Annotated in this window: 46 protein-coding genes and 3 pseudogenes (1 of these 49 only partly in view); 31 read left to right on the top strand and 18 right to left on the bottom strand. The window is 69.7% G+C overall.

The window, feature by feature from the left end:
• A partial coding sequence (locus IQ210_RS47565) for a DUF2637 domain-containing protein (protein WP_228048938.1) occupies positions 1 to 1789 on the top strand: 1789 nt, incomplete at its 5' end.
• Here IQ210_RS47565 and IQ210_RS34860 read toward each other — a convergent pair.
• Complete coding sequence (locus tag IQ210_RS34860) at positions 1780 to 2004, bottom strand: hemerythrin domain-containing protein (RefSeq protein WP_322657385.1); 225 nt, start codon at positions 2002 to 2004, stop codon at positions 1780 to 1782. The genes IQ210_RS47565 and IQ210_RS34860 overlap by 10 nt on opposite strands.
• A gap of 60 nt (positions 2005 to 2064) precedes the next feature.
• Positions 2065 to 3312: a nitrate/nitrite transporter gene (locus tag IQ210_RS34855; RefSeq protein ID WP_194083173.1), complete on the bottom strand. Its 1248-nt coding sequence runs from the start codon at positions 3310 to 3312 to the stop codon at positions 2065 to 2067.
• 1072 nt (positions 3313 to 4384) lie between these two features.
• Here IQ210_RS34855 and IQ210_RS34850 point away from each other — a divergent pair.
• Positions 4385 to 7859: pseudogene (locus IQ210_RS34850) on the top strand (nitrate reductase subunit alpha).
• A gap of 1 nt (position 7860) precedes the next feature.
• A pseudogene (locus IQ210_RS34845) lies at positions 7861 to 8477 on the top strand (4Fe-4S dicluster domain-containing protein); the annotation flags it as partial.
• Between the two features lie 263 nt (positions 8478 to 8740).
• On the opposite strand, the pseudogene IQ210_RS34840 reads toward IQ210_RS34845, so the two are convergent.
• Positions 8741 to 9234: pseudogene (locus IQ210_RS34840) on the bottom strand (TSUP family transporter); the annotation flags it as partial.
• 234 nt (positions 9235 to 9468) lie between these two features.
• On the opposite strand from IQ210_RS34840, the gene IQ210_RS34835 reads away from it, so the two are divergent.
• From IQ210_RS34835 to IQ210_RS34825, 3 genes are all read left to right on the top strand, one after another.
• On the top strand, positions 9469 to 10281 hold the full coding sequence (locus IQ210_RS34835; RefSeq protein ID WP_194083172.1) for a hypothetical protein: 813 nt from the start codon (positions 9469 to 9471) through the stop codon (positions 10279 to 10281).
• Between the two features lie 58 nt (positions 10282 to 10339).
• On the top strand, positions 10340 to 11359 hold the full coding sequence (locus IQ210_RS34830; protein WP_194083171.1) for a hypothetical protein: 1020 nt from the start codon (positions 10340 to 10342) through the stop codon (positions 11357 to 11359).
• Between the two features lie 148 nt (positions 11360 to 11507).
• Positions 11508 to 12479, top strand: coding sequence for a LacI family DNA-binding transcriptional regulator (locus IQ210_RS34825; RefSeq protein ID WP_194083170.1), 972 nt, complete (start codon positions 11508 to 11510; stop codon positions 12477 to 12479).
• 66 nt (positions 12480 to 12545) lie between these two features.
• Here IQ210_RS34825 and IQ210_RS34820 read toward each other — a convergent pair whose 3' ends face one another.
• From IQ210_RS34820 to IQ210_RS34780, 9 genes are all read right to left on the bottom strand, one after another.
• A complete protein-coding gene (locus IQ210_RS34820; protein WP_194083169.1) occupies positions 12546 to 15002 on the bottom strand; it encodes an alpha-L-rhamnosidase in 2457 nt (818 codons plus the stop codon).
• Positions 15003 to 15581: 579 nt separating this feature from the next.
• Positions 15582 to 16334: a response regulator transcription factor gene (locus IQ210_RS34815; RefSeq protein WP_194083168.1), complete on the bottom strand. Its 753-nt coding sequence runs from the start codon at positions 16332 to 16334 to the stop codon at positions 15582 to 15584.
• Positions 16274 to 17068: a LuxR C-terminal-related transcriptional regulator gene (locus tag IQ210_RS34810; RefSeq protein WP_194083167.1), complete on the bottom strand. Its 795-nt coding sequence runs from the start codon at positions 17066 to 17068 to the stop codon at positions 16274 to 16276. The genes IQ210_RS34815 and IQ210_RS34810 overlap by 61 nt, the downstream gene beginning before the upstream one ends.
• A 118-nt stretch (positions 17069 to 17186) precedes the next feature.
• Positions 17187 to 19436 (bottom strand): MMPL family transporter, encoded by a 2250-nt coding sequence (locus IQ210_RS34805; protein WP_194083166.1) that lies wholly within the window; start codon positions 19434 to 19436, stop codon positions 17187 to 17189.
• Positions 19437 to 19718: 282 nt separating this feature from the next.
• Positions 19719 to 20309, bottom strand: coding sequence for a TetR/AcrR family transcriptional regulator (locus tag IQ210_RS34800; protein WP_194083165.1), 591 nt, complete (start codon positions 20307 to 20309; stop codon positions 19719 to 19721).
• A gap of 753 nt (positions 20310 to 21062) precedes the next feature.
• On the bottom strand, positions 21063 to 21716 hold the full coding sequence (locus tag IQ210_RS34795) for a DsbA family oxidoreductase (RefSeq protein WP_194083164.1): 654 nt from the start codon (positions 21714 to 21716) through the stop codon (positions 21063 to 21065).
• A 93-nt stretch (positions 21717 to 21809) separates the two neighbouring features.
• The gene (locus tag IQ210_RS34790) at positions 21810 to 22214 is read right to left on the bottom strand and encodes a nuclear transport factor 2 family protein (protein WP_194083163.1); all 405 of its coding nucleotides are present in this window, start codon (positions 22212 to 22214) and stop codon (positions 21810 to 21812) included.
• A gap of 148 nt (positions 22215 to 22362) precedes the next feature.
• A complete protein-coding gene (locus IQ210_RS34785) occupies positions 22363 to 23301 on the bottom strand; it encodes a cyclase family protein (RefSeq protein WP_194083162.1) in 939 nt (312 codons plus the stop codon).
• A 45-nt stretch (positions 23302 to 23346) separates the two neighbouring features.
• Positions 23347 to 24084 (bottom strand): SDR family NAD(P)-dependent oxidoreductase, encoded by a 738-nt coding sequence (locus tag IQ210_RS34780; RefSeq protein ID WP_194083161.1) that lies wholly within the window; start codon positions 24082 to 24084, stop codon positions 23347 to 23349.
• Positions 24085 to 24205: 121 nt separating this feature from the next.
• Here IQ210_RS34780 and IQ210_RS34775 point away from each other — a divergent pair, with 121 nt between their 5' ends.
• Entirely contained in the window at positions 24206 to 24799 is a 594-nt protein-coding gene (locus tag IQ210_RS34775) for a TetR/AcrR family transcriptional regulator (RefSeq protein ID WP_194083160.1), read from the top strand.
• A 257-nt stretch (positions 24800 to 25056) separates the two neighbouring features.
• Here IQ210_RS34775 and IQ210_RS34770 read toward each other — a convergent pair whose 3' ends face one another.
• The 4 genes from IQ210_RS34770 to IQ210_RS34755 form a co-directional block, all read right to left on the bottom strand.
• Positions 25057 to 25842 carry an IclR family transcriptional regulator gene (locus tag IQ210_RS34770; protein ID WP_194083159.1) on the bottom strand — a complete coding sequence of 262 codons (786 nt, stop codon included), beginning with the start codon at positions 25840 to 25842 and terminating at the stop codon, positions 25057 to 25059.
• A 65-nt stretch (positions 25843 to 25907) separates the two neighbouring features.
• On the bottom strand, positions 25908 to 26750 hold the full coding sequence (locus IQ210_RS34765; RefSeq protein ID WP_194083158.1) for a fumarylacetoacetate hydrolase family protein: 843 nt from the start codon (positions 26748 to 26750) through the stop codon (positions 25908 to 25910).
• The gene (locus IQ210_RS34760; RefSeq protein ID WP_407699734.1) at positions 26747 to 28381 is read right to left on the bottom strand and encodes a bifunctional 3-(3-hydroxy-phenyl)propionate/3-hydroxycinnamic acid hydroxylase; all 1635 of its coding nucleotides are present in this window, start codon (positions 28379 to 28381) and stop codon (positions 26747 to 26749) included. The genes IQ210_RS34765 and IQ210_RS34760 overlap by 4 nt, the downstream gene beginning before the upstream one ends.
• A 38-nt stretch (positions 28382 to 28419) precedes the next feature.
• Positions 28420 to 28914: a VOC family protein gene (locus IQ210_RS34755; protein WP_194083156.1), complete on the bottom strand. Its 495-nt coding sequence runs from the start codon at positions 28912 to 28914 to the stop codon at positions 28420 to 28422.
• A 189-nt stretch (positions 28915 to 29103) separates the two neighbouring features.
• Here IQ210_RS34755 and IQ210_RS34750 point away from each other — a divergent pair, with 189 nt between their 5' ends.
• From IQ210_RS34750 to IQ210_RS34705, 10 genes are all read left to right on the top strand, one after another.
• Complete coding sequence (locus tag IQ210_RS34750; RefSeq protein ID WP_194083155.1) at positions 29104 to 30573, top strand: benzaldehyde dehydrogenase; 1470 nt, start codon at positions 29104 to 29106, stop codon at positions 30571 to 30573.
• Positions 30574 to 30607: 34 nt separating this feature from the next.
• On the top strand, positions 30608 to 32116 hold the full coding sequence (locus IQ210_RS34745) for a carotenoid oxygenase family protein (protein ID WP_228048935.1): 1509 nt from the start codon (positions 30608 to 30610) through the stop codon (positions 32114 to 32116).
• A gap of 5 nt (positions 32117 to 32121) precedes the next feature.
• The gene (locus IQ210_RS34740; protein ID WP_194083154.1) at positions 32122 to 33003 is read left to right on the top strand and encodes an SDR family oxidoreductase; all 882 of its coding nucleotides are present in this window, start codon (positions 32122 to 32124) and stop codon (positions 33001 to 33003) included.
• Positions 33000 to 33764 (top strand): SDR family NAD(P)-dependent oxidoreductase, encoded by a 765-nt coding sequence (locus IQ210_RS34735; RefSeq protein ID WP_322657373.1) that lies wholly within the window; start codon positions 33000 to 33002, stop codon positions 33762 to 33764. Before IQ210_RS34740 ends, IQ210_RS34735 begins: the two co-directional genes overlap by 4 nt.
• Positions 33765 to 33795: 31 nt before the next feature.
• Positions 33796 to 35475: a thiamine pyrophosphate-binding protein gene (locus IQ210_RS34730; protein WP_194083153.1), complete on the top strand. Its 1680-nt coding sequence runs from the start codon at positions 33796 to 33798 to the stop codon at positions 35473 to 35475.
• Between the two features lie 76 nt (positions 35476 to 35551).
• A complete protein-coding gene (locus IQ210_RS34725) occupies positions 35552 to 36091 on the top strand; it encodes a VOC family protein (RefSeq protein WP_194083152.1) in 540 nt (179 codons plus the stop codon).
• A 232-nt stretch (positions 36092 to 36323) separates the two neighbouring features.
• On the top strand, positions 36324 to 37946 hold the full coding sequence (locus IQ210_RS34720; RefSeq protein ID WP_194083151.1) for an ATP-binding cassette domain-containing protein: 1623 nt from the start codon (positions 36324 to 36326) through the stop codon (positions 37944 to 37946).
• Positions 37943 to 39142, top strand: a complete 1200-nt coding sequence (locus IQ210_RS34715) for an ABC transporter substrate-binding protein (RefSeq protein ID WP_194083150.1) — start codon at positions 37943 to 37945, stop codon at positions 39140 to 39142. Before IQ210_RS34720 ends, IQ210_RS34715 begins: the two co-directional genes overlap by 4 nt.
• A 55-nt stretch (positions 39143 to 39197) precedes the next feature.
• Positions 39198 to 40058: a branched-chain amino acid ABC transporter permease gene (locus IQ210_RS34710; protein ID WP_194083149.1), complete on the top strand. Its 861-nt coding sequence runs from the start codon at positions 39198 to 39200 to the stop codon at positions 40056 to 40058.
• On the top strand, positions 40055 to 41077 hold the full coding sequence (locus tag IQ210_RS34705) for a branched-chain amino acid ABC transporter permease (RefSeq protein WP_194083148.1): 1023 nt from the start codon (positions 40055 to 40057) through the stop codon (positions 41075 to 41077). Before IQ210_RS34710 ends, IQ210_RS34705 begins: the two co-directional genes overlap by 4 nt.
• Before the next feature lie 243 nt (positions 41078 to 41320).
• On the opposite strand, the gene IQ210_RS47560 is transcribed toward IQ210_RS34705, so the two are convergent.
• Positions 41321 to 41902, bottom strand: coding sequence for a TetR/AcrR family transcriptional regulator (locus tag IQ210_RS47560; protein WP_322657368.1), 582 nt, complete (start codon positions 41900 to 41902; stop codon positions 41321 to 41323).
• A gap of 171 nt (positions 41903 to 42073) precedes the next feature.
• Here IQ210_RS47560 and IQ210_RS48550 point away from each other — a divergent pair, with 171 nt between their 5' ends.
• The 12 genes from IQ210_RS48550 (at position 42074) to IQ210_RS34645 (ending at position 54377) form a co-directional block, all read left to right on the top strand.
• Complete coding sequence (locus tag IQ210_RS48550) at positions 42074 to 42316, top strand: hypothetical protein (RefSeq protein WP_407699733.1); 243 nt, start codon at positions 42074 to 42076, stop codon at positions 42314 to 42316.
• A gap of 166 nt (positions 42317 to 42482) precedes the next feature.
• Positions 42483 to 43070 carry a TetR/AcrR family transcriptional regulator gene (locus IQ210_RS34695; RefSeq protein ID WP_194083146.1) on the top strand — a complete coding sequence of 196 codons (588 nt, stop codon included), beginning with the start codon at positions 42483 to 42485 and terminating at the stop codon, positions 43068 to 43070.
• Positions 43067 to 44542 (top strand): FAD-dependent oxidoreductase, encoded by a 1476-nt coding sequence (locus tag IQ210_RS34690; protein ID WP_194083145.1) that lies wholly within the window; start codon positions 43067 to 43069, stop codon positions 44540 to 44542. Before IQ210_RS34695 ends, IQ210_RS34690 begins: the two co-directional genes overlap by 4 nt.
• Positions 44543 to 44581: 39 nt before the next feature.
• A complete protein-coding gene (locus tag IQ210_RS48025) occupies positions 44582 to 45811 on the top strand; it encodes a cytochrome P450 (protein ID WP_194083144.1) in 1230 nt (409 codons plus the stop codon).
• Between the two features lie 61 nt (positions 45812 to 45872).
• Entirely contained in the window at positions 45873 to 46388 is a 516-nt protein-coding gene (locus IQ210_RS34680) for a (2Fe-2S)-binding protein (RefSeq protein WP_194083143.1), read from the top strand.
• An 11-nt stretch (positions 46389 to 46399) separates the two neighbouring features.
• Complete coding sequence (locus IQ210_RS34675; RefSeq protein ID WP_194083142.1) at positions 46400 to 47380, top strand: FAD binding domain-containing protein; 981 nt, start codon at positions 46400 to 46402, stop codon at positions 47378 to 47380.
• Positions 47377 to 49566: a xanthine dehydrogenase family protein molybdopterin-binding subunit gene (locus IQ210_RS34670; protein WP_194083141.1), complete on the top strand. Its 2190-nt coding sequence runs from the start codon at positions 47377 to 47379 to the stop codon at positions 49564 to 49566. The genes IQ210_RS34675 and IQ210_RS34670 overlap by 4 nt, the downstream gene beginning before the upstream one ends.
• Before the next feature lie 42 nt (positions 49567 to 49608).
• The gene (locus tag IQ210_RS34665; protein WP_194083140.1) at positions 49609 to 50751 is read left to right on the top strand and encodes an XdhC family protein; all 1143 of its coding nucleotides are present in this window, start codon (positions 49609 to 49611) and stop codon (positions 50749 to 50751) included.
• A gap of 11 nt (positions 50752 to 50762) precedes the next feature.
• Positions 50763 to 52259 carry an MFS transporter gene (locus IQ210_RS34660; RefSeq protein WP_194083139.1) on the top strand — a complete coding sequence of 499 codons (1497 nt, stop codon included), beginning with the start codon at positions 50763 to 50765 and terminating at the stop codon, positions 52257 to 52259.
• Between the two features lie 5 nt (positions 52260 to 52264).
• A complete protein-coding gene (locus IQ210_RS34655) occupies positions 52265 to 53179 on the top strand; it encodes an SDR family NAD(P)-dependent oxidoreductase (RefSeq protein WP_194083138.1) in 915 nt (304 codons plus the stop codon).
• Between the two features lie 61 nt (positions 53180 to 53240).
• Complete coding sequence (locus tag IQ210_RS34650) at positions 53241 to 53909, top strand: SDR family NAD(P)-dependent oxidoreductase (protein ID WP_194083137.1); 669 nt, start codon at positions 53241 to 53243, stop codon at positions 53907 to 53909.
• Positions 53910 to 53969: 60 nt separating this feature from the next.
• Complete coding sequence (locus tag IQ210_RS34645; RefSeq protein WP_194083136.1) at positions 53970 to 54377, top strand: nuclear transport factor 2 family protein; 408 nt, start codon at positions 53970 to 53972, stop codon at positions 54375 to 54377.
• A 104-nt stretch (positions 54378 to 54481) separates the two neighbouring features.
• On the opposite strand, the gene IQ210_RS34640 is transcribed toward IQ210_RS34645, so the two are convergent.
• Positions 54482 to 55942, bottom strand: coding sequence for an aldehyde dehydrogenase family protein (locus IQ210_RS34640; protein ID WP_194083135.1), 1461 nt, complete (start codon positions 55940 to 55942; stop codon positions 54482 to 54484).
• A 128-nt stretch (positions 55943 to 56070) separates the two neighbouring features.
• On the opposite strand from IQ210_RS34640, the gene IQ210_RS48020 reads away from it, so the two are divergent.
• On the top strand, positions 56071 to 56199 hold the full coding sequence (locus tag IQ210_RS48020) for a hypothetical protein (RefSeq protein WP_265584729.1): 129 nt from the start codon (positions 56071 to 56073) through the stop codon (positions 56197 to 56199).
• Between the two features lie 123 nt (positions 56200 to 56322).
• Positions 56323 to 56683: the start of a helix-turn-helix domain-containing protein gene (locus IQ210_RS34635; RefSeq protein ID WP_194083134.1), read on the top strand. Its footprint extends 512 nt past the window's final position; only the first 361 of its 873 coding nucleotides appear in the window; its start codon is at positions 56323 to 56325; its stop codon lies off the right edge, out of view.

The following is a 56683-nucleotide window of genomic DNA, read 5'->3' as shown; positions in this document are numbered from 1 at the left end:
CTTCACGGGCTCCTACACCGCCGTCCGCGACCTCGCCACAGACAAGGGATTCGGTGGATTCGCCTACCTGTTCCCCATCGGTATCGACGCCGGCATCTGCGTCCTGCTCGCCCTCGACCTCCTCCTCACCCACCACCGCATCCCCCTGCCCCTGCTGCGCCACACCGCCTGGCTCCTCACCGCAGCGACCATCGCCTTCAACGCCGCCAGCGCCTGGCCCGACCCCCTCGCCACCGGCATGCACGCCGTCATCCCCCTGCTGTTCATCACCACCATCGAAGCCGCCCGCCACGCCACCGGCCGCCTCGCTAAGATCACCGCCGGCACCCACATGGACAGCATCCGCCCCGCCCGCTGGCTGTTGGCACCCTTGCCCACGTTCCTGCTGTGGCGGCGCATGAAACTGTGGGAACAACGCTCCTACACCCAAGCCCTCACCCTTGAGCAACAACGCCTGCTGTACCAGGCCCGGTTGAGGAGCCGCTACGGACGCACCTGGCGACACAAAGCCCCGATAGAAGCACTGCTCCCCCTCCGCCTCACCCGCTACGGCATCCCCCTCCCCCACACCCCACCTTCACCCACAAGCCTCGCACCCGCCACCGGCGACCCAGCAGCCGGCGTACAACCACGGCCTGCCCCAGCCGCTGCTTCCGAGGGCCGCCCACGGCCCCGCAACAACGCGTACGCCGAAACACGACTTGGACGAACCCAGCCCAGTCCCCCTCCACCGCTCATCACCCACGCGGTGATCCCCACCCACACGGTCCGCACCCAGAAGTCGCCCACCTCCAAGTCCCAGGCGGAGCAACTCCGGGCCATTTACGAGGCGTTCAGCACTCGCACCGCATCCACGCCCACATACTGGGCCGGGCGGGACCGGCAAGACCACCACATACCCGAACCCGGCAGAGACACCTCCACCGCCAACCACACGCCGGCAGCACCTGAGACCACCCACCGCAGCCCCGCGAGCTGCTCTGCCTCACTCAACGCGCCACACGCCATGCCGGCAGTCGAACCGGACCCACACGAGGAACAGGACCACGGCTCCGCAGCCCCACCTGAGCGCTACCACAACCTGGATTGCGTCCCTCCGGACACTGCGGTCCCCGCACCTCCGCATCCAGAAGACGACGCCGCGAGCGGGACGGGAGACCACCCAACAGCCAGCGGCTCCACCACGCACCACACGGCCACGGACTCCACCCCCGGCCGCCTCACCTCTCCCTGCCCTCCAACTTCCGCCGCCCCACCTCCAGCACAACCGCCCCTTGCCCACGGCCGCCGGAGACCGCTCACACCCTTACTGCTCACACCGGTTGACGGCACGCGAGCTGACGCCCCAACCGACGAACGCAATCTGCAGACCGGCAGTCGCAGCCTCAACTCACCGCACCGACCGCCCAGCAGCAGCCGTCTGACCCTGACCGACCGCTACTACCTGCAATGGATGAACTACCAGACCCAACACGGCACCGAGCCCACCCCCGAACAACTCTCCACGCACCTCGCCGCCCAAGGACTCCTCGGACGAGGGAACAAACCCATCAGCCCCTCAAACCTCCGCCGCCACTTTCTGAACTGGCGTATCTACAACCTCTGGATCACCCACCGCACACACCACGACACCCCATCCGCCGACGACATCTCCCGCCAGTGCATGGCACAACACATCACCGGCCAATACAACCGACCCATCACCCCCACCTACATCACCCAACACACCCCCGAATTCCAACGCCGCTGGCACACCCTCACCCACCACAACGCCCGAGGTCAGCCGTGAGATCGGCACTCCGCCTGGTAGAGCAACTGATCAAACTCGTCGGCCAGAGCGGGGAACAGGCCGTGCTCCTCGACTTCGGTGTGCGGGGCCAGGAGCGGAGTGATCAGCCGGGCCAGCTCCTCCATCCGGTCCCTGTCATCGCCACGCCGCGCGTCCCGCACCTGGCTGATGAGGGTCACGACCGCGTCGTGCTCCCGGGTGAGGTCATCGATCACGGGCAGGGACTGACATCCACAGAACTCGCACACGGGGCAGGACGCCCCTGTTCGGTCATCTCAGTCCGGCCGCGCGGCGGGCACGCAGCGGGTGAGGTGGCTGCGTACGCCGCTGCCCGTGAACGCCAGCACCGCGGCGGCCACCACGGCCAGCAGGAGCAAGCCGACGGCGTAGGAGCCGTAGGCGCCGTACAGCCCGCCCATGACCAGTGGCGGCACGAATCCGCCCAGGCCGCCGGCGGCTCCTACGACGCCGGTGACGGATCCGACCGTGCCGGCCGGGGCGAGCATGGCCACCAGGGCGAAGACCGCGCCGCTGCTGGCGCCAAGCGCACCGGCCATGACCAGGCAGGCGAGCGTGCCGAGCGGCATCAGCGGCGGGGCGAGCGACTGCACGAGCGCGCCAGCCAGCACTGCGGCGAGGGCGCCGCCCAGCACCCGCACCGGTCCTATGCGGTCCGACAGCCAGCCACCGATCGGCCGCATCGCCACCGCCAGCAGCACGAACCCGGCCATGCGGTTGGCCGCGTCCGCCTGCGACAGCCCGTAGCCGGTCTTGAGATAGGTGGGCAGGTACACGGAGAAGGCGACGTAGCCGCCGAAGGCCACGGCGTACAGGGCGGATGCCTGCCAGGTGATGGCCAGGTCGAACGTGGCTGCCAGGCGGCGGGTCAGCGGCTGGTCGGGCACCGTGCGACCGGGTGCGTCGCGCAGCAGCAGCGCGGCGATCACCGCGTATCCGGCCAGGACGGCGGCGGTGATCAGGAACGGGTTCGCCATGCCGTGCGCGTCCACGAGCTTGACGGTGGTCAGCGCGCTGATCGCGGTACCGCCCATGCCCGTGCCGAAGATCCCGATGGCCAGGCCTCGCCGTTCGGGTGGGAACCAGGCGTTGACGACCGGCACTCCGACGGTGAAGGCGGTGCCGCCGATGCCGAGGAAGAACCCGCCGGCCAGCAGCGCCCACAGCGGGGAGTGCCCGGCCAGGCCGAGGTAGAGGACCGGCACGATGGTGGCGGCGGAGACCAGCGGGAACATCACTCGTCCGCCGAACCGGTCGGTGAGCACCCCGACGGGGATACGGCCCAGCGAGCCGACCACTACCGGCACGGCCACCAGCAGCGACTGCTGGAAGGACGACAGCTCCAGGGTGTCCTTGAAGCGCGGGCCCAGCGGGCTGAGCAGCGCCCAGGCCCAGAAGTTGACGGCGAATCCGATGGTGGCCAGAGCCAGCATCAGCCAGGCTCTGCCTGGTACGGACGTCGCGGGTATCGGTGTGTCGTTGTGCTGCCTCGGTGGTCGGGGCATGTCGTCCTTCTCTCGCGTTCGCGGTGTCGGGCCGCCGGATCGCGGGTGCCGCAGGGAACGCACCCGACAAGGCCCCGCGCCCACTCTCCGCGCCAGGGTGCCCCGGCGGGGTGGGCCGTCTGTCCCCGACCGCCGGTCCCGACAGTCCCCCCAAAACAGGCCCACACATACCTGTCAGCGAGACGAGATGCAGGCCGCCCGGCCGGATGTCGACGGGTCCCGGCATGGAGGATGAGCCGATGTTCCAGGACGACGTCTTTCACGCACTCGACCGGCAGGAGTGACTGCGTCTGCCGGCCAAGGTGTCGGTCGGTCAACTTCTGTCTGAACACGGCTTCCGGGGGAGCTGGTCACCGGACGGAGGTCGTGGGCCGGCGATCACGAACAGTGGTGCAAGCCCCCGAAGTTGGCCACCGGGCACAGCCAATCCCCGGTGATATCGGTGCTCAGCTCAAAAGGGTCGCAGTGGGACACGGCCTGGGCATACCGCCCGGAGACACTCACGAGATCACCGCGGCCCCCGAACGGTGCCGGTCCGGCCACCTGACGACACGGCGGACGAAGCAGGCGGCCGGACAGCGACCGCAACGAGCGGTACAGCACCTACGCCGCGCCTGTTTGGGCCGGAGACGGGGGGATGAGCCGGTCCGAGGCGTGGCGCGATCGTCCGGGTACCTCCGGTTCGATTGCCACGATCAGGCAACGCCGACCGCGCCGGTCACCTCGGCCGACCGGCCCGGCACCGGGACCTTTAGGCCCTGTTGCCGCGGCCCGGACTGGGCCGGAGGGGCATCCGGCGGGGACCTGTGGACCCGGGCGCCGGATGGCGCAGGCCCTCTAGGTTCGCCGCATGGACAACGACAAGACAGCGCGTCCCCCGCATGGACGCGTCGCGGAGGGATAGCCGCTGGCCGCCCGCAGGCTTCTGACCCGTCGTGAGGTGTCGGCTGACGGACGCGCTGTCTTCGGCACCAACGACGGCAAGTGGGAGGGCTTCTACCGGGACCGCTGGGCGCACGACAAAGTGGTGCGCTCCACCCACGGGGTCAACTGCACCGGCTCCTGCTCGTGGATGGTGTACGTCAAGGACGGCATCATCACCTGGGAGCACCAGGCCACCGACTATCCGTCGATCGGCGCGGACTGCCCCGAGTACGAGCAGCGCGGCTGCCCGCGTGGCGCGTCGTTCTCCTGGTACACCTACTCGCCCAGCCGGGTCCGATACCCGTACGTGCGGGGCGAGTTGCTGAAGCTGTGGCGTGAGGCGCGGCGCAGGCTCGGCGACCCCGTGGCGGCCTGGGCCGAGATCACCGCCGACCCAGCGAAGGCACGTGCGTACAAGCGGGCCCGCGGCAAGGGCGGCCTGGTCCGCGCCGACTGGGACGAGGTCAGCGAACTGGTCGCCGCCGCACAGGTGCACACGATCATGGCATACGGTCCGGACCGCGTCGCCGGCTTCTCCCCGATCCCGGCGATGTCCATGGCCTCCTTCGCGGCCGGCGCCCGCTTCCACTCGCTGATCGGCGGGACGCTGCTGTCGTTCTACGACTGGTACGCGGACCTGCCGATCGCCTCGCCGCAGGTCTTCGGCGACCAGACCGATGTCCCCGAGGCAGCGGACTGGTGGAACGCGGGCTATCTGATCATGTGGGGGTCCAACATCCCCGTCACCCGCACCCCGGACGCGCATTTCCTCACCGAGACCCGGTACAACGGCACCAAGGTCGTCGCGGTCAGCCCCGACTACGCGGACAACGTCAAGCACGCCGACGAGTGGCTCGCCCCGCACCCGGGCACGGACGGGGCGCTGGCGATGGCCATGGGACACGTCATCCTGCGCGAATTCCTGGTCGAGCGTGAAGTGCCGTACTTCCAGGACTACCTGCGCAAGTTCACCGACGCCCCGTTCCTCGTCAGTTTGCGCGAGCACGACCGTGGGCTCGTCCCCGACGGGTTCCTGACGGAAGCCGACCTCGGCCATGACACCGAGCACGCCGAGTCCAAGACCGTCCTGCTCGACTCGGCCACAGGGGAGCCGGTCGAGCCCAACGGCTCGCTCGGCTTCCGCTGGGGGGAAGCCGGGCAGGGTCGCTGGAACCTCGATCTGGGCGACACCGTGCCCGAGTTGAGCCTGCTCGAGAGCCGAAGACAGGGTACGGGTGGCGTTGCCGCGCTTCGACGAGGGCTCCACCGAGGGCGGCTCGACGATGGTCCGCGGGGTGCCGGTGCGCAGGATCGGCGGACGGCTCGTCACGACCGTGTTCGACCTGATGCTCGCCCAGTACGGGGTGGCCCGGCCCGGTCTGCCGGGTGTCTGGCCGCGCGCCTACGACGACCCGTCGCAGCCGTACACCCCCGCATGGCAGGAGACGATCACCTCCGTGCCGGCCGAGCAGGCGGCCCGGATCGCCCGGGAGTTCGCCCGCAACGCCGAGCGCACCCAGGGCCGTTCGATGATCGCCCTCGGTGCCGGCACCAACCACTGGTTCCACTCCGACGCCATCTACCGCGCCTTCCTGGCGCTGACCACCATGACCGGCCGCCAGGGCGTCAACGGCGGCGGCTGGGCGCACTACGTCGGCCAGGAGAAGGTCCGCCCGGTGACCGGGCAGCAGCACCTGTCGTTCGCATTCGACTGGCAGCGGCCCACCCGGCACATGGCGGGCACCTCGTACTGGTACCTGAATTCCGACCAGTGGCGCTATGAGACCTTCGGCCCCGAAGAGCTGGCCTCCTCGCTCGGCAAGGGGCGCTTCACGGGCAAGGGGTTCGCCGACTGCCTCGCACAGGCCGTGCGACTGGGCTGGACCCCCGGCCACCCCGGCTTCAACCGCAACCCGCTGGACCTGACGGACGAAGCTCAGGCCCAGGGAAAGCAGGTCGCCGACCACATCGTCGACGAGCTCAAGTCGAAACGGCTGCGGTTCGCCGCCGAGGACCCTGACGACCCAGCCAACTTCCCCCGCGTGCTGACCGTTTGGCGGGCGAACCTGCTCGGCTCCTCCGGAAAGGGCAACGAGTACTTCCTGCGCCACCTGCTGGGCACGGACGCGGCGGTCCGCTCCGAGGAGACCCCGCCCGAGCACCGGCCGAAGGACGTGGTGTGGCGGGAGGAGGCGCCCGAGGGCAAGCTCGACCTGCTGGTCTGCATGGACTTCCGGATGACGTCCACCGGGCTGATGGCCGACGTGGTCCTGCCGGCCGCGACCTGGTACGAGAAGGACGACCTGTCGTCGACCGACATGCATCCCTTCGTGCACGCCTTCACCCCGGCCATCGCCCCGCCGTGGCAGGCCCGCACCGACTACGACACGTTCCTGACCATCGCCGACAGGTTCAGCGAGCTGGCCGCCGAGCACCTGGGCACCCGCACTGACGTCCTGGCCGTGCCGCTGCTGCACGACACTCCTGACGAACTCGCCCAGCCAGGCGGTGTCGTACGGGGCTGGAAGACCGGCGAGTGCGAGCCGATCCCGGGGCGGACCATGCCCAAGCTGGTCACCATCGAGCGCGACTACGCGGCGATCGCGCAGAAGATGCGTGCCGTCGGCCCGCTGCTCGACTCCTTGGGCACCACCACCAAGGGCGTGACCGTCCACCCCGATCAGGAGATCGAGGAACTGCGCCACCGCAACGGCACCGTCCGTGACGGAGTCGCCGTCGGCCGTCCCTCACTGGCCACCGCTTCCGACATGTGCGAGGCGATCCTCGCTCTGTCCGGCACCACCAACGGCCGCCTCGCCGCCGAGGGTTTCCGGGAGTTGGAGCGGCAGACCGGCAGCGAGGGCCTGGTGGACCTCGCCTCCGAACGCGAGGCCGAGCGGATCACCTTCGCCGACACCCGCACCCAGCCGCGGTCGGTGATGACGTCGTACGAGTGGTCGGGCTCGGAGACGGGTGGTCGCCGCTACTCACCGTTCGTCATCAGCACCGAGCACAAGAAGCCCTGGCACACCCTCACCGGCCGCCAGCACTTCTTCGTCCAGCACGACTGGATGGCCGAACTCGGCGAGCAACTTCCCGTCTACCGGCCCCCGTTGAACACGCCTCGGCACTACGGCGATGAGCAACTGCACGAGGGCGGCCGCGCCGAGGTCACCGTCCGCTATCTGACCCCGCACTCGAAGTGGTCCATCCACTCGAACTACCAGGACAACAAGTACATGCTCGACCTGTCCCGCGGCGGCCCCACGATCTGGATGTCCACGCAAGACGCCGAGAAGATCGGTGTGAAGGACAACGAGTGGATCGAGGCGTACAACCGCAACGGCGTCGTCGCCGCCCGGGCAGTCGTCACGCACCGCATGCCTGAGGGCACCGTGTACATGCACCACGCCCAGGACCGCAACGTGAACGTGCCCAGGACCGAGGTCAGCGGCAAGCGCGGGGGCATCCACAACTCGCTCACCAGGCTGCTGCTCAAGCCCACCCATCTCGCGGGCGGCTACGCGCAGTTCACCTACGCCTTCAACTACTACGGCCCGACCGGAAACCAGCGCGACGAGGTCACCGTCATCCGCCGCCGCAGCCAGCAAGTGGAGTACTGACATGAGGGTCATGGCCCAGATCGCGATGGTGATGAACCTCGACAAGTGCATCGGCTGCCACACCTGCTCGGTCACCTGCAAGCAGACGTGGACCAACCGCACCGGCGTCGAGTACGCCTGGTTCAACAACGTCGAGACCAAGCCCGGCGTCGGCTACCCCCGCCGCTACGAGGACCAGGAGCAGTGGAAGGGCGGCTGGATGCTCGACAGGCGCGGACGCCTCGTCCTGCGCTCCGGTGGTCGCGTCAAGCGGCTGCTGTCGCTGTTCTCCAATCCGGACCTGCCGTCCATCGAGGACTACTACGAGCCGCTACGACTACGACAACCTCGTCAACGCCCCCGCCCAGAAGGACATCCCGGTCGCCCGCCCCCGCTCGGTCGGTCCTCACCGGAACTCCCACGGCCATCACCTGGGGCGCCAACTGGGAGGACGGCCTGGGCGGAGCACCCGAGAACGCCGGCGCCGACCCCAACCTGTCCGGGGCCTGGGCACAGAAGGTGAAGTTCGAGTTCGAGCAGACATTCCTCTTCCACCTGCCCCGTCTGTGCGAGCACTGCCTCAACCCGGCCTGCGTGTCGGCCTGTCCGTCGGGCGCAATGTACAAGCGGGCCGAGGATTTCCGCGATGCTCGGTGCTCACGAGGAAATCGTGGACGATTTGACGAGTCGCCATTGAGCGCAGGCGGCGGAACCGGGAACGCATGCTCGCGGAACATTGGGTTCATTCACAAAGGGTCTACTGACGGCGCTCACATTTGGCGGGTCCCGCAACCAACCCATCAAATTTCGCCACGCTGAACAATGGGGTCACCGAGATTTACCGCACACCATCGGTATTTTGATAGCCAGTTGTTTCGGTGGGCGAAGGTTGCCCAAGTGGTTCAGCGCAGTACGTTGAATGCGTAGAGAATGACGAGGGCCGCAGCCAGGTTGCCGAGGAGAAGGCGGAGGAGGGTCTCGGGGAGGCCCGGCTGGAGGCGGGCGCCGAGGAGGCTGCCCAGGCCGCAGGCGAGACCGAGGTACCAGCAGGCGCGATGCCGCCGGCGTGGGCCAGAGACAGCAGGGCGTACACGGAGGCGCCGACCAGCGAGGTGACAAAGGTGGATGAGAGAGCAGTCGGGACGACCTTGGCGACCGGGACTCCGCGGCCGACGAGCACGGGACTGAGGATGGAGCCGCCGCCGATGCCGTAGACGCCGCCCACCACGCCGACAACGAACGCCAGGGTGGTGGTCGTGCGGGGTGCGGGTTCCGCCCGTCGGTTGTCCCGGCGTGTGGGAGACCGGGTCCGGACGACGAGCCAGATGCCGAGCGACAACATCTGCGCACTCGATAGGACCCCCGAAAGGCCCGGCCTGATCCGTGTCGGCCCTGGGGTCGGCGCGAGATCACGGAGAGCGCAGCGCCGCCTCCGGTATTGACATCACGCATCACGGAAGTTGGCGCGTCTTCCTGAAAACGACCGCACCGGGCCGCGGGAAGACGTGACCCGAGTATCAAGGCAGCCTGCCTCTATCACCAACTGGGCGCCCCGACCTGCGTCCTTGACGAATCACCGGCTCACGTAAATGCCGCGCATCACCATGAGCAACACCCATAACCTGAAGATGTGACAATCACGACCGAGGAAGATCAATTCCTCCGGCGGATCCTGTCCTTGCTGGACAGCGCCCGACCGTACGAAAGCCTCACCCAGACCGACTCCAAACAGTGGCAGGTCCAGCCGGGCAGCGCCCTCGCCGCGGACGATGCCAAGACAGACCCGTACCAGATCTCCCACAACGCCTGGAACGCGCTGAGCGTGGCTGTGGACCACCTCCACTGCTTCCGCTCGACCTTCGCGGGCGACCCGCAGGGCAACTCGGTGTCCATCACGCTCCACACGCACGGGCAGTACTCACTACTGCGTGGCGCCATCGAGAACAGCGCCCGAGCAGTATGGATGCTGGGGCCGGCCCTGCGCCTGGTACGCGTCCAGCGGCGACTGTGCCTACAGGCCGGCGAGCACAAGAAGTCCGACCGCATGACCGCGCTCCTGCAACAGCAGCCCAAGCGATCGCCAGCCGTACGGATGCAGCAGCTGACGGACCTCGTCGTCAACGCGGGGACGGACCCGGCCGCCGCGAAGAGCGCCCTGAAGCCCGCCACGTACTCGGAGATCGTGCGTGAAGCAGGCACCTTCACCCCCATGGGCGCCGACCAGGCGGAGGCCGTGTGGAGCGGTTGCAGTTCACTGGCTCACGGCGACGTCTACGGCACCCTCAGCATCCTGGAGCGCAGCGTCGTCGCCACCCAGGGCCGCGTGAATCTCACACAGCTCACGAGCTCCCCAAAGGTGTTGTTCTGGGCCACGGATCGCACCGTCACGATGCTTCAGCGAGGCTTCGAGCTCTTCAAGGAACGCGCCACCTGCCACCGCTGACCCGCGAACTCCCCGTCGAACAGGCGGCGATGTCAGTGCCGAGGAGAACAATCAACTCATGCGCAACAACCGAAGGATCAGAATGGCCGACGGCGTGGAGCTGGTCGACCACCAGAACGACTCGTTCAAGATGCAGATCAGCATCCCTTTGGATGACAACGGGTTCCTTGGCCGCCAGTGCCCGGAATGCGCGTTGATCTTCCGCATGGATGCCCAGCAGTACAAGGCGCTGCCTGAGGACCTGACCCTCTGGTGCGTCTACTGCGGACACCATGCGGAGCACTCGGAGTTCATCACCGAGCAGCAGCGCGAGCGCGTCATGCAAGCCGCAGGCGACTACGCCATGCAGAGGGTCAGCCACGAGTTGGACAAGATGTTCAGCGACGTTGCCCGCAGGTCGCGAGGCGGCAGCATCTCCTTTTCATACAAGTCGCGGCCCTTCTCTCCCCGCCCTCTGCCAGGGATCGACGAAGAGCAACTGATCCGCGTCCGCACATGCGCGGGTTGCCACATCCAGTACGCCGTCTTCGGGGAGCACCGATACTGCCCCGTGTGCGGTCAGCTCCCAGCCGCATCGGTAGCCTTCGACGCGCTCCTGGCCGACGCCGCCCGTCTGGACGCACTGGAAGCTCTTTCCCCTGAAGTGAAAGCCCCGCTTCGCGAGCAGGGAGTCCTCACACGCAACTGGGTCGACACCGTCGAGAACGTGGTGGGAACCGTGGAGGCCCTGGCATCCGCGCTTTTCCAAGCGACCGTGCCGAACGCGACTGCTCTGCTGAACGGCAAAGGAGCGATCTTCCAACGCCTCGACCCCATGGCCGACCTGATCCTCACCGCCGGCTACCCCGACGTGCGCTCCGCCCTCGGCCCGCAGACATGGCAGCGCCTCCTCGAAACCTGGGCTGCCCGGCACGTCTTCACCCACAACGACGGCATCGTGGACGAGAAGTACCTGACCCGTGTACCCGGATCCTCCGCGCGCATCGGCCAGCGCCTGGTGCTCACCGAGGGCATGTGCCGCCAGGCTCTGGACGACGCCAAGAGCCTGTGCGAGAAGCTCATCGACGTACTGCGCTAGGTGTACTCGGCCGGGAGATTGGTGTCACGCTTGCCGCAGCGCGGGATGGACCCGGCTCACCGCGTTGAGCAGCGCATACCCTGGCCGGAGTCGAGGAACAGGGGCTGGTCGAGTGGGTGCCGGGGTACGCCGTCCGACGATTCGGGACGTGGCGAAGCTCAGCGGGGTCTCCGTGGCCACGGTTAGTTATGTGCTGAACGGCAAGGAGTCCCAGACGATCAGTGAGGAGACGAAGCGGCGCGTGGCCGCAGCAGTCTCCGAACTCGGGTACGTGCGCAACCCTGTGGGTACTGCTCTGCGCCGCGGGCATTCGAACGTCGTCCTGGTGGTTCTCGACCCGACCTTCGTGGGCGATGTCAGCGAGCGCTGGAACGGTGCGGTCGTCGGCGCCTTGTCCGCCCTCGGCTACACCGTCGTCACGCACACGCTGCTGCAGGAGGTGGAGGCGGTGAAGGTAGTCGCGGCGTTGCAGCCTGTCGGTGTCGCGTTGTTCGCCTTCGTGACCGTGCGGACCTGTGAGGAGATACGTGCCGCCGGAGTCCGGCATGTCTTCGGCTTCCCCGCCGTCGAGGGCGATCCGGAGGCGGCGGACCGGCCCTGGGAACGGTCGATCGGCCGCGCCCAGGCGGCGCACCTGGCAGAACGCGGTTTCGAAAGGATCCGGTACGCGTTTCCTGAACCTTCGAGCCGACGCGTGGTGGCTGAGCAGCGACTCCAGGGTGTACGAGAGGAATGCGAGCGGCGCGGGATGCCGCAGCCGGAGGTGTTCACTCTGCCACTCGACCGCCCGCGGGCAGTGACGGCCCTGTCGGCGCTCGGCAGGCTGCCGAGCTCGGCGATCTGTGCGGCCGACGACCGCCATGGACTGGCCGTACTGGCCGCAGCCTCGGATCTCGGCTGGCGGGTCCCGTCGGATGTGGCGGTCATCGGCGCCGAGGACACCGTGGAGGGCCGCCTGGCGCTGCCCGCGCTCACAACGGCGCGCTTGGTCGATTCCGACCGTCTCGACGGTGTGCGCGTCTGGCTGGAGGCGGAGCTGAACGGTCGGCGGACACCGCTCGGCCGCACGATCTGGGAGAGTGCGGCTTCGGCTGAGGTCGTCGTCCGTCGGTCCACCTGAACCGGCCGACCGCTCATCGGGCCCCGAGCCCGCCTGCCAGGGCGAACTCGGGTGCCCGATGCCTGGTCAGGACACGTGGAAGACGTGTGTCCCGGCCCCCACGTTGTAGGCAACGTAATCGTCCTTCCGCTCCGCGCGGGTCGCGCCCCGGCCCGCGGTGACCCCCCGTGCTCCGTCCGTGAGCGGGACCCGGACCTCGGCCGGTGTCCCCGCGGGCACCGTCACGGTGAGGGTCAGTCGTCCGTTCTGCCTGCGCCAGCAGGAGCTGACCTCGCCGCGCGGGGTCGTCACCTGGGCTGAGGCATACCGCAGGTCGTCCGGCACGACCGGCGCGACAAGCAGCTTGGCGTAGCCGGGAGCAGCCGCCTGGATGCCCGCCAGGTGCTGGTAGAACCAGTCGTCCACGGTGCCCAGGAAGGGGTGGTTCATCGAGAAGTCCTTCTTGGTCATGGACCAGGTCTCCCACGAGGTGGTGGCACCCTGCTTCACCCAGTAGCCCCAGCTGGGGTAGTCCGTCTGAGCGGCGATCTTGTAGGCCAGGTCGGCGCGGCCGTTCTCCGTCAGGACAGGGAGCAGCAGCTTGGTGCCGATGGCCCCGGTGTTCAGGTGATCGCCCCGGTCGGTGATGTCCTTGACGAGGTTGGCGAAGACCTTGTCCCGGTGTTCGTCGGGTACCAGCCCGTACGCCAGAGCCACCAGGTTGGAGGTCTGGCGGTATCCGGCTTCCACGGGGGTGTGGTAAACGCCCGTGTCGGCGTCGAGGAACTTCTCGTTGAACTTCTCGGCCAGGGCGTCGGCCATGGTGTCGAACCGCGCGGCGTCGCCGGAGTGACCCAGTTCCCTCGCGATGAGGGCCAGGAGACGGGCCTCGTGGTAAAGATCCGCGTTGGCAGTCAGCAGGGAGCCCTCCGGCGGCCTGAGGGCCACGGTGGTGGCGTTCTCCGCGCCGGGCGGTGACCAGTCTCCGAAGGAGAAACCGGTGTACAGGCCGTTCGTCCCGGCGATGGTGGTGCGCATCAGGTCGAGCCAGCGCGCCATGGCGGGGTAATTGTCGGAGAGCACCCCGGTGGCGCCGTAGTGCTGGTAGTGGGTCCAGGTGGAGGAGATCAGCGTGCCCGACCAGGACGGGTCGTTCCACAGGGGGAAGCCGCCGGGGTTCGGAGCGATCACCGGCAGGGCGCCATCGGCCCGCTGGGATTCCCGGAACGTCCGCAACCACTGGCGGTACAGGCCCTCGACGTCGAAATTGAGGGCCGCCGAGTCCAGGTAGAGGTAGGCATCGGCGGTCCAGCCCTGCCGGTCCCGCCAGGGTGTATCGCTGGGAATGCCCCACATGTTGTCCAGCAGGGACGCACGCTGATTGGCGTTGATTCTGTTCAGCACCGGGTTGGCGCAGTCGAAGCGGCCGGTCGACGCCACCGCGGTGTGCGCGACGCGGGCCTCGATCTCGAACGAGGTCAGAGGTGCCGAGGTGGAGACCTCGACATAGCGGAACCCGTGCCGGGTGAAGCTGGGTTCCCACGTCTGAACTCCCTTGCCGCCCAGGGTGTAGGAATCCAGGTGACTGACGTCGGCGGGACCGAGCATGCCCGACTGGAACACGGTGCCGTCGTCGTTGAGCTGCTCACCGTAGATGAGGGTCACCGTCGTTCCGGCCGTCCCGCTGACCTTGATGCGGGCCCAGCCGGCCGTGGTCCGGCCGAAGTCGTAGACCTGGGTGCCGGTCTTCAGCTTCGTGGAACCGACGGGGTCGAAGGTGTCGGTGACCTTGACCGGGGGCATGTCGGCGGGCACCACCTGCTTGGTGGGGGCCGGCTGCACCTGCGCGTCCTCCCACCCTGAGTCGTCGTAGTCGGCGTTCGTCCAGCCGGGTCTGGCCCGGCGGGCATCGTAGTGTTCACCGAAGTACAGCGCGTCGAGCGTGGGCCCGTCGGTGATCTTCCACGTGTCGTCGCTGACGACCCGGCGTCTGGTGCCGTCGCTAAAGACGATGTCTAGTTGCGCCAGCAGTCGGGGCTCTTGTGTCCAGGGGGCCTTGGACAGGCCGAATATCGTGGTCGGAGTGGTCGCCGGGGTGCTGAGGTAGCCGCGGCCCAAGGTGACGGCAAGGGCGTTGTCCCCGCTGCGCAGCGCCTTCGTGACGTCGAACGTGCGCGAGTACGCGGTCTGGTCGTACGCCGACGGCGGCGGGTCCAGGACCTGATCACCGACGCGGTGGCCGTTGATCCACGCCTCGTAGTAGCCCAGTCCGACGATGCTGAACTCCGCCCGTACGACGCGCTTGCCCAGTGCGAACTTGCGGCGCAGCAGCGGCGCGGGGTTCTGCCTGCCCAGCTCGGGCGCCACGGGCGGAGTGTCCCGCCCGATCCACTGCGCCGTCCAGCCGTCCCCGGTGCCGGCGGCCGTGGCCGACGGGGCACCGGAAAGCGCGGCGCTGCGCGCCGGGGTCATCATGCCGAGCACCACGGCCGCAGCAGCGGAACCCACCACCTGACGACGCGTGGCCGACCTGTTGAGAGGCATGCCGTTCCCTCCTTGTCAGTGAACCTGTCAGGCAGGTCTGCGGGCGGCACACATGCCGGAGGCATCCGCAGCACTCCGCCGGTTTGGAACGTTTCGGCGCACGCTAGTGAGAGGGCACGATTCGAGTCAATGGGGTTACTTAAACGTTTCGGACTGCTTTAATGTCGCCACATGGACACTGATGACTAGCTCGTCCACCGACTCTGACGCCAATCACACGCTCACAGACCTGCAGGTAATGAATCGATTCACACAGGCGCTCCCGTTCACCTGAGCTGATCGGCGCCACCTCCGAAGGAGCCGGACGTGAATGCACGAAAGGCTGGTCGAGTCGCACGACATGGTGCGTTCCACGGGCGGGGTCTCATGACGAACGAGGGGAAGATCGAAATCGGCATGCCTCCGGCGACCGCTACCACGTCGAGGTTGCGGACGCGCTGAGCGCGTGTCAGTGCGTCCGCCCCGCAACGACACTGAAGGTGGCAGTTGTCGGGAGCATCCCAGTCGGAGCGTCTCCTCGAAGGAACACCGCGACTTGAGTTATGGCCCATGTCCTGCACTGCTCCAGCATCGACCCAGTCAGGACACGGAGGGGTGCGTGACCGTACCGGGGGCGGCCATCAGGCGGAAGCCGACGCCGCGTACGGCCTGGATGGTCAGGGCGTCACCGAACTTGTGCCGCAGGGAATAGATATGGGTGTCGAGGGTCTTGGTCGGGCCGAACCAGTTGGCGTCCCACACGGCGGCCATGATGCTCTCACGCGTCACGAGCACTTCCGGCCGCTCCGCGAGAAAGGCGAGCAGGGCGAACTCCCTTGGCGTCAGGGCAACTTCGGTACCGTCCAGGAAGGCGCGGTGGGCCTGACGGTCGATGACCACCCGGCCGTGCCGGTCGCCTGTCCGTCCGGGCGTGGGCAGAGCGATCACCACGCCGGGGCTGCCGGGTTCGAAGGGTTCCGGCGCGGGCGGCGGGGTGCTCGCGCGGCGGCGTTGCACCGCGCGCATCCGGGCGATCAACTCCCGTACCAGGAAGGGCTTGACGAGGTAGTCGTCGGCGCCGAGTTCGAGGCCGACGACCTTATCGGTCTCGCTGTCGCGTGCGCTGATCATGATGAGGGAGACGTCGTCGCCGACGGCGCGCAGTCGCCTGCAGACATCTAGGCCGTCGATGTCGGGCAGGCCCAGGTCGAGCAGGACCATGTCCCAGGTGGTCCCGGCGCGCAGGGCATCCCGTCCAGTGGCGGCCCGGCGCACGGTGTGGCCGTAGCGCTTCAGGCCGCGTTCCAGCGGGTCGGCGATGGCGGGGTCGTCCTCGACGAGAAGTACGCGCATGTCGGTTCCTCACGATGCGTCATTCGGTGGGGGGTTGAGCCGGAGGGGCGGTCGGCAGAGGTGGTTCGGGGAGGCCGTACGAGTCCGGATTCGTAGGCGAAGATCACCGCCTGGACGCGGGCGCGGGCTCCGATCTTGGTGAGGATGCTGCTCACATGGGACTTGACCGTGGTCGGCGCGATGCACAACTGCGCGGCGATCTCGGTGTTGGAGTGTCCGGCGGCGACGGCGGCCAGGACGTCGCGTTCGCGTTCGGTGAGGTCCTCCAGTCGTCCTTTCGGCTCCAGGGCCTCGGGGCGCGGGCCGCAGCGGACGGCGTGGATGAGAGCGCGGGCCAGGCCCGGGGGGACGACGACGTCCCCGGCGGCCACGGTGGAGAGGGCCGAGATCACTTCGTCTGGGGCGACCGTGGCGGGCAGGTAGCCGTCGGCTCCGGCGCGCAGGACGTCGTAGGCGTGTTCCTCGCCGTGCGCCGAGCTCAGGACAAGGACGCGCGGCGGCCCTGAGTCAACGACGCGGGTCAGTCTGAGGCGGCGGACGGTCGTGATGACCTCGGGGGCGGGCAGGCCGCTGCCCAGCAAGACGACCTGCGGGCGCAGTACGTCGTGCAGACGGGCCGTCTCGGCGCCGCTGTCCGCCTCGCCGACAACGGTCAGGCCGGGATGTGAGGTGAGGAGGGTGCGCAGGCTGAGGCGGTGCAGGGCGTGGGGGTCGGCGATGAGGACGGTGATCATGCCGGACGTCTCCAGTGGGGGGTGTGGGCGTCCACGGGGTGATGAGAAGGGTGCGAGTCCGGTCGGGCCCCAGGCACGGGCGGGTCGCCACCACGTGCCCGGGGCCTCGGTGCGGGGATCAGACGCGTGCGGGTTGCCGGTGTTCGTCGCTCTCCGGTCCCGAACCCGGGTCGGATGCGGGGGACGTGGCGAGCTTGGTGCCCTCGACGTCCACGTTCGGCAGGAGCTTGTCGAGCCAGGCAGGCAGCCACCAGGCGGATTTGCCGAGCAGGGCCAGGACGGCCGGGACGATGGCCATGCGCACGACGAAGGCGTCGAAGAGCACGGCGACGGCGAGGCCGAAGCCGATGGTCTTGATCATGGCCCCGGCCGCGCCGATGAAACCGGAGAAGACGGCGATCATGATGACGGCGGCGGCGGTGACCACACGTCCTCCGTCGCGGAAGCCGGTCAGGATGGCCTGCCCGGGGCCTTCGCCGTGGACATACGCCTCCCGCATCCGGGTGACCAGGAAGACCTCATAGTCCATGGCGAGCCCGAAGACGATGCCAACCATGAAGATCGGCATCAGGCTCATGATGGGCCCGGTCTCCTCCAGGCCGATCGCGCTCGCGAGCCAGCCCCACTGGAAGACCGCGACGACCGCGCCGAGGGCGGCGAGCACCGAGAGCAGGAAGCCCAGGGCGGCCTTGAGTGGAACCAGCACGGAGCGGAAGACGGCCATAAGGAGCAGGAAGGCGAGTCCGACGACGAGGGCCAGGTAGGGGATGAGGGAGTCGTTGACCTTCTGGGAGAAGTCGACGTTCACCGCGGTCTGGCCGGTAACCAGCAGCTTCGCGCCGGTGTCCTTCTCGATGGCGGTGCCGGCGTCACGGATGTGCTCGACCAGCTTCTCGGTGGCCTCGGAGGCGGGCTTGGACGACGGGATGGTGGTGATGATCGCGGTGTTGCCGGCCTGGTTGAAGCGGGCCGGCGCCACGGCGGCCACGTCGTCGAGCTTGCCGATCCTGGAGACCACCTCTCCGGCGGCCGTCTTCGGGTCGTCGCTCTGGGCGGCGTCGACCACGACGACGAGGGGGCCGTTGAAGCCGACACCGAAGCCCTCGGAGAGAAGGTCGTAGGCGCGGCGTTGGGTGGTGTCGGTGGGCTGGGCGCCGTCGTCGGGCAGGCCGAGGGTCATGGAGGCCGACGGAATGGCGATCACACCGAGGCCAACCACACCCGCCAGCAGGACGGCGACGGGGCGGCGCAGCACGAACTGCGCCCAGCGCACACCCATCGGGGACTTGGCCGTTCCCGTGGCCTCCATGTCGCCTGCGCCACCCCTGACCTTGCCGGTCTTCTTACCGGCCTTGCGCTGGGACAGCACCCTGTCTCCGGCGAAGCCGAGCATGGCGGGGACCAGAGTGATGGCGATGACCACCGCGATGGTGACCGCTCCGGCGGCAGCCATACCCATCTTGGTCAACATCGGGATGTTGACGACGGCCAGCCCGGCCAGCGCGATGACCACGGTCAGACCCGCGAAGACCACCGCGGAGCCCGCGGTGCCCGCGGCGCGGGCGGCCGCCTCCTGCTTCGGATGCCCCTCGGCGAGTTCGGACCGGTAGCGGGAGACGATGAACAACGCGTAGTCGATACCGACCGCAAGCCCCAGCATCAGCGCCAACACCCCGGCGTTGTCGCCCAGTTCGAGAGGCGAGTTCAGCGCGGCGAGGGTGAGGAAGCCGATGCCGACGCCGATCAGCGCGGTGAGCAGGGACAGCCCGGCGGCCACCAGGGAGCCGAAGGTGATCACCAGGACGACCGCCGCGACGATCACGCCGATGACCTCGGCGGCCGCCCCGTGGGACGCGACCTTGACGGCGTTTCCACCGGCCTCCACGGTCAGCCCTGACGCGCGGGCCTTCTCGACGGTCTTATCGAGCGCGTCGTGGGAGTCGGAGTCCACCTCGGCCGCGGTCACCTTGTAGGTGACGGAGATGTAGGCCGTCGAGCCGTCCTTGCTGACGGCCCCGGCGGTGTAGGGATCGACCACGGAGGCGACCTGGTCGGAGCCGCTCGTGATCTCCTTGGTCACCTTCTGCACCTCGGCCTTGTTGGCCGACGTGGTCATGGTCTGCCCCTCGGGGGCCTTGAAGACGATCCGCGCGGTGGCGCCGTCCGAACTGGAGCCGGGGAACCGCTCGTCGAGCAGGTCGAACGCCTTCTGGGACTCCGCCCCGGGCAGCGTGAAGGGCAGCGCCTTCGTGGCCGGCGCGCTCAGGGCGGCGATGATCGCCGCGCCCAGCAGGGCGAGCCAGACGAAGAGGACGAGATGGCGTCGCCGGAAACTGGAACGCCCGAGTCTGTACAGGAATGTGGCCATGGTGGTGCTCTCTCGGTCAGGTCGTTGGGAACGCCGTCAGGGCATGAGGGCGTGCGGGGGTGGCCCGACGACGTGAGCGGTGCGCGTCAGGTGGGGGGGCTCAGCTGTGCAGGGACACAGCGGGAAGGAGGGGCGCCTTGAGCACGGGGCCGTCATTGGCCGGGCAGGGCGCGGGAAGCCGACAGCACGGGGAGGCCGAAGGCGGGGAAAGTGGGTGGTGCTTGGTGATGTGCATGCGCCGACGGTGGGGAAGGTCGGCGCGTAAGGACCCGGGGGGATGGGTCAGATGCCGAGGGCGGGGAAGACCAGGGCTTCCATGAACCGCCTCGAGTCAGCGCGAGACAGAGTCGCTTCGCTGATCAGCGGACGAGCGATGGAGACGCTGGCCAGCATCGACGGGACGAGATCAAGTGCCGGGTTGTCCGGGGCGACTTCACCTCGGTCGACGCCGCGTCGGAGGATGGCATGGATGTCGTCGAGGATGGGGTCGAGCATCACCTCTCTCAGGGTGTGACGGAGTTCGGGGTTGTCATAGATCGCGTGTCCCACGCCCAGGTGCACGGCGGCACTCTGTGCGTGCTCCCCGTTCTGGGACTGGTCGGCCAGCGCGTACAGGTCGCCGCGCAGCGAGCCGGTGTCGATCGTGTCGATCTGCCTCGGCCTGTGGTACTTCATCGCGGCGGCGACCAGCTGCGGCTTCCCACCCCAGTCACGGTAGAGCGTGGCCTTGCTGAACCGTGCCCGGGTGGCCACGGCCTCCATCGAGAGCGCCTCGTATCCGACCTCGCGCAGGAGGTCGAGCACAGCGTCGTAGAGCTGCGCCGCACGCAAGGGGGTGAAGCGGCTGCGGCGAGCCGTCGATTGCTCGGTCATGACCCGCCCCATCCCTTCGCAAAACGGTGCCGTTCTCTTTGGATGGCATCAGCCTAGCCAGGCGCCAGAGAAAACGTCACCGTTTCCAATGTGACCCGCACCACATTTACGGGGCACGGCGGACAGAGCTCCTCGTTCCGGCTTGGGATGACTCGGCCCCTGAGGACGCGTGCTCGGCGTCTGAGATGGGAGAAGGGCTCTCCACTGTCAGGCCTGGCGGCTGAGTCCGCTGGCGGTAACAGTCAGCGTCGTCACTCGACCTGCACCAAAAACCATCCCCCGCTGCTGCTTGGCCGCATGACGGCATGCGCGTCACGCCCGCGCCCTTAAGACGGAGGTCCAGCCTGGACATTCGGTCTCACCAGACACGGAGCGCAGTAGGGCCCTGGGGAGGATGAGGGACCAGCGGCCGCGGGGACCAACCGAAGAATTCGGACCCTCGTTCGTCAACGTCAGCAAGCGGGAGATCGGCGGACTCATCCCCGATGCCGCTGCGTGAAGTGTGCCATTGTCTGACTCCGTTCGGCACGGGCCCTCTGCTCTCCTGCGTCCGTAGGCAGCAGGCAGTTCATGCGCCGCGTTCAGTCGGGAAGGCAACCCGCTTCGTCTGCACCGGGCGGACGCTCTCCGAAGGAGGCCAGGTCCGGGGCATGGGGCTCCGAGGCGATGCTGCAGATTCCGGTCTCCGCATCGCACCAACCGCCGGCCGGCCCGGTGTCGATGAGCTGCAGCGGCGGCGGGGCGGACGGCGTGTCAGGCATTGACGAGCTCCCATGCCTGGTCGATGGCGTCGGTGTACTGGCGGACGCCGGCCGTGCCGGGTATGCCGAGCCGGTTGCCGAGGACGGTGAAGGGGACGCCACGTGCGCCCAGGGCCACCGCGGCGGCGTGGTCGGCCTGTACAGCGGCGGCATAGCGGTCGCTCGCGAGGACGTCGCGGATCTCGTTGCCGGGGACACCCAGTCCCTCGCCCAGGCGGATCAGCGTCTCGTGCTCAAAGGTGTCGGCGTTGCCGCTGCCGAACAGTTCGGCGTGCATCGCCGCCATGTACTGCCAGCCCACACCGTGCTCGTTGCCGAGGTGGACCAAGCGCAGCATGTCGAGGGTGTTGCGCACGGGTCGGTCAAGAACGTAGGGCAGGCCGTCGGCGGCGGCCTGCCCGGCCACCTCACTTTCCATGGCCCGCGCCTGGTCGGGGGTGACCCCGAACTTCCTGACCCGGTACTCCGGGATCCACGAGACCTCGGTGGGGACGTTCGGGTCGAGCTGCCACGTGTGGATCTTCAACTCGATCTCGGCCGCGTACGGGGACCGCGCGACCGCGGTGCTCAGACGATGCTCACCGACGTAGCACCAGGGGCAGAGCACATCGGCCCACATGTCTATCGTCAATCGGGGAGATGCCATCTCAGGAACCGCCTTCCATAGCGTGAACAGGGTTTCTACTGCTGTGTCTGCCGCCCGGAATCCACCGGCGCAGGTGTCTGACGTGGCAGGCGTTCAGTGGGCCACCAGGACGTCGTGGGCGTGGAGGGTGTCGAGGTACTCACGGATGCGGTAGATCCTGCCGTCCTGCAACTGGAAGACGAAGACCAGCCGCTGGTCGTAGACCTTCCCGGCGGCGGAGACTCCGCGGCTCGCGACCTCCGCCACGACCCGGTCGTCCTGTGCCGTTGTGGAGGTGACCTGGATCTCCACACCGTTCGGCAGGGCCTGCCCCACCCGGCCCAGCAGCTGGAGGACCTCGTCCTTTGTGTGGGGGCCGGCTGATGGGTACTGGTCGGGCTTGCCCGACACCCACCACACCGCCTGCTCATCCAGCAGGGTCAACGCATCCTGCGCGTTCCCTGCGGCGAAGCGTTCGAAGAACTGCAGCACCACAGCGGTGTTGCCGGTTGTTTTCATGGGACCTCACTCCTTGCTCGATGCCCGTGGAGGGACGGCCCGAGGGTCGAGGGGGCAGGGCCGTCCGTCTACGGGACGATGGGTTTCACTGAGGGATGGCTGACGCTCGCCAACGGCCTCACGAGCCCGGTCGGCCGACTCGCGGCCGCTACTTGAGGGCGATGGGGGTGATGGGCGATCCGACCGAGCCGGTGATCTTGAGGCCGGGGGCGCACAGGAGGAACTCCCAGACGTCGTCCTGGGCGCAGTCGGCGGCGAGGGCCTCGAAGTCCCACATCTCGCCGAGGGTGAGGCCCATGTCCCGGATCGCTACCTGGTGGAATGGGGCGTAGGTGCCTTCGACGGGGGACGGGTAGACCTCGACGGCCCAGTTGTCCACGGCGACGGCGGCGACCTCGCGGTCGTACAGCCAGCGCAGAGTATCCAGGCCGAGACCGGCCTCGTTCTCGCCCATGTAGTGGTCGCGGTCGCCTTCGGCGAACCACCGGTGCCACCCGGTGCGCACACAGAGGATGTCACCGGACTCCACACGTACGCCCTGGCGTTCCTCGGCCGCCGTCAGGTCGGCCGCGGTGACCTCGTAGGAGTCCGCCAGGCGGTCGACGCCCTTGAGCGCGGCGATATCCAGGAGCACCCCGCGCGAGATGGGACGTCCGGCCACTGCGGCGAAGGAGTCCCGAGAGGCGCCGGTGAAGTTGTTGACCGCGGCGGCCGGGACGTTGTTGTAGAAGTGGCCGCCGTATCCCATGTGGGCGAGGCCGTCCCACTGGGTGGCCGCCTGGAGGCTCATGACCACCAGGTCGTCGGTGCCGAACATGCCGTCGGGGGCACCGGCGCTGTCCGAGGGCACCAGCGTCATCATGTGCTGGGGGTTGTTGCGGAAGGTGTTCGGGCCGGCCGGGCCCTCCTTGCCGAACGACATGCCCAGGTCGAAGGTCTTTCCTGTCCTGACCAGCTGCGCGGAGGCGACGCGCTTGGCGGGCGTGATGAAGTTCAGGGTGCCGATCTCGTCGTCGTCGCCCCACCGCCCCCAGTTGCTCAGCTCCTTGCCGAGTGCGTGATGCGGCCAGGTCGTGATGTCGGTCATGGGTTTCTCCTCAAGAAGGCTTTGAAGCCGGTTTGTTGGTGGTGGTCATATCTGGGTGTGGCCGCCGTCGACGACGAGGTCAAAGCCGGTGGTGTACCGGTTGTCGTCGGCGGCGAGAAACAGCACCGCCGCGGCGATCTCCTCGGGCCTGCCCAGACGGCGCAGGGGCACCATGGCTGCGAGGGCGGCGCGCAGAGCGTCCGGGTCGTCCTGGGTGTCGAGCGCGGGCGTGTCGATCGGTCCTGGGCTGACTGTGTTCACCCGGATCCCGCGCCCTTTCAGCTCACTCGCCCAGGTGCGGGCGAAGGAGCGGATGGCGGCCTTGGTGGCGCTGTAGACGGTGCGCTCCGCCGCTCCGTTCAGGTGTCCGGCGGACGCCATCAGGACGACGGAGCCGTTGTCGTTGAGCAGTGGCAACGCCTTCTGCACGGTGAAGAATGTGCCTCGGGCGTTGATGGAGAAGAGCCGGTCGAAATGCTCTGGCGTGACCTGGGCCAACGTGGCCTGCTCACCGCGTCCGGCGTTGGCGACGACGATGTCGACGCCTCCCCGCTCGCGCTCGACCTGCTGCCAGAGCCGGTCGAGATCCTCCAGGCGGGATATGTCCACCTGCACGGCTGTGACGTCGCCGCCGATCTCGGCCCGGGCCCCGACCAGTTCCTGGGCGTCGAGACCGGTGATGTACACGTGCGCACCCTCGGCGACGAACGCCTTGGCGGTCGCCAGGCCGATTCCGCTGCTTCCGCCGGTGATGACCGCGGTCTTGCCGTCCAGTTTGCCCATGACGGGCACCCCTTACTTTCAGTTTAGCGATCGCTAAAGCGGTGAACAGCTACACTGTAACGACCACTAAAGTGAATGTGCAACCGGGGCCGCACAGGAGCCGGACGAGAATGGAGAGGCCATGCCCAGGGGAGGCAGCAAACGTGCTTTTGACGAGGAGGCCGCACTGGATGTGGCTTTGGAGCTGTTCTGGCGCCAGGGCTACGAGGGCACCTCGATCGCCGACCTGACCGCGGCGATGGACATCCGGCCGCCGAGCCTGTACGCGGCCTTCGGCAACAAGCAGCAACTCTTCGAGAAAGTGCTGGACCGCTATGCCCAGGCGCGCTCGCCTCTTTCCCGTGAGGCGCTGGCGCAGCCCACGGCGCGCCAAGTGGCATTGCGGCTACTGACTGGGCTGGTCGAGGCGTACACCACACCGGGCAAGCCCCGTGGCTGCCTGACCGTGCAGGCAGGACTAGCCTCCGGCGAGGACGGCCGCGCGATCGTGGAGGTGCTCAAGGCCGCGCGCGACGACTACCGGCGGGCCGTCCAGGACCGATTCGAAAAGGCCGTGGCGGACGGCGACCTGCCCGCCGACACCGACTGCAAGACCTTGGCCCGCTTCCTCATGGCCACCGCCGAGGGCCTCGCCGTCAACGCCGCCTCCGACGCACCCCGCGAGGAGCTGATGGCCGCGGCCGTTCTCGCCGCCCAGGTGGTACCCACCGGCTGACAGACAACCAGGCCGGAGTCCGCACCCGTTCTCGGCAGCGACCAGTGTGTGCCCGACCGAGGCACGGCCCGTCGTCACGCGAGAAGGCAGAACTCGGCGACGATTCCGGTCCCACCATGAGGTGTTCCGGTCCGCCGCCCACTCGGGCCTCCCCCGAAGCGGCCGACGGCGCAGGTCGAACGCCGGTTAGGCCGTCCGGTCGGACCGCGCTCGGATCAGGTGAAGGCCCCGAGCGGCGGACTCCGGCAGGAACGGGGTCATCCGGCGACGACGGCCATCCGGTCGCTGATCTCCTGTGCGGTGGCGAGGACCTTCTGGGCGATCTCCGCCTCGGCCTCCGGGTACACGCGGGAGGCGAGGGCGGCGACGCTGACGGCCGCGACCACGTTCTTGTTCTCGTCCCGGATCGGGGCGGCGATGCCGACCACGTCGGGGTCGAGTTCGCCGCGGGTGACGGAGTAGCCGATGCGGCGGATGCGGCCGAGGCGTTCCATCAGCGCGTCGACATCGGTGAGGGTGGCCGGGGTGAACCGCCGCATTTCGGCGTTCTGAAGCAGGCGGCGGGCCTCGTCCTCCGGGCTCCAGGCCAGCAGCACCAGGGCGGAGGCACCGGCGTTGATGGGCAGAGCGCTGCCGCGCTCGTAGGAGATGCGGACCGCGCGGGTGCTCTCCGCGCGGTCCACGCACACGACGAGGTCGCCGGTGCGGCGGGTGAGCAGGACCGTCTCGTGCGTCTCGACGGCGAGGTCCTCCATCGACGGCATGGCGACTTCGGAGAGGCCGTAGCTGCGGCGGGCCAGCCGGGCGATCTCCAGCACCCGCAGGCCGAGCCGGAACCCGCCGCCGGGGGCCTCTTCGAGGAAACGTCCGGCGACGAGGCTCTGGAGGTAGCGGTAGGCGGTGGAGCGTGCCACGCCGAGCCGCTCGGCCACGGCCGTCCCGGAGACGACCAGATGGACGTCGTCGAACATGGTCAGGATGTCGAGTGCCCGGTCGGCCGTGGAGTTGCGGTCGCGATAACTGGGGGACGTGTTTCCTGACATGCGAGACACTGTAGCGGGTAGGCGCGGCGTGGTGGAGGCCGCGCCCGGCCGTCCGCCCTTCCGGTCTACAGCCGGTCCTTGAGGACGGTGTTGCGCAGTTCCCCGATGCCCTCCACTGCGGTGACGAGTTCCTGGCCGGGGCGCAGGAAGACCTTCGGGTCGCGGCCGGCGCCCACGCCGCCCGGGGTTCCGGTGAGGATCAGGTCACCGGGCAGCAGCGTGATGATGGTGCTGATGTAGGCGATGGTGTCGGCCACGTCGAAGAGCAGGTCGGCGGTGTTGGACTTCTGCATGGTGTGGCCGTCGACACTGCAGGAGATGTCCAGTCCCGAGGCCCCGGGCGGCAGTTCGTCCGGGGTGACCAGAACGGGGCCGACCGGGGTGGTGGCCTCGAAGGTCTTGCCGGAGAGGAACTCCCGGGTGCGGTGCTGCCAGTCCCGCACGGTGACGTCGTTGGCGACCGTGTAGCCGGCCACGTGCTCCAGGGCCTTCTCACGCGGTACATGGCGGCCACGCCGTCCGACGACGACTCCCAACTCGGCCTCCCAGTCGAGGTCGTCGCTGACCGGCGGCATGTGGATGTCATCGTGGGCGCCGACGAGCGAGCCGTCGTACTTGGCGAAGAGGGTGGGGTGGGCGGGGGTCGGGCGGCCCATCTCCCGGATGTGAGTGGCGTAGTTGAGGCCCAGGCAGACGATCTTGTTCGGGTGCGGGACGAGCGGGGCCAGCGAGGCCCCGGCCAGCGGCAGGCGCTCGCCGTCTGTGGTGGCCGCCCGTTCCTGCCAGTCGTCGCCCGTGGCGAGCAGCGCGCCGATGTCGGAGTGGGGCAGCAGGACGAGTTCGTCGCCTTCCTGCCGTGCGGCGGCGGTGTGACGGCCGTCGGCGAGGCGGACGGTGCTGAGTCTCATCGGGGCACTCCCTGGGAGTCGTGCTGGATATCGGGATCGAGGTCGAGGTCGGCGTCGTCCGTCCTGGGACGGGCGGCGAAGGACCTCAGCTGCGCTCCGACGTCCGCGGCTTTGTCGGAGGTGAAGACTGCGGCCACCAGCCGGTCGGGGCGTACGAGGACCAAGGAGCCGGTCAGCCCGGTGAAGAGGGCGTCGAGCCGGCCGTCGGCGTCGGCGATCCCCGCGCGGCCGGCTCGGTCACGCGGCGCGCGGTCGTCGAGGTGGACGTCCACGGCGGTGGCGTCGGGGAGGCCAGACCGCGCGACGGCCGTCCAGTCGACGTCGGTGACGTCGATCCCGAGCAGACTCCAGCCCTGTCCGAGCACGTCGTCGAGCCGACTGAGCCGGTGGCTCGGACCTCGCAGCACCCGCGGCTGGGGCAGCATCGTGCCGACGAGTGCACGGCCCGGGCCGTCTGCGTGGAGCACGGCACCCGCGCGGACGCGGGCGTCGGGGCGGTAGCGCATCTCGGTCAGGTAGCGACGTCCCGGCGGGGTGAGCATGGCCGTGCGCACCAGCAGGTCGCGCAGGAGGGCACGGGGGCGGTTGGTGGTCATGACGACGCGGCCGAGGCGTACGGAGAGGTCGATCATGGCCCGGGCGTGCGGGCGGCGTTCGGTGTCGTACGTGTCGAGCAATGCGTCACCCGCCCGGCCCGCCAGGACATCGGCGATCTTCCAGCACAGGTTGGCCGCGTCCCGCAGACCGGAGTTGAGGCCCTGTCCGGCGAACGGCGGCATCATGTGCGCGGCATCACCCAGCAGGAAACAGCGCCCCTCGCGCAGCCGGTCGGCGAGCAGCGCGTGGAAGCTGTACGTGACCGCGCGCTCGATTTGCCCTGGAGTGATCTCCCGGTAGGGCCGCAGGAGTTCACGTACGAGGGCGAGCGGCGGAGGCGAGCCCGCCGCACACTCTCCGGGCTTCAGCCGGAACTCGTAACGGCAGCGGCCGTCCCGGCCTGCGACGATGACCACGGGCCGGTCGGGGTCTCCGTGGTGCATACCGAATCGCTGGTCGTGCGTGTCCTCAAGGGTGTCGACCACCAGCCAGACATCTGGGAAGCTGCGCCCGCGCATGGGGACGGACAGCAGGTCGCGCACGGTACTGCGGCCGCCGTCGCAGCCGAGGAGGTACGCGGCCTCCAGCTCCTCCACCGGCCCGTCCTCCCCGCCCGTACGGAGCGAGGCGCGCACCCGGCCGGGCTCCTGGGTGAGATCTGTCAACCGGGTGCCGAAGCGGACTTCAACGCTCGGGAGCCGGTCCAACTGCTCCCGCAGCACTCGCTCCAGGTCGGGCTGGGCGAAGGGGTTCTTGAAGGGGTGTCCGAGGCGCTGGTCGCCGGTGCCGCGGGCGTGCAGGAGGGGCCGTCCGCCGACGCCGAAGTACCGCGTCCCGGTACCCGGCACGATGATCGGGTAGACCGCCTCGTCGAGGCCGTCGGCCGACTGCAGGGTGCGTAGCGACTCGTCGTCCAGGCTGATCGCTTTGGCGTCGTTGCTGGTGGTGGCGTTGCGTTCCACCAGCACGACCCGTATCCCCCGGGAGCCCAGCAGATGGGCGGCCGTCAGTCCGGTCGGGCCGGCGCCGACCACCAGGACCGGCGGCGACGGGGACGTCGTGGGCACGGCGGTCACTGGACCGGCTGGTAGGCGGGACCGCCCTCGGTCAGCAGCCGCTCGACCTCGGCGAAGATCTCGTCCGGGGACTGGTCGAGGTCGAGGGACTTGCGGAAGGGCTGGCGCACGTCGCGCTCCAGCCGCAGATAGACCTCGTTGCGGTTGCCCTCGGGGTCGAAGAAGTAGATCCCGATGGCATTGCCGTGGGTCACTTCCTGCTGGACCTCGATGCCCTCGGCGCGGAACCGGTGGTGGAAGTCGATGACCGTGTCCAGCGAGTCCACCCGCCATGACACCTGGTGGGTGAGCTTGGCGCCGGGAGGTGCGGTGCGGCCCCGCTGGAGGACGAACTCGTGGTGCTCCTCCTCTGGGCGCGCGGAGAAGAAGACGATGCCGCGCTCCTCGTCCTCGTCGGTGACGGTCAGGCCCAGGACCCGCTCGTAGAAGTCGCGCATCGTCTCCAGGTCGTCGACCCAGAGGCCGGTGTGACCCAGTCCAGTGATCGCCATATTGATGTCTCCTTTAGCGGGACTATAGTTTTGCTTAATAGGACACTAGGGTGAGGGATGGACCGAGGTCAACCGGGCGAGATCGCAGCCGCATACCTCTTGACGCCACAGCCCCCTTCGAGGCAGCGTCCTATATAACGCTATTAAAGTCCGAACATACGGGACATCGAACTGTGGGAATGGGACACCATGACGCTTTTGGACAGCAGTACCTGGGAAGGCCGCGTCTTCTCCGGATCGGGTGAGTGGATCAGCGGCTCGGGCGAGGTCTACGACGCCGTCGAGCCGGCGACGGGCAAAGCGCTGGGCCGCGTCGGCTCCGCCACGCCCGCCGACGTGGACCGGGCGGTGGAGCGGGCGGTGCGGGCCCAGCGGGAGTGGGCGGCGCGGCCGTACTCCGACCGGGCCGCCGTACTGCGCCGCGCCGCGCGCCTCTTCGAGGAGCACCAGCAGGAGATCGAGACCTGGCTGATGCGGGAGTCCGGCGCGATCCGGCCCTTCGCCGCACTCCAGGTCACCAGTGGTGGTGCGGAGGAGTGCCAGGAGGCCGCCGCCCTCGCTGGGGCACCGTACGGCGAGCTGCTGCGTTCCGGACAGCAGCGGCTGTCCTTCGCCCGCCGCCTCCCGGTCGGGGTCGTCGGTGTCATCGCGCCGTTCAACGTGCCGATCATCCTGGCCATGCGGGCCGTCGCCCCGGCACTCGCCCTGGGCAACGCGGTCGTCCTCAAGCCGGACCCGCGCACCGCGATCAGCGGTGGCGTCGTGTTCGCCCGGATCTTCGAGGAGGCGGGCCTGCCGCCCGGTCTGCTGCACGTCCTGCCCGGCGGCGCCGACGTCGGAGCGGCCGTCGTCGAGCACCCGCGGATCCCTGTCATCGCGTTCACCGGCTCCACCCGGGCCGGCCGCGCCATCGGTGTCGCCGCAGCCCAACATCTCAAGCGGGTCCACCTGGAACTGGGCGGCAACTCCGCGCTCGTCATCATGGACGACGTCGACCTGGACAAGGCCGCCTCGGTGGGCGCCTGGGGGTCCTTCGTGCACGCCGGCCAGATCTGCATGGCCAGCAGCCGCCACCTCGTCCACGCCTCGGTCGCCGACGAGTACACCGCCCTGCTCGCCCAGCACGCCGACGCGCTCCCGGTCGGCGACCCGACCACCGAACAGGTCGCCCTGGGACCGGTCATCGACGCCGGCCAGCGCGACACCGTCCACCGCATCGTCACCGAGTCCGTCGGGGCCGGGGCCCGGCTGGCCGCGGGCGGCACCTACGAGGAGCTCTTCTACCGGCCGACCGTCCTGACCGACGTACCGCTCACCGCTCCCGCATACGCCCAGGAGATCTTCGGGCCCGTGGCACCCGTCGTCACCTTCCAGAACCTCGACGAGGCCGCCGACCTGGCCGCCGGGACCGAGTACGGACTGTCCCTCGGCATCCTCACCCGGGACGTCATGAAGGGCCTGGCCCTCGCGGAGCTGATCCCCAGCGGTCTGGTCCACATCAACGACCAGACGGTCAACGACGAGACGCTCATCCCCTTCGGCGGGGTCGGCGCCTCCGGCACCGGGGCCCGCCACGGCGGCACAGCCGCCAACCTGGAGGCGTTCACCGAACAGCAGTGGGTCACCGTACGCGGCGAACTCCCGCACTACCCCTTCTGACCGCCCCGCCCCACAGAGCCGCACGGAGAGTTCCATGCCCCTGGACCCCATGACCGTCGTCCCCCGTCCGACCGCCCAGCCGCCTACCGAGGCCGACTGGTCGACCGGCAACAAGTTCCTGCGCGGCCCCTTCGCGCCTTGGACGGAGGAGAGCGAGGCGTACGGCCTGGAGGCGGACGGCGAGATACCGGCCGACCTCGCGGGCGCGCTGTTCCGCGTCTCCTCCAACCCCCGCTTCCAGCCCCGCAACACCGACCGCTACCACTGGTGGGAGGGCGACGGCATGGTGTGCGGGATCTACCTGCGCGAGGGCAGGGCCGCCTACCGCACCCGCTGGGTCCAGACCGACTCGATGAAGGTCGAGGTGGAGGCCGGGGAGGCGATCTACAGCGGCTTCGTCAACGGCGGCACTGCGGGTCGGCTGCCCGAGGGCGCACCGCGCGCCAAGAACGTGGCCAACATCAACGCCGGCCTCTTCGACGACCACCTGATCGTCTACTTCGACGGCGGCCTGCCCCACGCGCTGAATCCCGAGACGCTGCGCACCCTCGGCACGTACGACTTCCACGGCGGCATCGACGTCCTGTGCACCGGCCACTACAAGACCGACCCCGACACCGGCGACATGCTCTTCTTCGCCGCCACCGGGCCGGTCATCACCTGGTACCGGGCGGACGTGAAGACCGCCGAGATCATCGACTCGCACTCCTTCGACATCGGGGTGCCGGTCCTCATGCACGACTTCGCGGTCAGCGACACGTACGCGGTCTTCTTCGTCACCCCCGCGCAGTTCCGCCTCGACCTGGTGGCGCGGAGCCTGCCCGGCGTGGTCTGGGACGAGGACTCCCTCGAACACGGCGTCCAGATCGTCCTGATGAACCGCCACACCCACGAGGTCACCTGGCACGAACTCGGCGGCCACTGGGCCAACACCCACTTCTACAACGCGTACGAGCAGGACGGCGAGCTGATCGTCGACGGGCACCGGATCAGCCGTCTCGGCAGCCCTGTCGACCGCCTGTTCGCGCCGCTGGGGTCCCATGAGTGGTTCCCGCCGGCCCTGCCCTGCCGCTGGCGCGTCGACCTGGCGACCGGACGGGCCACGGAGGAGATGACCAGCGGCGTCTTCGGCGAGTTCCCCAAGATCAACGACGCGTACACGGGCCGGCCGCACCGCTACGGCTACTTCGTCACCACGCGCGGCCTGGCGGAGGACACCATGTCCGACGGCCTCGCCCGCCACGACTACCTCCTCGACCGCACCACCGTCGTCGAGGGACCGGACGGCCTGACCAGCCCGAGCGAACCGGTCTTCGTCGCCCGCGAGAACGCCCGCGCCGAGGACGACGGCTACCTTCTCTCCCTGTGGTGGAACCGCGCCACCGACCTCAGCGAACTGCTGATCCACGACGCGGCCGACCTGCGCCGCACCCCGCTCGCCCGGGTCAAGCTCCCCAGCCGGGTGCCGTTCGGCTTCCACGGAAGCTGGGCCGACCACGACGTTCTCGACCGGGCCATCGCCGCCCACCACAGCGACGGCTGACGGCCGTGCGAGACCTGGCGGGCAAGACCGCCTTCATCACCGGCGGGGACAGCGGCATCGGTCTCGGCGTGGCACAGGTGCTGTGCCACGCCGGAATGAACGTGGTCATCTGCGGCGTCGTCACGGAGACGCTTCAGAGCGCGCAACGCGAACTCGCGCGTATCGGCAAGGCCGAGGCCATCGAACTCGACGTACGGGACCGGGAGGCGTTCGCCGCCGTCGCCGACCGACTCGACGCGGGCTACGGCGGTGTGGACGTGCTGGTCAACAACGCGGGCGTCGGCTTCCTCGCACCGGTGGCCGAGGCGAGCTTCGACCAGTGGGACTGGGTGCTCGACATCAACCTCACGGGCGTCTTCAACGGCATCCGGACCTTCCTGCCGCGCATGCTGGCCGCCGACCGTCCGGGGCACATCGTCTCGACCGCGTCGATCGGCGGGCTGCTCGGCACCCCGGGAGCGCTCTACGTGGCCGCGAAATTCGGTGTGGTGGGGCTGATGGAGGCGCTGGCGGCCGAACTCCGGGACACCCAGGTCAGCGTGTCCGTCCTGACACCGGGAATCGTCCGCACCAACATCCACCAGGGCCCGCCGCCTCCTGGCGGGCCGAGGCCACATGCTCCGGGCGCCCTCGCCGAGACCGACCTGCACCAAACGGCGATGCTTCCGCGGGAAGTCGGCGAGCAGGTCCTGCTGGCGATACAGGAGGAAAACCTCTACGTCCTGACCCACGCCGAGCACCGGGACCTGCTCGCCCGGCGGTTCGACGCGATCCTCGCGTCGGTCCCCACCACACCGGAGAACCCGCACCGTGCCGCGGTGGAGAGGTCGGTGCTCGCCAACCCGGTCTACGACGAGGTCCTGGCCGCCGCGGAGGCGCGACGGTGACGGCGCACGGCATGGAGGGATCGGTCGTGCTCGTGACCGGCGCCGGCTCGGGCATCGGGCGGGCGGCGGCAGGACTGTTCGCCGAGCGGGGTGCGGCCGTCGTCGCCGCGGACCGCTCCGAGTCCGGCGCGGACACCGTCGCCGCCATCACGGCGGCGGGCGGCAGGGCCTTCTTCGTCCAGGCGGACGTGTCGGTCGAGAAGGAGGTCGAGAACATGGTCGCCGCAGCGGTCGACACCTACGGCGCTCTGGACGCCGCGTTCAACAACGCGGGCATCGCGCCCCCTGTCGGCCCGATCGAGCGGCTCAGCAGCGAGAGCTGGGAGCTGTCGGAGTCGGTCAACCTGCGTGGCGTGTGGCTGTGCATGAAGCACGAACTGGCCGTCATGGTGCCTCAGGGCCACGGCACGATCGTGAACACGTCCTCGGTCGCCGGCCTGGTGGGCAATCCGGGTGGCGGGGCCGCGTACTCCGCGTTCAAGCACGGCGTCGTCGGGCTGACCAGGTCCGCGGCCGCCGAGCACGGACGGCACGGCATCCGGGTCAACGCGATAGCCCCGGGCCTGACCCGCACCGGAATGCTGCGGCGTCTGGAGGAACACGAGCACCTCGACGCCGAGGGCGCCGCCGCGGCTACTCCGCTCGGCCGTGTGGCGCAGCCGCGGGAGGTCGCCGAGGCCGCGTACTGGCTCGCCTCTCCCCGCTCGAGTTTCGTCACCGGTCATGTCCTGGCCGTCGACGGCGGCGAGACCTGCGTCTGACGCACTCCGACATCGGGAAAGGAAACGTTCCATGCCTCTCGTGTCCGGCGGCGACCTCGTCGTCCGCCTCCTGCAACAGGCCGGTGTGGACCGGATGTTCGGCATCAACGGCGCGCACATCGACGCCGTCTACCAGGCCGCGCTCGACCACCGGCTGGCCATCGTGGACACGCGGCACGAGATGAACGCGGGCCACGCGGCCGAAGGGTACGCGAGGGTGCGCAACGCCCTCGGCGTCGCACTGCTCACCGCGGGCGGCGGGTTCACCAACGCCGTGACGTCGATGGCCAACGCTCACCTCGACCGCACTCCCGTGCTCTACCTCGCCGCGTCCGGGCCGCTCGCCGACGACCAGACCAACACCCTGCAGGCGGGCCTGGACCAGGTCGCGATCGCGACACCCGTCACCAAATGGGCACACCGGGTGACGCGCGCGTCGCTGATCCCCCGCGTCCTGGCCCGCGCGATCCGCACCGCGCTCGCCGCACCACGGGGGCCCGTGCTGGTCGACATCCCCTGGGACGTGCTCACCGAGCGGATCGACCTGCCCGACCTGACCCAGGAACTCCTGCGCGGCGGCGACCACGGGCCGGGACTCTCACACGCCGGGACGGAGCAGGTCCTGGACCTGCTGGCACAGGCCCGGAGACCGGTGATCATCGCCGGTTCCGAAGTCCCGCGATCCGGCGCCGCCGGTGAGCTACGGACGTTCGCCGACCGACTGGGCATTCCGCTGATGGCGGACTACGAAGGCCTCGGCGCGATCACACCCAGCACCCTGAACTTCGGCCTGCTCCAAGGGCTTAACGGCCTGCCGCCCGGAGGCGAACCCGACCTGGTGATCATGGCGGGACTGCGGTTCGGCCTGACGACCGCGCACGGCTCGGGTGCGCTGATCCCGCGTACGGCGCGTGTCGTTCAGATCGATCCCTCCGGTGGCGAACTGGGACTCCTGCAGCCGGTCTCCCTCTCGGTCGCCGCCGATCCACTGCCGGTGTTCCAGGAACTCAACCGGGCGCTCACTCTCAGGCAGGCCGCCGACCCCGATCCGACCGGCTGGCAGGCCACCCTGCGGGCACACCTTCGACGGAGGCGCGAAGCCGTGGCCTCTCAGGTGGTCCCCGACGAGCGCGTACACCCCTATGACGCCGTGTGCGCCATCGCTGCGGCCCTGCCCGAGGGGTCGGTGGCCGTCGCCGACGGCGCGCTCACCTATCTCTGGCTGTCGGAAGCGATCTCCGAGGCTCCGGTGTCCGCGTTCCTCTGCCACGGCTACCTCGGTTCCATGGGAGTCGGCATGGGCGTCGCGCTCGGAGCACAGGCAGCCGTGGCTCCCGGCACGAACGTCGTCCTGGTGACCGGTGACGGGGCCGTCGGCTACAGCCTCGGCGAGTTCGACTCCATGGTGCGCGCCGGACTCGCAGTACTCGTCGTCGTGCTGAACAACCGGGCGTGGGGCGCCACTCTGCACGCGCAGGAACTCATGCACGGCGAGGACCGGGTGGTCAACAACCGGCTGGAGAACGGCTCCTACGCCGCCGCCGCGCTCGCCCTCGGCGCGGACGGCTACCAGGTGCGCGCCCTCGACGAACTCGCGCCCGCCCTCGCCAAGGCCCTTCTGAGCGGGCGGCCGTCCTGCGTCGAGGTCCATGTGAGTCTCGACCCCATACCGCCGGAGGAGCGGGTGATCATGGGCGGCAGCCCGTTCTGAGTGCGCCTTCTCCCCACGCGTCCGACACCCCGGAGCCACCCGACCGTGGCGGCTCACGACTCGTCAGGGAACTTCCATGTTGTTCGACTTCGGCCAACCGACCGACGGCCTCATCCAGATGGCCTTCGTCGTCGAGGATCTCGACGCGGCGATGGCCCGGTTCAGCGAGAGTTTCGGGGTGGGGCCGTGGACGGTCCTGCGGGACTTCGCGGGCGAGGACCCCCGCTACCGGGGCGAGCCCACCCAGGCACGGGCGCACGTGGCGCTCGGTTTCGGCGGGCACATGCAGTACGAACTCATCCAGCCCGCGGACGAACTCCCGTCGGTGCACCGCGACGTGATCGTCGAACGGGGATACGGCTTCCACCATTTCGGCTGCGCCACAACGGCCTTCGACGCAGCGGTGGAGGCGATGCGCCGCAAGGGCTACGAGGCCGTGTTCACCGCGTCCGTCGGGCCCGATTCCCGCGTCGCCTACTTCGACACCCGTGACGTCCTTCCCGGCATGACCGAACTCATCGAGGCGAGCCCGGGCCTGGACGCGACCTTCACCGCGATGTACAGGGAATCCCTTCGCTCCACACGTCTTGGGAAACAGGACCTAAGTCCTCAATAAAGGGACTATCAAGAACCCAGGGGATGACGTGCGCGCGGGACCCAGGGGCCCCACCTGACGGACCGCCGCTCACTCAGCCATGGGCGCCGCCGCCTAACTCGTTATTCAACGTCCCATTAATTAGGACTAGCGTTTCGACATGAGGGACCGTACGCTTCGGCGAAGTTACGGTCAACCACTCGCCGCATGACACCGGGGGCGTTCCCGGTGCGCGGCGGTGAGGAGCCACGGCGTGAAGAAACTGGATGCTGAGACCACCCCCGAAGCACGGCCGAACCCAGACACCCTCTCCGGGGCCCCTCTCCAGGTACGAGGACTCTCCAAGCGATTCGGCGGCGTCACGGCTTTGGACGGCGTCGACCTCTCGGTGGCCTCCGGAGAAGCGGTCGCCGTCATCGGCCCCAACGGCGCCGGAAAGAGCACCCTTCTCAAGCTGATCTCCGGCGTCCACCGCCCCACCGAAGGAGAGGTGTGGCTGGGTGAGCAGCGGCTGGACCGCATGCCGGCGCACCGCATCACCCGCAGCGGCATCGCACTGGCCCACCAGGTCCCGCGGCCCTTCCACGGCCTGACCGTCCGGGAAAACGTACGGGTCGGGGCCATGGCGAGCCGCCCCCATCCGCACCCCGGAGAGATCGACGAGATTCTCGCTCGGTGCCGCCTGGACACCAAGGCCTCCCGTCCCGCCGACTCCCTGCGCGTCCTGGACCTGAAGCGGCTGGAGGTGGCCCGGGCCCTGGCCACCCGTCCCCGGGTGCTCATGTTCGACGAGGTCGCGGCCGGGCTCGTGGGCCGCGAGCTGGACGAGGCGATCGACCTGATCCGCCAGGTCCACGACCAGGGCATCACCGTGCTTCTGGTCGAGCACATCGAACGGGTGGTACGGGAACTCGTCGACCGCGTCCTGGTGCTCAACTGGGGCCGCCCCCTGGCCGAGGGCACACCCGCGGAGATCGCCACGAACGAGGAGGTGCGGGCCGTCTACCTCGGCGACGGCGACAGGGCTCAGGCTCCGCCGGCGCGCACCGCGGCCACCGGGCCGGCACCGGACACCGCTGCCGTGCTCGCTCTGGAATCGGTCAGCGCCGGATACGGCGACATGGTCGCCCTGCGGGACTTCTCGATGCGCGTCGAGGCCGGACAGATCGTGACCGTGTTGGGTGCCAACGGGGCCGGCAAGTCGACGCTCTGCGCCACGATCATGGGCGCGGTCCAGGCGAGATCGGGATCCGTGCACGCCCTCGGCCAGGACATCACCGGCATGGCCACTCACCGGCGCGCGCGTCTGGGCATCGCCCACTGCCAGGAAGGCCGCCGCATCTTCACCGGCCTCTCCGTCGCCGAGAACCTGATGCTCGGCGCTCCGCTCGCGCTGGCCAAGGACGAGGTGCGCGGCCGTATGGAACGCGTCCACGCGATCTTCCCCGTGCTCGCCGAACGTGCCACCCAGCAGGCCGGCACCATGTCCGGCGGCCAGCAGCAGATGCTGGCCGTTGGACGTGCCCTGATGGCCGACCCCCAGGTGCTGATCTGCGACGAGATCTCGCTCGGCCTCGCCCCCGTGGCGATCGACGCCCTGTACGGCGCGCTCGCCGAGATCAACTCCCAGGGCGTCGCGATCGTTCTGGTGGAGCAGAACGTCAAGCGGGCGCTGGGTATCGCCGACCACGCCGTGGTGCTGTCCCGGGGCCGCGTCTCGTACACCGGCGATCCGGCGGGCCTGCTCAGTGACGAGGCCCTGGACGCCGCCTACTTCGGCACCACCGACGACACCACCCCGGAAGCAGGTTCCTACTCGCTGCTCGCCGCCCCCGTTTCCCGACCGCTCAGCGCCTCCGAAGGAGACCCCTCGTGATCAGAACCACCCACCGCCGCGCCTACGCACTCGCCGGTGCCGCACTGCTCGCCGCCGCGGCCGGCTGCGCGGGCAACGCCTCCAGCAGCAGCGGTTCCAGCAGTGATGACGGCCCCATCGTCATCGGGACGAGCATCTCGCTGTCGGGCAACACCGTCCTCAACCAGATACGCGACGGCTACCTTCTGGCGGTCGAGCAGGCGAACGCCAAGGGCGGCCTGGAGGTGGGCGGGAAGAAGCGGAAGGTCGAGCTGAAGGTGCTCGACAACCGCAGCGACACCAACACGATGATCCAGCAGGTGCGTTCCCTGGTGCTCACCGACAAGGCCGTGGGGCTGCTGGGGTCGTGCTGCCAGCAGAACATCGACATGCAGGGCCAGGCCGACGCGCTGAAGGTGCCTCTGGTGATGGGCGCCCTGCCCATCGAGCTGCTGCCTAAGGGCAAGGGCTACACCTGGGACTCCTTCCAGTCGCTCGCCGACGGGGCCAAGGACTTCTTCGAGGTCGCCGCCGGGGCGAAGACCAACAAGAAGACGCTGATCGTCACCAACAACGACGCCCAGGGCATCTCCACGGGAAAGCTCTGGGCGGGCACCGGCGAGAAGGCCGGCTTCGCCATCGCCGCCACCAAGTCCGTCCCCACCGGCACCACGGACTTCTCCGACGTCATCAAGGCCGGGACCTCCTCCGGCGCGCAGGTGCTGATCGCCTCGATGACCCCGCCGGACTGTTTCGCGATGTGGAAGCAGATGAAGGCACTGGCCTACAAGCCCAAGCTCGCCATCGGTCTGCAGTGCGCGCAGACGCCCGGCTGGGGATCCCTGGGCAAGCTCGGCAACGGCACCCTCGTCCAGCTGAACTGGTCCGACACGGCCGGGCTGCCGGACACCGACCTCATCGTCAAGAAGTACGGCAAGAAGTACACCAATCTCACCGACCTGGGCTCGGTCGCCCTCGGACTGCACGAGGCGACCATCCTCATGGACGCCATCTCGGCCGCGGGAAGCACCGACGCCGCTGCCCTCAACAAGGCCCTCGCCAAGAGCACCACCGTCTCCGCACAGGGCCCCGTGAAGTTCGTCGACAACAAGAGCGTGAGCCCCACCTTCATCGGTCAGTGGGAAGACGGCGCCATCAAGCAGGTCTGGCCGGCCAAGGGAGGATCCCCGCTCGCCTCCCTTTCCGGGCTCGGCTGAGGCCCGGCATGAACGCGCTGCGACCCACCACGAGCGTGAGCGAACGGAGCACATCGTGAGCCTCGACGTCCTGGCCGCCGGTATCCTCGCCGGCGGCCTGTACGCCCTGATCGGGCTGGGCATCTCCCTGGTCTTCGGCGTACTGGGCCTGATGAACCTGGCCCACGGCGAACTCGTCATCGGCGGCGCCTACCTGGCGTCCCTGCTGGTAGTGGACTCCGGCTGGGACCCGCTCCTGGCCCTGCCGCTCACCATGGCAGGCGTCGCCCTGATCGCCTATCCCCTCCAGCGGTATCTGCTCACCCCCCTCCTGCGAGGGGACAAGAGCGCACCTCTGGTGGCCACCTTCGGGCTGTCCCTGCTCGCCCAGGCACTGTTCCAGGGCGGGTTCGGCACCCACCCCAAGAGCCTGCCCGCCCCGTACGCGACCTCCGGCATCTCCGTCCTCGGCCTGCGGATCCAGACGATCTACCTGATCGCCTTCGGGCTGACCGTCCTCCTGTGCGCCGTCACCCACCTCGTCCTGACCCGCACGCGCGCCGGCAGCGCGGTCAGGGCAGCCTCGGCGGACCCGGCCACCGCCGCCGTGCTCGGCATCAACGTGCCCAAGGTGTACGCCATGACCTTCGCCGGCGCCGCCGCCCTGGCCGCGGCAGGCGGAGTCCTGACCGGCGTCGCCCAGAGCTTCACGCCCAGCAGCGGGATGCCGCTGCTGCTGACCGGCATGGCCGTGATGGCCCTGGCCGGCATCGGCAGCGTCGGCGGGGTCTTCCTCGCCGGCGTCGCGCTCGGCGTCCTCCAGTCGGTCAGCGTCCAGCTGTTCGGCGGCGGTATGCGTGACGTCGTCGTCTACCTCGCCTTCTTCCTCGTCCTCGCCATACGCCCCCAGGGCCTGTTCCGAAAGGCCGCTGGATGAAAACCCCGACCGTCCCCCGAGGGACTCCGAAGGCCCTGTGGCCCGCGGTCGCCCTCACGACCGTCACGATCGCCGCCTTCGCCTTCGCCCCGGTGCTCTCCCTCGGACAGCTGGACCTGGGCGTCACCCTGCTGACGTATCTGACGATCGCCCAGGCATGGAACGTCCTCGCCGGTTTCAGCGGCCAGATCTCCCTCGGCGCCGCCGCGTTCATGGCGAGCGGCGGCTACACGACCGCGCTGATCCTGATCCACACAGGTCTGCCCTGGCCGCTGGCCCTGCTCGGCTCGGGCATCGGCGCGGGCCTCCTCGCCCTGCTGCTCGCCGTACCGCTGCTGCGCCTGCGCGGTGACTACTTCGCCGTGGGCACGCTGGCCGTCTCCGTCGCTCTCCAGGCCCTGCTCAGCAACTGGAACTGGGCCGGCGGCGCCAGCGGCCTCACCCTCCCCACGGAGCGGATCCCCAGCGGCGGCAACCTCTACCAGATCGCGGTCCTCGTCGCCGCCCTCGCCATGGGGCTCGCCCTCTATGTCCGGCACAGCGCCTTCGGCCTGCGGCTCGCCGCCGTACGCGACCACGAAGCGGCGGCCGCCGGACTTGGCGTGTCGGTCTACCGCCACCGTCTCGCCGCACTGGTGCCCACCAGCGCGCTCACCGGCCTGGCGGGAGCGGTGATCGCCTTCCAGTTCGTCGTCATCTCCCCCGACGGCGTGGCGAGCGTGAACTGGAGCCTGAACGCCGTCCTCATGGCCGTGGTCGGCGGAGCGGGCACGGTGCTCGGCCCCGTCGTCGGCGTGGGCGTCGTCTACTACGGGCTGACCCGTGCGCTCCAGGACCAGCAGACCCTGTCCCTGGTCATCGAGGGCGCCCTGCTGATCGCCATCGTCCGCTTCGCCCCGCAGGGCGCCTGGCCCCTCATCTGCCGCGCCGGCCGGGCCCCGATCGCCCGCCGCCGAAAGCCCACGCCCGGTGCGGACACCGTTCCCGACGCCATCCCACGAACGCCGGAACATGTGTGACCGTGGTGTCATCGCCTTCGCCGCCGCGCCTCGTCCGACGACCGATGCGTCGGTGTGCGACGGTCACGACGTCGCCGCTCCCGGCAGCGGGCAGGATCCGGACGGCTCGCGGACGCTGTGGGTGGCGAGCCATGTCGCGGCTGCGGCACGCAGCACTGGGGGGCTGGTTCGTGCCGCAACCCCTGAGAGGCGATCAGTCGCCGCGTTCGAGAGCTCCGGCCGCCGAGCAGGCGCCGTCGTCCGTCAGCTCCGGCCGCCCCGCAGTCCGTCCTGGACGATCTCCCTGAGCACTCCGAGCCCGCCCGCTTCGCCTCGGTAGCGCTGCATGGCCATACAGCCCACCAGCAGAGCTCTCACGTCATCGACCGCGAGGCCCCCGCGTACCGCACCGACTGCCTGGGCCCGGGCGAGCAGGTCGCCGAACGTGTTCCGGAACCGCTTCTCGGCCTCGGGAGCGAGCACCGCGGCTGCGTAGCCCGCCTCGGCCATGGCCTCGGCAAGCCCCTTGTCCCCCGCACCCTCATCGACGCCCGCCCAGAAGAACGCGAAGAAGGCATCTCCTGGGTCACGGGTCGCCACGAGGTCGGCGGCCAAGGCGACCAAGTGGTCCAGCCGGTCCAGTACGACGGCTTCGAACAGGGCTTCCTTCGTAGGGAAGTGCCGGTAGACGGTCCCCGCGCCCACGCCGGCCCGCCGGGCGATCTCGTCGATCGGCACCCCGAAGCCCTCGGCGGCGAACACCTCGTGCGCCGTCTCAAGAACTCGGGCCCTGTTTCGCCTGGCGTCGGCACGCAGCGGTTTCACGCTCTCCTGGCTGGCAGACACGTCCACGCTCCTACCCCCTCCCCGGGACTGATGACTCCTGCCACCGCATGATCTCCCATCCGATGAAAGCGGAGCAATCGTTCCACCTCTTGCAAGCGGGGCGATCGTTCCGTATCTTAATCGGGGCGACCGTTCCGCATGTGGGGTTCGGCGCAGTGAGGGAGTGACGGGATGGCCAACTCGCGGACCGCCGAACGGTGGACCGAGACCGATGGGCCGGACCAGCGCGGTCGTACGGCCTTGGTCACCGGCGCCGACTCGGGCCCGGGCCCGGGATTCGAGACCGCACGGGCGCTCACGAAGCACCATGCCACCGTCGTGCTCGCCCGCGAGGCTCCCTGCCGATCGCTCCGTACGCCCACCACCGTCGTCAAGCACCGGCTGCGGACGGAGCCGGAGCGACTGAATACGTGACGGCCCTCCCTGCAGCGCACTGCTGACTGCCTGAACTGACCTCCCACACAAGGATGTTGAGTCAATCCACATGTCAGGCCAATTAGGAAAAGACATCGTGTCGTTTCTCAATTCAGAAGTGAGTCCCACGCCCGCGCCGGTCGAGTCGAGGTCTCCAGGTCGCCCGATGGACGTCCAGCGCGACGCGGCGTTGCTGGACGCGGCGCTTCAGCTGCTCTCCGAGGTGGGCTACGAACGGCTGAGCCTGACCGAGGTGTGCCGCAGGGCCAGGGCCAGCACGAAAACGGTGTACCGACGCTGGTCCAACAAGGATCAGCTGATGGCCGCCGCGTTGCGCAGGGCGGTGTCCCGGAGCGTGGACGAGCAGGTTCCCCTGACGTCTTCGGGATCCCTTCGCGAGGACCTGGTGCACAATCTGCTGCCGTCCGCGGTCCCGGAACAGCAGCTCACGCCCCAGTACTTCTCCGGACTGCTGGTCGCCGCGTCCGGTAGCGACGAAGTCGGGCGGATGGCCAAAAAGCTGTGCCGAATGCACCACGCCCGCGTCGCGGAGACGGTCCTGGGCTGGGCCCGGGAGCGCGGGGAACTCGGTGAGGGCGCTGACCCCGTACTGATCGCCGACCTCGCCCGGAGCGCGCTGATCCATCAGGTTCTGGTCGCCGACGGTGAGCTCGACGTCAGCTTCGTGGAGTCCTTCGTGGACCGTGTGCTGCTGCCGGTGCTGGCTCCCTTCCGGACGGGAGGTGCCCGGTGAGGATCAGCGTCGACCTGAACCGCTGTGAGGGATACGGGCAGTGCGTGTTCGCCGCCCCCTCGGCCTTCACCCTGCACGGCCTGGAGGCCCTGACCTACGTACCGAATCCCGCGGACGAGATGCGGGACGCCGTGCACCGGGCCGCCCTGGCCTGCCCGGTACGGGCCATCACCGTCGGCGTCGAGGACGAGCCGACCAGGGCTGCACCGCGCCAGGACCGGCATGTGGTCGTCGTCGGTGCTTCGCTCGCCGGGCTGAGGACTGCCGAGGCGCTGCGTGAGAACGGTTTCGCGGGCCCGCTGACAATCATCGGGGACGAGCCGCACCGGCCGTACGACCGACCGCCGCTGACCAAGGCGTGCGTCAGCGAGAAGCTGGCTCCCGACCTGCTCGAACTGCCGGTCACCCGACCACTGGACGCCCGCTTCCTGCTGGGCACCGCAGCGGTGGGGCTGGACACGGAGCGGCGGTCGGTCGTCCTGGCCGACGGCGGCACCGTCGGCTACGACACCCTGGTGATCGCGACGGGCACCCGCGCCCGCCCGTTCCCCGGCTGGGTGCCCGAAGGCGTCCTCACCGTCCGCACCCGCGACGACGCCGAGGATCTCCAGAGGCGCCTGGCCCGACAGCCGCGCCGGGTGGTGGTGGTCGGTGCCGGTTTCCTGGGCGGTGAGCTGGCCTCCGGCCTGCGCGAACTGGGGCTCCCGGTGACGCTGGTCGAGGCGCAGGCGACTCCCCTGCAGGGCCCGTTGGGCAGGACGGTGGGCGATGTGGTGGCCGGCCTGGCCAGGAGCACGGGCGTGGACCTGCGCCTCGGCACCACCGTCGACGAGTTCGTGGCGGACGAGAAGCACGCGTTGCGGCAGGTCCGGCTGTCGGACGGCGAGACGGTCGACGCGGATCTCGCGGTCGTCGCGCTGGGCGCCGTACGCAATGTCGAATGGCTGGCGGGCTCGGCCGTGTGCGCGGACGCGGGCGGGGTGCACTGCGACGAGCTGTGCCGCGCGCTCGATCAGGAGCGGCGCCCGCTGCCGGACGTGTACGCGGCCGGGGACATCGCCGCCCTGCCGCACCCCTTGTTCCCCGGCCGGCGTCTGTCGGTCGAGCACTGGGGCAGCGCTGTCACTCAGGCCCGTACCGTCGCCCACGACATCACCCGCGAGCCCGGCGAGGAACGGCTTCCCCACGTCGAGTTGCCGTCTTTCTGGTCCACGCAGTTCGGCGTCAACATCAAGGGCGTCGGTTTCCCCGGCGCCGCCGACCGGATCGCCGTCGTGCAGGGCACCCCCGGCCAGGGCTCCTTCAGCGTCCTGTACGGCCTGGGGGAGCGCACGATCGGCGCGGTCACCTTCGACAACGGCCGCAATCTCCACCACTACATCTCTCTCGTCCGCGAACAGGCGCCGTTTCCGCCCGGGTTCGCCACCAGCGACGAGAACACCTCCCCCGCGCTGCGGCCGATCGGCTGCTGACCCCTCGTTTCCCCCCACCGCGAAAGCGAGCACGGCTCCATGGCTTCGACTCTGCTCAAGCAGATACTCCATCCCGACAGCCGACCCCACCCCTGGGATCTCTACGCCGACCTGCGCAGGGAACCTGTCAGCGTGCAGGACGACGGAACCCATGTCGTCGGCGGATACGAGGAGATCACCGCGCTGCTGCGCGACCCCCGTGTCTCCGTCGATCCCGGCAAGGCCGCCGCGGGCGGCCGGATCCGCACCGGGACCCAGGAACCCGGCCAGGCACCGCCCTTCCTCGTGCGGGACAACCCGGCACACGACCGGCTGCGCGGACAGGCGATGCGCCACTTCGGACCGCCCGAACTCCCCGGTGGCGTCGAGGGGTTGCGGACGATGGTGGAGGACCTGGTGCGCGACCGTATCGACCGGCTGACCGGGCGCACCGAGTTCGACCTCGTGTCCGAGGTCGCCTACCCGGTGCCCGTCCTGGTGATCTGCCACCTGCTGGGCATTCCGCCCCACGACGCCGACGCCCTCGCCCACTCCTCCGAGGATGCGGTGCGCGGTCCGGAGTTCCAGGTGGACCCGTACGACCCGGAGGTGACAGCGGCCAGAACCCACGCCTCCCAGGAACTGGGCACCTACTTCGCGGCGCACATCGAGCGGCTCCGGGAGAACCCGGGCGAGGACATGCTCTCCAGGATGATCCACGACGACGGCCCCCGTGGCCGGATGAGCACACCGGAGCTGCTGAACACCGCGATCACGCTCTTCGTCGGCGGTCACGAGACAACCGTCAACCTCATCGCCAGCTGCATGCTCCTCCTGCTGCGCCACCCGGACCAGCTGGCCCGCCTGAAGGCCGACCCCTCCCTCACGGCCGGCGCGATCGAGGAGACGCTGCGTATGGAGCCCTCGGTGCACATGCGGGCCCGGATCGCCGTCGACGACATCCGCGTCGGGGACCACCACGTCATCCCCCGGGGCTCCTCGATCATCCTCAACATCGCCGCCGGTAACCGCGACCCCCGGCGCTTCCCCGACCCTGACACCTTCGACATCACGCGCCCGGACAACGCCCATCTCAGCTTCTCCGGCGGCATCCACTACTGCTTCGGCGCCGCGCTCGGCCGGATGGAAGGCCAGATCGCGGTGCGGCGGCTGGTCCAGCGCCTGGTCGTCCCACGGCTGCTGCAGGACCCCCCGCCCTACCGCGTCCCGGCCGACCTTCGGGGCCCCTCGGCCCTGCACCTGGCCGTGGACGACGTACGGGCCGCCTGAACCACGCCGCCCCTCTGCCCGACACCCCGTCACCGTCCGCCGAACCGAGAGAGCGACGCGCATGACCACCGAATCCGCCTCACGCATTCCCCCGCCCGCCGAGGAGACCGCGCCCAGCAGCGACGTCACCCTCACCGTCAACGGCAAGCTCCACTCCCTCCGGGTCGACAACCGGACCTCGCTGCTGGACCTGCTGCGCGAACATCTGGGCCTGACCGGTTCGAAGACGGGCTGCAACGCGGGAGCCTGCGGCGCGTGCACCGTGCTCGTGGACGGCCGCCGGGTCAACTCCTGTCTGACGCTGGCGGTACGCCTGGAAGGCGCCGAGGTCACCACCGTCGAGGGCCTGGCCGACGGCGACGAACTGCACCCGCTGCAGCAGGCGTTCATCGATCTGGACGCCGCCCAGTGCGGCTTCTGCACACCGGGCCAGATCATGTCCGGTGTCGGCTGCATCCGGGAGGGCCACACCGGCTCCGGGGAAGAGATCCGGGAGTGGATGAGCGGCAACATCTGCCGTTGCGGCTGCTACGTGAACATCGTGCGCGCGGTCGGGCAGACCGCGGGCCGGATATAGGGACGGCTGCCATGTATCCCTTCACGTACACACGGGTCTCCGGCACCCGCGAAGCTCTCGCCGCGGGCCGCGAGGGCGGCCGTTACATCGCGGGCGGCACCACGCTGGTCGATCTGATGCGGGAGAGCGTCGAACGCCCCGGCGCTCTGGTCGACATCAGCGCGCTGCCGTTGCACGAGGTCACCGTCACCGAGGACGGCGTCCTGCGGATCGGCGCCCTGGTCAGGATGGCCGACGCCGCCGCACACCCCGACGTGCGCACCGCCTACCCGGTGATCTCTCAGGCCCTGGAGCTGAGCGCGTCCGCCCAGCTGCGCAACATGGCCACCATCGGCGGCAACATCATGCAGCGCACCCGGTGCACCTACTTCCGCGATGTGACCGCCCCCTGCAACAAGCGCGAGCCGGGCACGGGATGTGCCGCGCGCGAGGGGGTCAACCGCGCCCACGCGATCCTCGGCACCTCCGACGCCTGCGTGGCCACCCATCCCTCCGATGTCGCCGTCGCCTTCGCGGCGCTGGAGGCGAACGTGCACCTGCTGGGCCCGGACGGGGCCCGAACGGTTCCCTTCGCCGACTTCCTGCTCCGGCCCGGCGACACCCCCCGCCACGAACACGCTCTGGGTCAAGGGGAGTTGATCACCGCAGTGGAGATCCCGGCCCATCCGCGCCCGCTGCGGTCCGGCTATCTGAAGGTCCGCGACCGCCAGTCGTACGAGTTCGCTCTCACCTCGGCCGCCGTCGCCCTGCACATCCGTGACGGCGTGATCCGCGAGGCGAAGGTCGCCACCGGAGGCGTGGGCACCGTGCCCTGGAAGCTGCCCGCCGTCGAACAGCACCTCATCGGCGAGCGGCCCTCGGAGACCCTGTGGACGGCCGCCGCCGAGCACGCGGCGGACGGCGCCCGTCCCCTGGCCCACAACGGTTTCAAGGTCGACCTGCTCAAGCGCACGGTCGAACGCCAGTTGCGCATCGTAGGAGGCGACGCATGACCCCCCAGCCCCAGGCAGCCGTCGGCGCCCCGCTGACGCGGGTCGACGCACGGCTGAAGGTGACCGGACAGGCCCGGTACGCGGCCGACTTCGACGCCGACGGACTGGTGCACGCCGTCGTCGTCGACAGCGGCATCGGTCTCGGCCGCATCACCTCCGTCGACACCGCCGCCGCCCTCGCCCTGCCCGGCGTGCTGACGGTGCTCACCCACCTCAACGCGCCCCGGCTGCCCTACGGCCCCAACCCCGGAATGGCGACCCCGCCCGGCGAACGGCTGCACGTACTGGAGGACGACCGGGTCCGCTTCCACGGACAGCCCGTCGCCGTCGTGGTCGCCACCACCCTGGAGACGGCCCGGCACGCGGCGCGCCTGGTGCGGGTGGAGTACGACGCCGAGCCGCCCTCGACCGACCTGTCGACCGCGACGGACGACACGCCGGTCACGTACGAGCGCGGTGACGCGGAGCGTGCGCTGCGGTCGGCCGACGTGCGGCTGGAGTTGACGTACCGGACCGCCCGACAGCACCACAACGCGATGGAGCCGCACGCCACCGTCGCCCGCTGGGACGACGGCCGGCTCACTGTGTGGCAGAAGACCCAGTGGATCCACGGCGCACAGTCCGAACTCGCCGCCGTCTTCGGACTGCCCGAGGACGCGGTGCGTGTCGTGTCACCGTTCGTCGGGGGCGCGTTCGGCAACGCCTCACGGATCTGGCCGCAGGGGGTCATGGCGTCCCTCGCCGCCCGTGAGGTGGGGCGGCCCGTCAAACTCGTGCTCAGCCGCAGGCAGTTGTACTTCGGGACGGGCTACCGGCCCGGGTACGAGTACCAGGTGCGCCTGGGCAGCGACGGGCAGGGCCGGCTGACGGCGATGACCCACGTCATGCGGGCCGAGACCTCTCGTTACGAGACGTTCCAGGACGACATCCTGAGCATCGGCCAGATGCTCTACGACGTGCCCGCGGTCACCCAGGACTGGCGCACCGTTCCCCTGGACGTCAGCACGCCGACGTTCATGCGCGGCCCCGGCGGCGCCACGGCCGCCTACGCCGTCGAGTCCGCGATGGACGAACTCGCCTGTGAACTCGGCCTGGACCCCATCGAGTTGAGGCTGCGCAACGAACCCGACCGGGATCCGACGAGCGGGCTGCCATTCTCCACCCGGCGGCTGCGCCAGTGCTACGCCACGGGTGCCCGCGCGTTCGGCTGGCACCCTCGTGACCCGAAGCCCCGCTCCACCCGGGACGGCGACTGGCTGATCGGCACCGGCATGGCCACCGGCGCCCACCCCTCCTGGAGCGTCACCTCCCTGGCGCACGTACGCCTCGACGCGGACGGTACCGCGGTGGTCCAGAGCGCCACGAGCGACATGGGGCCCGGCACGTACACCGTCATGACCCAGGTCGCCGCCGACGCGCTCGGCCTGCCGGTGAGCGCGGTGCGGTTCGAACTGGGCGACAGCACCATGCCGCCCCCCGTGGGCCACGGCGGCTCCATGACGACGCCCAGCGTCGGCTCCGCCGTCCAGGACGGCTGCGCCAAGCTGCGCCGGGAGGCCGTCGAACTCGCCGTGAAGGACGAGGAGTCACCGCTGTTCGGCGCCGCCGCCGACGACGTCGTCGTAGCGGACGGACGTCTGTACGTGCGCGACGAGCCCGCGCGCGGGGAGACCTACCGGAGCCTTCTGGCCCGGTCCGGACGGGATCGGCTGGAAGCGGACGGCGAATACGTTCCGGCCGGGCTGCCGTTTTCCACGCACTCCTACAGCGTGACGTTCGCCGAGGTCGCCGTCGACGCCCGCCTCGGGCTGGTGCGGGTGCGGCGGATGCTGGGCGTGTACGACGTCGGCCGCGTCATCAACCCCAAGCTCGCCGTCAGCCAGGCCATCGGCGGCATGATCGGCGGAATCGGCCAGGCCCTGCTGGAGCACACGGTCACCGACCACCGCGACGGCCGGATCGTCAACGCCAACCTCGCCGACTACCTCGTCCCCGTCAACGCGGACATCCCCGACCTCAAGGCGATCTACCTGGAGGGCGAGGACGACAAGGTCGCCCGGATCGGCGCCAAGGGCCTCGGGGAGGTCGTCCACGTGGGCGTGGCACCCGCCCTCGCGAACGCCGTCTTCCACGCCACCGGCCGCCGGATCCGCGAACTGCCCATCACCGCCGACGCCCTGCTCTGAGCGGGGCCCGCGTCGCGAACATCCCCCTACGGAGATCCACGGATGCTGAACATCGCGGACACACTGCACCGTTGGTGCCGCGAGGACCGCCCCTTCGCCCTCGCCACCGTCGTCGGCGTCTCCGGCAGCGCTCCCCTGCCGCCGGGCACCGCGCTCGCCGTCGACATGGGCGGACGAGCGGTCGGCAGCGTCTCCGGCGGCTGCGTCGAAGGCGCTGTCTACGAGCTGTGCCGGCAGGTCCTGGAGGACGGCAGCCGGCCGGAACGCGCCCGGTTCGGCTACTCCGACGACGACGCCTTCGCCGTGGGGCTGACCTGCGGCGGCGAGATCGACGTCCTGGTGCAGCGGGTGGATCCCACGGACCGGCCGCATCTCGTCGCGGCTCTCGACGACGTCGTACGGGACGAGCCCGTCGCCGTCGCCCAGGTCGTCGAGGGCCCCGTCGAACTCGTAGGCCGCACCCTGCGTGTCTCCGGCAACGGCGCCCACGACGGCACCCTCGGCGACAAGGACACGGACCGTACGGTGGCGGCGCGGGCCCGCGCCCTGCTCCGGGCCGGGCGCGGCGGCCGGGTGGAGACGGGCGGGGACGCCGACACATGCCCGGAGGCGCTGACCCTCCTGGTCCACACAAAGGCGCCCCCGCCCCGCATGCTGATCTTCGGCGCCGTCGACTTCTCCGCCGCACTCAGCCGGGCCGGACGCTTCCTCGGCTACCACGTCACCGTCTGCGACGCCCGGCCCGTCTTCGCCACCGCCGAGCGCTTCCCGGACGCCGACGAGGTCGTCGTCGACTGGCCGCACCGCTACCTCGCGGCCACCGAGGTGGACGCCCGCACCGCGGTCTGCGTACTCACCCACGACGCCAAGTTCGACATCCCGCTGCTGCGGCTGGCCCTCGGCCTCCCGGTCGGTTACGTCGGCGCCATGGGCTCCCGCCGCACCCACGACCACCGCCTGGCCGCGTTGCGCGAGGCCGGCGTCCCGGAGGAGCACCTCACCCGCTTCAACTCCCCCATCGGCCTCGACCTCCGCGGCCGGACACCGGAGGAGACCGCCGTCTCCATCACCGCGGAGATCATCGCCCGCGCGAACCAGGGCTCCGGCCTGCCCCTGTCCTCGGGCACGGGGCCAATCCATCCCCCTGCCTCGGTCGGCAGCAGCACGGCGCACAGCGCCGGTTGAGGAGAAGCACGATGTCCACAAGTGGCCGCACCCCCGACTCGTCCGCACCGAGACCGAACGTCATCGTGCCGGTCCTGGCTCTCGCCGGTGTCGTGGTCGCGGTGATGCAGACCCTGGTCCTCCCCCTCGTACCCCAGTTGCCCCACCTGCTGGACACGTCACCGTCGAACGCCAGTTGGGCCGTCACCGCCACCCTGCTCGCCGGCGCCGTCGTCACCCCCGTGACGGGGCGGCTGGGCGACATGTACGGCAAGCGCCGCATGCTGCTCGTCAGCCTGGCCGTGATGCTCGCCGGATCGCTCGTCGCCGCCCTCAGCGACTCCGTGGCGCCGCTGATCGTCGGGCGGGCGCTGCAGGGCGCGGCGGCGGGTGTGATCCCGCTCGGCATCAGCATCATGCGTGACGAGCTGCCCTCCGAACGCCTCGGCTCCGCCTCCGCCCAGATGAGCGCCTCTCTCGGCGTCGGGGGTGCCCTCGGCCTGCCGGCCGCCGCGCTCATCGCGCAGAACGCCTCCTGGCACACCCTCTTCTGGATCGCGGCGGTACTCAGCGCGGTCGTCATCGTGCTGGTCGCCCTGTTCGTGCCGGAGTCGCAGGCGCGCACGGGCGGGCGCTTCGACGTGGTCGGCGCGCTGGGACTCGCCGCGGTCCTGGTCTGCCTGCTCGTGGCGGTCTCCAAGGGAGCGGACTGGGGCTGGACCAGCACCGCGACCCTGGGCCTGTTCGCCTCGGTCGCCGTCCTGTTGCCGCTGTGGGGCCGTTACGAACTGAGCACCGCTCAGCCACTGGTGGACCTGCCCGTCACCGCCCGCCGGCAGGTGCTCTTCACCAACCTCGCCACGGTGACGTTCGTCTTCTCCCTGTTCACGCTGCAGCTGGTCATCCCACAGCTCATGCAGCTGCCCGAGACCACCGGCTACGGCATGGGCAGGTCCCTGGTCGCCGTCGGCCTGGTCATGATGCCCCAGGGCCTGGTGATGATGGCGGTCGCCGGCGCCTCGGCGGTCCTCTCCCGGACCAGGGGCCCCAGGGTGACGCTGATGCTCGGCACGGCCCTCGTCGCCGCCGGCTTCGCGCTCAACATCGTGCTGATGACCGAGATCTGGCACCTGGTCCTGGTCTCCTGCGTCGTCGGCGCGGGTGTGGGACTCGCCTACGGCGCCATCCCCTCTCTCATCATGGGCGCGGTTCCCCCGTCGGAGACGGCCGCCGCCAACAGCCTCAACACCCTCATGCGGTACATCGGCAACTCCCTGTCCAGCGCTGTCGCGGGCGTCGTCTTCGCCCAGCTCACCACCCTGTCCGGCGGGGCGGTACTGCCGTCCGAGGACAGCTTCAAGGCCCTCATGGCCATCGCCTGCGCGGCGGCCCTCCTCTCGCTGGTCCTCGCCGCCTTCCTGCCGAGCCGGTCGCGGCTCGCCGGCGCACACCCGGCAGGGCCCGCCTCAGCCGTCTCGCTGGTGACCTCCGGCGCCACGGGGCACACATCCGACGCAAGGAGTGAATGATCACCATGTCCGGAATCTCGTTCGACGGCCGGGTCGCCATCGTCACCGGAGCAGGCGGCGGACTGGGCCGCAGCCACGCCCTGGACCTGGCCGCGCGCGGCGCCAAGGTCGTCGTCAACGACCTCGGGGGCGACATCACCGGCAGGGGCGCGGGCACCGGCATGGCCGACCAGGTGGTCAGGGAGATCGAGGAGGCCGGCGGCACCGCCGTGGCCTGCTACCACTCCGTCGCCACCCCCGAGGGCGGCGCGGCGATCGTCCGGGCGGCGCTGGACGCCTTCGGCACGCTCGACATCCTCGTCAACAACGCCGGAAACATCCGCAACGCGCCCTTCACCGACCTCACCCCCGAGGCGATCGACGCGCTGCTGGCCGTCCACGTCAAGGGCGCCTTCTACGTCACCCAGCCCGCCTTCGCCGTGATGCGCGACAAGGGCTACGGCCGCATCGTCTTCACCTCATCCGGCGCCGGTGTCTTCGGCAACAGGGAGCAGGCGAACTATGCCGCCGCCAAGACCGCCCTCCTCGGCCTGGCCAACGTGGTGGCCTTGGAAGGCGCCCCGCACGGCATCAAGGCCAACACCATCCTGCCGACGGCGGCGAGCCGCATGGCCGAGGGCATGAGCGCCGACTCCATGTCCGACGCCCCCACCACCCCGGCGCACCACGCACCGGAGGTGGTCACCGCGATGGTGACCTACCTGGCGAGCGAGGCCAACCCCCACACCCAGGAGGCGTTCTCCGTCGCCCGCGGCCGCTACGCCCGTGTCTTCACAGGCGTGGCCGACGGCTGGTACGTCCCACCGACCGAGCCGATCCCCACCGCCGACGACGTGCACAGGCACATCGACCGCATCCGCGACCGCGCCGGCTACCACGTGCCCGGCTCGCTGTGGGAGGAGATGGCCCTGATGCCATAGCGCTTCCGTCTGCCCCCTCGGGCACACCAACCCCATCTGCACGACCATCTGAGGAGCGCATATGCCCACCATCGCCGTCGTCGGAACCGGCCCCGGCCTCGGTCTGTCCATTGCCAGGGTCTTCGGCGGCCACGGTTTCGACGTCGCCCTGGTCTCCCGCACCAGAGAGAACCTCGACGGTCTGGTCGCGGAGCTGACGAAGGACGGCATCACGGCGGAAGGCTTCCAGGCCGACGTCTCCGCCCCCGAGCAGCTCACCGGAGCGCTGGCCGCCGCGACGGAACGCTTCGGGCGGATCGACGTCCTGGAGTACTCCCCGCAGCCGAGCTCGATCATGTCCACTCCCGCGGAGGTGACCCTGGACACCCTCCGGCCCCAGATCGACGGCCTGCTGTACGGGGCGGTGACCGCCGTCCAGGCGGTGCTGCCGGACATGAGGAAATCGGGCTCCGGCACCCTGCTGTTCACCACCGGCGGCGGCGCGATCGATCCCCACCCGGCCCTGGCCGCCCTCAACATCGCCCACGCCGCCCTGCGCAACTGGGCGGTCAACCTGCACAACACCCTCGGCGCCGAAGGGATCTACGCGGCCAACGTGTCCATCAACGTCGCCATCGCCGAGCAGGCACCCCAAGCAGGCATCCCCTACCGCGCGCCGGACGAGATCGCCCAGGACTACTGGACCCTCCACACCTGCCGTGAGACGGCCGACCACTTCGTCGGCGCCTGACAACGGCGTGGTACAGGCGTGGCATTCCGACATACAGACATCGGTCAAGGAGCACACGTCATGACTACGACCGACAACACCGGAACAGTTCTGCGTTTCTTCGAGAATTTCAACGCCGGGAACGCCGAGGCGGCGTTCGCCCTGCTCGACGAGCAGGTGGTGTGGCGCGTGATGGGCAGACCGGACCTCTTCCCCCTCGCCGGCGACTACGACAAGGACGGAGTCGTGCGGCTGCTGGGCGCGGTCGGACAGGTCATGCCGAACGGGGTGGAACTCAAGATCACCTCCTCCACCGCCCAGGACGACCGGGTCGTGGTGGAGGCCGAGAGCCACGGTGTCTCCGCAGCCGGCAAGGTCTACGACAACCGGCTCATATACGCCTTCGAGCTGCGGGACAGCAAGATCCTCCACATCCGGGAGTACTTCGACACCATCCACGCCAACGACGTGATGGTGGTGACGGACTAACGCCGACGCCGTCGGCCCCCGGCGACCGGGAGATCAGGACAAGTGGTAGCGGCCCCGCACAGGCTCCCGGAGGAGCGTGTGCGGGGCCGTCGTCCGGCTGCTTGTCACAGGCCGAGGCGGGCCCGGATCTCCGCCGCCGCTGCGCCGATGGCCTGGTCGAGGCCCGCCTCCACCTCCGGGGCGAGCGCGGGGGCGCCGACCAGTGTCGCGGTGACTCCGTGCGGTCCGGGCTGGGCGGCCACGGTGCGCCGGTGGGTGAAGGTGTCGAAGCCGGTCCTGCCGCCGTACGCCCCGGAGCCGGAGCCACCCACCCCACCGAAGGGTGCGTTGCTGAGGGCGGCGTGCAGGAGGCCGTCGTTGCGGGTGACGCCGCCGGAGGTCGTACGGTCCAGGAAGCGGCGGAAGTCTTCGCCGTCCTCGCCGTACCAGTACGCGGCCAGCGGGGCCGGGCGGTCGGCGATGTAGGCGATGGGCTCGGCGAGATCGTCGTAGGGGTGGATCACCAGTGCCGGCCCGAAGATCTCCTCCCGGGAGATCTCCGCGTCCTCGGGGACGTCGAGGAGCAGCGTCGGCGGGATCAGGCGCAGTTCGCGGGAGGGCTCCTCGTCGACCGAGGTGATCTTCCGGGCACCGTGCGCCTCGGCGTCGTGGATGAGGCCCAGGACCCGGTCGAAGTTGCGGTCGTTGACGAGGGAGACCGCGGCCGGGTGGTCGGTGTAGGTGGGGAAGAGGCGGACCAGGGCGGCCCGCAGGCGCTCGGCGAAGTCGTCCAGGTGTTCCCGGGGCACGAAGACGTAGTCCGGGCAGAGACAGACCTGGCCGCCGTTGCTCATCCGGGTGCCGACGATGCGCTCGGCGGCCAAGTCCAGGTCGGCGTCCCGGGCGACGACGGCGGGGTTCTTGCCTCCCAGCTCCAGGGTGACGGGGACGAGGTTCGCCGCGGCGGCCTGGCCCACGAGCCTGCCCACCTGGGGTGAACCGGTGAACAGGATGTGGTCCAGGGCCAGGTCCGAGAACTCCTGGGCGGTCTTCAGATCCCCGCACACCACGGTGACCTCGTCCTCGCCCAGGTACTTGGACACGGCCCGGGCGAACACCTCACCGGTGCGGACGTGGACGTCGGTGAACTTGATGATCACCCGATTCCCAGCGGCCAGCGCGTCCAGCGCAGGGCGAACCGCCAGACCCACCGGAAGGTTCCAGGCGGTGATGATCCCGACGACGCCGAGCGGCTGCTGCTGGACGAAAGCCGGGACGGGACCGGCGACGGGGACCGGCTTCATCCATTCCTCCAGTCCTTCTCGCAGGACCTGGGACTCTCCGAGCAGGCCGAGTACCTCACCCGCCTTGGTCAGGGCCACCGGCCGCCGGCCGAAGTCCTCGGTCAGCGCGGCGGTCAGCTCTTCGGCGGCGTCGAGTACGGCGAGCACCAGCCGGTCGATCCGGTCGCGCCGGACCTCCGCGCTGGGCGGGCCCTCCAGACGGAAGGCCGCCCGCTGCAGTTCGACGAGCCGGTCGAGTTCCTCACGGCTGACGTGGGCGGGGGCGGTAAGAACTGTGGACATGCGAACTGGCTCCTCGAAAGGGGGTCGTTGACGTCTGGCCGGCTACCGGGACGCCGATGAGCCGTGGCGAGTCCTCCCACCGCCGGTCGGCGCCCGCCGGGGCGGGTGCGTAGGGGGCTCCGGCGGGCATGAACTCGCTGATGGCCGGTGCCATCGGCGGACCGCCGGGTGACGGCAGCACCTCGGCACTGTCGGCGAAGCACCGGCCGCTGACACGTACGGCGAAGGCGATCCCGGCGCCGATCCCGCACACGTAGGGCGTCGTGATCCGTGTCATGACTGCCACGGTCCGCCACCGCCCACGGTTTACCCAGAGCCCCGCCGATCCTGGGGGTGACAGGACCAGGTTCGGCGCGGTCGGCGGCCGTACCGTGGAAGGCATGGTGAACGACAACGCCCTCGGCGAGTACCTACGGGCCCGCCGTGAGCAGATCGGCCCCGAGGACGTCGGCCTCGCCTCGTCCGGACGGCGCCGGGTGCCCGGCCTGCGCCGGGAGGAACTGGCCCTGCTCGCCGGTATCAGCGCCGACTACTACCTGCGCCTGGAACAGGGCCGCGACCGCAACCCCTCCGCGCAGGTCCTCGACGCCCTCGCCCGCGCCCTGCACCTCGACGCGGATGCCAACGCCCACCTGCACCGCCTCGCCCGCCCGGAGCGCTCCCGACGGCGCCCGGCGCCCCGCCGCCCGGAACGAGCCCCCGACGGCATCCGGCAGCTCGTCGACAGCTGGCCGCACACTC

The sequence above is a fragment of the Streptomyces justiciae genome, assembly GCF_015163075.1.
GTDB lineage: Bacteria > Actinomycetota > Actinomycetes > Streptomycetales > Streptomycetaceae > Streptomyces > Streptomyces justiciae.
The sequence above is the reverse complement of the archived record's forward strand: the minus strand, read 5'-3'. Positions and strand labels throughout refer to the sequence as shown.

What these genes read in the sequence shown, in the direction of transcription:
- IQ210_RS48025 (WP_194083144.1), top strand. Translation starts at nt 44,582, where the DNA reads ATGGCTTCGACTCTGCTCAAGCAGATACTCCATCCCGACAGCCGACCC.
- IQ210_RS48020 (WP_265584729.1), top strand. Translation starts at nt 56,071, where the DNA reads ATGAACTCGCTGATGGCCGGTGCCATCGGCGGACCGCCGGGTGACGGC.
- IQ210_RS34665 (WP_194083140.1), top strand. Translation starts at nt 49,609, where the DNA reads ATGCTGAACATCGCGGACACACTGCACCGTTGGTGCCGCGAGGACCGC.
- IQ210_RS34655 (WP_194083138.1), top strand. Translation starts at nt 52,265, where the DNA reads ATGTCCGGAATCTCGTTCGACGGCCGGGTCGCCATCGTCACCGGAGCA.
- IQ210_RS34650 (WP_194083137.1), top strand. Translation starts at nt 53,241, where the DNA reads ATGCCCACCATCGCCGTCGTCGGAACCGGCCCCGGCCTCGGTCTGTCC.
- IQ210_RS34660 (WP_194083139.1), top strand. Translation starts at nt 50,763, where the DNA reads ATGTCCACAAGTGGCCGCACCCCCGACTCGTCCGCACCGAGACCGAAC.
- IQ210_RS34670 (WP_194083141.1), top strand. Translation starts at nt 47,377, where the DNA reads ATGACCCCCCAGCCCCAGGCAGCCGTCGGCGCCCCGCTGACGCGGGTC.
- IQ210_RS34675 (WP_194083142.1), top strand. Translation starts at nt 46,400, where the DNA reads ATGTATCCCTTCACGTACACACGGGTCTCCGGCACCCGCGAAGCTCTC.
- IQ210_RS34640 (WP_194083135.1), bottom strand. Translation starts at nt 55,942, where the DNA reads ATGTCCACAGTTCTTACCGCCCCCGCCCACGTCAGCCGTGAGGAACTC.
- IQ210_RS34730 (WP_194083153.1), top strand. Translation starts at nt 33,796, where the DNA reads ATGCCTCTCGTGTCCGGCGGCGACCTCGTCGTCCGCCTCCTGCAACAG.
- IQ210_RS34750 (WP_194083155.1), top strand. Translation starts at nt 29,104, where the DNA reads ATGACGCTTTTGGACAGCAGTACCTGGGAAGGCCGCGTCTTCTCCGGA.
- IQ210_RS34790 (WP_194083163.1), bottom strand. Translation starts at nt 22,214, where the DNA reads ATGAAAACAACCGGCAACACCGCTGTGGTGCTGCAGTTCTTCGAACGC.
- IQ210_RS34755 (WP_194083156.1), bottom strand. Translation starts at nt 28,914, where the DNA reads ATGGCGATCACTGGACTGGGTCACACCGGCCTCTGGGTCGACGACCTG.
- IQ210_RS34815 (WP_194083168.1), bottom strand. Translation starts at nt 16,334, where the DNA reads ATGCGCGTACTTCTCGTCGAGGACGACCCCGCCATCGCCGACCCGCTG.
- IQ210_RS48550 (WP_407699733.1), top strand. Translation starts at nt 42,074, where the DNA reads ATGGCCAACTCGCGGACCGCCGAACGGTGGACCGAGACCGATGGGCCG.
- IQ210_RS34680 (WP_194083143.1), top strand. Translation starts at nt 45,873, where the DNA reads ATGACCACCGAATCCGCCTCACGCATTCCCCCGCCCGCCGAGGAGACC.
- IQ210_RS34855 (WP_194083173.1), bottom strand. Translation starts at nt 3,312, where the DNA reads ATGCCCCGACCACCGAGGCAGCACAACGACACACCGATACCCGCGACG.
- IQ210_RS34805 (WP_194083166.1), bottom strand. Translation starts at nt 19,436, where the DNA reads ATGGCCACATTCCTGTACAGACTCGGGCGTTCCAGTTTCCGGCGACGC.
- IQ210_RS34745 (WP_228048935.1), top strand. Translation starts at nt 30,608, where the DNA reads ATGCCCCTGGACCCCATGACCGTCGTCCCCCGTCCGACCGCCCAGCCG.
- IQ210_RS34705 (WP_194083148.1), top strand. Translation starts at nt 40,055, where the DNA reads ATGAAAACCCCGACCGTCCCCCGAGGGACTCCGAAGGCCCTGTGGCCC.
- IQ210_RS34645 (WP_194083136.1), top strand. Translation starts at nt 53,970, where the DNA reads ATGACTACGACCGACAACACCGGAACAGTTCTGCGTTTCTTCGAGAAT.
- IQ210_RS34725 (WP_194083152.1), top strand. Translation starts at nt 35,552, where the DNA reads ATGTTGTTCGACTTCGGCCAACCGACCGACGGCCTCATCCAGATGGCC.
- IQ210_RS34775 (WP_194083160.1), top strand. Translation starts at nt 24,206, where the DNA reads ATGCCCAGGGGAGGCAGCAAACGTGCTTTTGACGAGGAGGCCGCACTG.
- IQ210_RS34795 (WP_194083164.1), bottom strand. Translation starts at nt 21,716, where the DNA reads ATGGCATCTCCCCGATTGACGATAGACATGTGGGCCGATGTGCTCTGC.
- IQ210_RS34830 (WP_194083171.1), top strand. Translation starts at nt 10,340, where the DNA reads ATGCGCAACAACCGAAGGATCAGAATGGCCGACGGCGTGGAGCTGGTC.
- IQ210_RS34765 (WP_194083158.1), bottom strand. Translation starts at nt 26,750, where the DNA reads ATGAGACTCAGCACCGTCCGCCTCGCCGACGGCCGTCACACCGCCGCC.
- IQ210_RS34800 (WP_194083165.1), bottom strand. Translation starts at nt 20,309, where the DNA reads ATGACCGAGCAATCGACGGCTCGCCGCAGCCGCTTCACCCCCTTGCGT.
- IQ210_RS34770 (WP_194083159.1), bottom strand. Translation starts at nt 25,842, where the DNA reads ATGTCAGGAAACACGTCCCCCAGTTATCGCGACCGCAACTCCACGGCC.
- IQ210_RS34785 (WP_194083162.1), bottom strand. Translation starts at nt 23,301, where the DNA reads ATGACCGACATCACGACCTGGCCGCATCACGCACTCGGCAAGGAGCTG.
- IQ210_RS34695 (WP_194083146.1), top strand. Translation starts at nt 42,483, where the DNA reads ATGGACGTCCAGCGCGACGCGGCGTTGCTGGACGCGGCGCTTCAGCTG.
- IQ210_RS34810 (WP_194083167.1), bottom strand. Translation starts at nt 17,068, where the DNA reads ATGATCACCGTCCTCATCGCCGACCCCCACGCCCTGCACCGCCTCAGC.
- IQ210_RS34820 (WP_194083169.1), bottom strand. Translation starts at nt 15,002, where the DNA reads ATGCCTCTCAACAGGTCGGCCACGCGTCGTCAGGTGGTGGGTTCCGCT.
- IQ210_RS34780 (WP_194083161.1), bottom strand. Translation starts at nt 24,084, where the DNA reads ATGGGCAAACTGGACGGCAAGACCGCGGTCATCACCGGCGGAAGCAGC.